38 protein-coding genes are annotated in these 40432 nt (G+C 68.8%); 10 read left to right on the top strand and 28 right to left on the bottom strand.

The annotated features are described in order from the left end of the window. Positions 1 to 383 precede the first annotated feature (383 nt). Complete coding sequence (locus AOZ53_RS28185) at positions 384 to 1034, bottom strand: carbonic anhydrase (RefSeq protein ID WP_054490295.1); 651 nt, start codon at positions 1032 to 1034, stop codon at positions 384 to 386. A 164-nt stretch (positions 1035 to 1198) separates the two neighbouring features. Beyond that, the gene (locus AOZ53_RS28190) at positions 1199 to 1534 is read right to left on the bottom strand and encodes an FxLYD domain-containing protein (RefSeq protein WP_054429395.1); all 336 of its coding nucleotides are present in this window, start codon (positions 1532 to 1534) and stop codon (positions 1199 to 1201) included. 460 nt (positions 1535 to 1994) lie between these two features. Between AOZ53_RS28190 and AOZ53_RS28195 the strand changes: the two genes are divergently transcribed. Then, positions 1995 to 2366: a PsiF family protein gene (locus tag AOZ53_RS28195; RefSeq protein WP_054429396.1), complete on the top strand. Its 372-nt coding sequence runs from the start codon at positions 1995 to 1997 to the stop codon at positions 2364 to 2366. Positions 2367 to 2451: 85 nt separating this feature from the next. Here the strand turns inward: AOZ53_RS28195 and AOZ53_RS28200 are convergent, their stop codons facing one another. The 6 genes from AOZ53_RS28200 to AOZ53_RS28225 are packed head-to-tail and all read right to left on the bottom strand — an operon-like array spanning position 2452 to position 6299. Beyond that, positions 2452 to 3492: a cyclase family protein gene (locus AOZ53_RS28200; RefSeq protein WP_054490297.1), complete on the bottom strand. Its 1041-nt coding sequence runs from the start codon at positions 3490 to 3492 to the stop codon at positions 2452 to 2454. Between the two features lie 3 nt (positions 3493 to 3495). Beyond that, complete coding sequence (gene pcaD / locus AOZ53_RS28205; protein WP_054429398.1) at positions 3496 to 4275, bottom strand: 3-oxoadipate enol-lactonase; 780 nt, start codon at positions 4273 to 4275, stop codon at positions 3496 to 3498. Positions 4276 to 4330: 55 nt separating this feature from the next. Next, the gene (locus AOZ53_RS28210; protein WP_054474835.1) at positions 4331 to 4627 is read right to left on the bottom strand and encodes a YciI family protein; all 297 of its coding nucleotides are present in this window, start codon (positions 4625 to 4627) and stop codon (positions 4331 to 4333) included. A 12-nt stretch (positions 4628 to 4639) separates the two neighbouring features. Next, positions 4640 to 4915 (bottom strand): muconolactone Delta-isomerase, encoded by a 276-nt coding sequence (gene catC, locus AOZ53_RS28215; RefSeq protein ID WP_054429400.1) that lies wholly within the window; start codon positions 4913 to 4915, stop codon positions 4640 to 4642. Between the two features lie 53 nt (positions 4916 to 4968). Beyond that, positions 4969 to 5613 carry a 3-oxoacid CoA-transferase subunit B gene (locus tag AOZ53_RS28220; RefSeq protein ID WP_006391658.1) on the bottom strand — a complete coding sequence of 215 codons (645 nt, stop codon included), beginning with the start codon at positions 5611 to 5613 and terminating at the stop codon, positions 4969 to 4971. Continuing rightward, positions 5610 to 6299 carry a 3-oxoacid CoA-transferase subunit A gene (locus tag AOZ53_RS28225; RefSeq protein ID WP_054490300.1) on the bottom strand — a complete coding sequence of 230 codons (690 nt, stop codon included), beginning with the start codon at positions 6297 to 6299 and terminating at the stop codon, positions 5610 to 5612. The genes AOZ53_RS28220 and AOZ53_RS28225 overlap by 4 nt, the downstream gene beginning before the upstream one ends. 170 nt (positions 6300 to 6469) lie before the next feature. Here AOZ53_RS28225 and AOZ53_RS28230 point away from each other — a divergent pair, with 170 nt between their 5' ends. After that, a complete protein-coding gene (locus AOZ53_RS28230; protein WP_054490302.1) occupies positions 6470 to 7252 on the top strand; it encodes an IclR family transcriptional regulator in 783 nt (260 codons plus the stop codon). 50 nt (positions 7253 to 7302) lie between these two features. On the opposite strand, the gene AOZ53_RS28235 is transcribed toward AOZ53_RS28230, so the two are convergent. From AOZ53_RS28235 to ppc, 4 genes are all read right to left on the bottom strand, one after another. Beyond that, a complete protein-coding gene (locus AOZ53_RS28235; RefSeq protein WP_020926102.1) occupies positions 7303 to 8031 on the bottom strand; it encodes an SDR family NAD(P)-dependent oxidoreductase in 729 nt (242 codons plus the stop codon). A 155-nt stretch (positions 8032 to 8186) separates the two neighbouring features. Next, positions 8187 to 9527 carry a short-chain fatty acid transporter gene (locus AOZ53_RS28240; protein ID WP_054490305.1) on the bottom strand — a complete coding sequence of 447 codons (1341 nt, stop codon included), beginning with the start codon at positions 9525 to 9527 and terminating at the stop codon, positions 8187 to 8189. A gap of 182 nt (positions 9528 to 9709) precedes the next feature. Continuing rightward, positions 9710 to 10645: a 3-hydroxyacyl-CoA dehydrogenase family protein gene (locus AOZ53_RS28245; protein ID WP_054429404.1), complete on the bottom strand. Its 936-nt coding sequence runs from the start codon at positions 10643 to 10645 to the stop codon at positions 9710 to 9712. A 347-nt stretch (positions 10646 to 10992) separates the two neighbouring features. Then, positions 10993 to 13839 (bottom strand): phosphoenolpyruvate carboxylase, encoded by a 2847-nt coding sequence (ppc, locus tag AOZ53_RS28250; RefSeq protein WP_054490307.1) that lies wholly within the window; start codon positions 13837 to 13839, stop codon positions 10993 to 10995. 170 nt (positions 13840 to 14009) lie between these two features. Here ppc and queC point away from each other — a divergent pair, with 170 nt between their 5' ends. Both queC and AOZ53_RS28260 read left to right on the top strand, forming a co-directional pair. Then, positions 14010 to 14723, top strand: coding sequence for a 7-cyano-7-deazaguanine synthase QueC (gene queC / locus AOZ53_RS28255; protein WP_054474829.1), 714 nt, complete (start codon positions 14010 to 14012; stop codon positions 14721 to 14723). Positions 14724 to 15099: 376 nt separating this feature from the next. After that, positions 15100 to 16707, top strand: a complete 1608-nt coding sequence (locus AOZ53_RS28260) for an EAL domain-containing protein (protein ID WP_054474828.1) — start codon at positions 15100 to 15102, stop codon at positions 16705 to 16707. 75 nt (positions 16708 to 16782) lie between these two features. On the opposite strand, the gene AOZ53_RS28265 is transcribed toward AOZ53_RS28260, so the two are convergent. Continuing rightward, a complete protein-coding gene (locus AOZ53_RS28265) occupies positions 16783 to 17328 on the bottom strand; it encodes a GNAT family N-acetyltransferase (RefSeq protein ID WP_054429407.1) in 546 nt (181 codons plus the stop codon). Between the two features lie 148 nt (positions 17329 to 17476). Here AOZ53_RS28265 and AOZ53_RS28270 point away from each other — a divergent pair, with 148 nt between their 5' ends. Beyond that, positions 17477 to 18367, top strand: coding sequence for a LysR family transcriptional regulator (locus AOZ53_RS28270; protein WP_054490309.1), 891 nt, complete (start codon positions 17477 to 17479; stop codon positions 18365 to 18367). On the opposite strand, the gene AOZ53_RS28275 is transcribed toward AOZ53_RS28270, so the two are convergent. Then, positions 18315 to 19352, bottom strand: a complete 1038-nt coding sequence (locus AOZ53_RS28275; protein WP_054490311.1) for a 2-isopropylmalate synthase — start codon at positions 19350 to 19352, stop codon at positions 18315 to 18317. The two genes, AOZ53_RS28270 and AOZ53_RS28275, sit on opposite strands and share 53 nt — an antisense overlap. Before the next feature lie 346 nt (positions 19353 to 19698). Between AOZ53_RS28275 and AOZ53_RS28280 the strand changes: the two genes are divergently transcribed. The 3 genes from AOZ53_RS28280 to AOZ53_RS28290 all read left to right on the top strand — a co-directional run bounded on the left by AOZ53_RS28280 (position 19699) and on the right by AOZ53_RS28290 (position 23546). Then, on the top strand, positions 19699 to 20541 hold the full coding sequence (locus tag AOZ53_RS28280; protein WP_054429410.1) for an AraC family transcriptional regulator: 843 nt from the start codon (positions 19699 to 19701) through the stop codon (positions 20539 to 20541). A 101-nt stretch (positions 20542 to 20642) separates the two neighbouring features. Beyond that, positions 20643 to 22508 carry a dihydroxy-acid dehydratase gene (ilvD, locus tag AOZ53_RS28285; RefSeq protein ID WP_054429411.1) on the top strand — a complete coding sequence of 622 codons (1866 nt, stop codon included), beginning with the start codon at positions 20643 to 20645 and terminating at the stop codon, positions 22506 to 22508. Positions 22509 to 22664: 156 nt separating this feature from the next. After that, complete coding sequence (locus AOZ53_RS28290) at positions 22665 to 23546, top strand: LysR family transcriptional regulator (protein WP_054429412.1); 882 nt, start codon at positions 22665 to 22667, stop codon at positions 23544 to 23546. A 62-nt stretch (positions 23547 to 23608) separates the two neighbouring features. Here AOZ53_RS28290 and lpdA read toward each other — a convergent pair whose 3' ends face one another. The 11 genes from lpdA to AOZ53_RS28345 all read right to left on the bottom strand — a co-directional run bounded on the left by lpdA (position 23609) and on the right by AOZ53_RS28345 (position 35747). Next, positions 23609 to 25006, bottom strand: a complete 1398-nt coding sequence (gene lpdA, locus AOZ53_RS28295) for a dihydrolipoyl dehydrogenase (RefSeq protein ID WP_054474826.1) — start codon at positions 25004 to 25006, stop codon at positions 23609 to 23611. 8 nt (positions 25007 to 25014) lie between these two features. Then, a complete protein-coding gene (locus tag AOZ53_RS28300) occupies positions 25015 to 26304 on the bottom strand; it encodes a pyruvate dehydrogenase complex dihydrolipoamide acetyltransferase (protein ID WP_054490312.1) in 1290 nt (429 codons plus the stop codon). A 12-nt stretch (positions 26305 to 26316) separates the two neighbouring features. Continuing rightward, positions 26317 to 26808 carry a VOC family protein gene (locus tag AOZ53_RS28305; protein ID WP_054490315.1) on the bottom strand — a complete coding sequence of 164 codons (492 nt, stop codon included), beginning with the start codon at positions 26806 to 26808 and terminating at the stop codon, positions 26317 to 26319. After that, on the bottom strand, positions 26805 to 28988 hold the full coding sequence (locus AOZ53_RS28310) for an alpha-ketoacid dehydrogenase subunit alpha/beta (RefSeq protein WP_054490317.1): 2184 nt from the start codon (positions 28986 to 28988) through the stop codon (positions 26805 to 26807). The genes AOZ53_RS28305 and AOZ53_RS28310 overlap by 4 nt, the downstream gene beginning before the upstream one ends. 29 nt (positions 28989 to 29017) lie before the next feature. Beyond that, positions 29018 to 29806 carry an SDR family NAD(P)-dependent oxidoreductase gene (locus AOZ53_RS28315; RefSeq protein ID WP_054490319.1) on the bottom strand — a complete coding sequence of 263 codons (789 nt, stop codon included), beginning with the start codon at positions 29804 to 29806 and terminating at the stop codon, positions 29018 to 29020. A 29-nt stretch (positions 29807 to 29835) separates the two neighbouring features. Further along, positions 29836 to 30555, bottom strand: coding sequence for an ABC transporter ATP-binding protein (locus AOZ53_RS28320; protein WP_054429418.1), 720 nt, complete (start codon positions 30553 to 30555; stop codon positions 29836 to 29838). Continuing rightward, positions 30552 to 31304, bottom strand: a complete 753-nt coding sequence (locus AOZ53_RS28325; RefSeq protein ID WP_054429419.1) for an ABC transporter ATP-binding protein — start codon at positions 31302 to 31304, stop codon at positions 30552 to 30554. The genes AOZ53_RS28320 and AOZ53_RS28325 overlap by 4 nt, the downstream gene beginning before the upstream one ends. After that, a complete protein-coding gene (locus AOZ53_RS28330) occupies positions 31301 to 32581 on the bottom strand; it encodes a branched-chain amino acid ABC transporter permease (protein WP_054490321.1) in 1281 nt (426 codons plus the stop codon). Before AOZ53_RS28330 ends, AOZ53_RS28325 begins: the two co-directional genes overlap by 4 nt. Further along, entirely contained in the window at positions 32578 to 33519 is a 942-nt protein-coding gene (locus tag AOZ53_RS28335; protein ID WP_006386228.1) for a branched-chain amino acid ABC transporter permease, read from the bottom strand. Before AOZ53_RS28335 ends, AOZ53_RS28330 begins: the two co-directional genes overlap by 4 nt. 136 nt (positions 33520 to 33655) lie before the next feature. Beyond that, positions 33656 to 34891: a branched-chain amino acid ABC transporter substrate-binding protein gene (locus AOZ53_RS28340; RefSeq protein ID WP_054490323.1), complete on the bottom strand. Its 1236-nt coding sequence runs from the start codon at positions 34889 to 34891 to the stop codon at positions 33656 to 33658. 55 nt (positions 34892 to 34946) lie between these two features. After that, entirely contained in the window at positions 34947 to 35747 is an 801-nt protein-coding gene (locus tag AOZ53_RS28345) for a shikimate dehydrogenase family protein (protein ID WP_054429422.1), read from the bottom strand. A 238-nt stretch (positions 35748 to 35985) separates the two neighbouring features. Here AOZ53_RS28345 and AOZ53_RS28350 point away from each other — a divergent pair, with 238 nt between their 5' ends. Then, positions 35986 to 36723 (top strand): SDR family NAD(P)-dependent oxidoreductase, encoded by a 738-nt coding sequence (locus tag AOZ53_RS28350; protein ID WP_049076567.1) that lies wholly within the window; start codon positions 35986 to 35988, stop codon positions 36721 to 36723. A gap of 134 nt (positions 36724 to 36857) precedes the next feature. Continuing rightward, positions 36858 to 37619 (top strand): FadR/GntR family transcriptional regulator, encoded by a 762-nt coding sequence (locus tag AOZ53_RS28355; RefSeq protein WP_054429423.1) that lies wholly within the window; start codon positions 36858 to 36860, stop codon positions 37617 to 37619. Between the two features lie 98 nt (positions 37620 to 37717). On the opposite strand, the gene AOZ53_RS28360 is transcribed toward AOZ53_RS28355, so the two are convergent. The 3 genes from AOZ53_RS28360 to thpR form a co-directional block, all read right to left on the bottom strand. Further along, complete coding sequence (locus tag AOZ53_RS28360; RefSeq protein WP_054429424.1) at positions 37718 to 39055, bottom strand: NAD(P)H-dependent oxidoreductase; 1338 nt, start codon at positions 39053 to 39055, stop codon at positions 37718 to 37720. A 103-nt stretch (positions 39056 to 39158) separates the two neighbouring features. Next, entirely contained in the window at positions 39159 to 39722 is a 564-nt protein-coding gene (locus AOZ53_RS28365) for a 5'-3'-deoxyribonucleotidase (RefSeq protein WP_054429425.1), read from the bottom strand. A gap of 57 nt (positions 39723 to 39779) precedes the next feature. Continuing rightward, entirely contained in the window at positions 39780 to 40310 is a 531-nt protein-coding gene (thpR, locus tag AOZ53_RS28370; protein ID WP_054490325.1) for an RNA 2',3'-cyclic phosphodiesterase, read from the bottom strand. Positions 40311 to 40432: the final 122 nt, after the last annotated feature.

Here is a 40432-nt window from a genome sequence, read left to right on the forward strand (position 1 = left end):
ACCTCGTCCGCCTTCGGCTCCCTACGGTTTCCCTCGGGCGCATCTACACGCCCCGCCATCCCCCGCCTGCCCCGTCACCCGCTCGCGATGAGACTTAACGGCCGTCGTTGGGGCGGGCTGGTTGCTTGGCGTTCTTGCCAACAATCGGGGGTGGGGGAGGGGCTTGCGGGGTCGCCAAAAGGCGGCCGCGCGGGCGGCCTTTTTTGGCGTTTGGGTGTCTGGCGTCGGAGGGATGACGCTGCGCGTTGGGGGTGAGGGGCGCGGGTGATGGTTCTGCGCTGGCGGCGGCGTTGCGGTGGCAATGACGTTGCGCCGGCGATCATGCGGTGCGCTTGGCGTGTGGCAGTGCACGCGGCGGCGGGGCCGCCGCGTTCGCGGAGCGATCAGCTGGGGAGGCCGGTTTCCAGGCAGGGGCTGAATTCGCCGGTGGCGGCGTCGCGCAGGAACAGGACGCCGGTGGCGACGCCGAAGTAGGTGCCGTGCAGTTCCAGTTCGCCGCTTTCGACGCGGCGGCGGATGGACGGGAAGGTCATCAGGTTCTTGAGGCTGTGGCCGATGACGGCGAGTTCGAGGCGCTTGAGGTTGGCGGCGCGGTCGTCGCCGCCGGGGCCGAGTTCGTCGGCGACGGGCGCGATCTGGGACATCCACTTGCCGATGAAGTCGCCCTTGGTCAGGGGCTTGGCGTCGTCGAAGAAGGCGCGGATGCCGCCGCAGGAGGCGTGGCCGAGGACGACGATGTGCTTGACGTTCAGGCCGTTGACCGCGAATTCGATGGCGGCGCTGGTGCCGTGGTACGAGGATTCGGAGTCGGGGTCACAGGGCGGGACCAGGTTGGCGACGTTGCGCACCACGAACATCTCGCCGGGGCCGGCGTCGAAGATGGCTTCGGGTGAGACGCGCGAGTCGCAGCAGCCGATGATCAGGATTTCCGGGCTTTGCCCAGTTTCGGCCAGTTTTTCGTAGCGGCTGCGTTCGGAGTGGAAGCGGCCGGCGAGAAAGGACTGATAGCCTTCGGTGAGTCTTTTGGGAAACATGATCTTTTCACTTCCTTGGTAACGAGGCCGGGCATGCCGGCGTGCCGGCAGACGCAACAAGGGGCTTCGTGTGGAAGCCCCTTTTGTCGAGTCGGCTGTGGAATTTTCCCACAATTGGGCTGACGCCGGCTTGACTAAACCCTATCCAGATAAGGGTTTTTCGCCTACCGAGCGCGTATGTCCAGGGCGGTGACCTTGGCGAATTGCAGCGGCGTGATGGCGCGGATCATCTTGATCTGGCCCGGCGCCAGCGGGCCGATGTCGTCGTCGCGCACGCGGCCGATCTCGCGGCCCTGGTCGTCGTAGAGAACGAAAGTCAGCATGACGTAGTTGACGGCGCGCGCCGACTGGTTGGCGAGCGAACCGGTGATGGTGGAGACGTTTTCGTTGGTGTCGCGGATGGCCTGGATGTTGCCCAGCGTGACGCCGTACAGGCTTTGCGCCTGCGCGCCACCGGTCAGGCCGGCCAGCAATGCGAGGAAGGCAAGGGCGGTTTTCATGACGGTCTCCTGTGGGGCCCGGCTACCGGGTTGCCTTCGCCGCGGTCTCTGGCGTCGCGTGTCGGGGGCATGCGTCTATCTCACACCTTTCCCGACCCGGGCACAACGGCCCAAAGGGATGAATGGGTAACAGGTTGCAGGGGATAGCCGCAGATTCCTCTGCGGATGCCACAAGTGCATCGGAATGTCTCCAACTTGCGGGCGTTTCAGGCGGTTTAGGCGGGATTTAGGCGCGGTGGCGCGGGGGGACGGCGTGCGGTTTTCGCGGGAAAAATGGCGGCCGCCGGAGCACCTTTCTATAAGCTGAATGATCGCGGCGGCGTTAGCATTTGTTGTCCTTTCGGCGCTTGCGAAGCGTGCGGCTTTGTCCGATGATGACCACGCCGGCAACTTGGCCGGCGGATCTTGCGGCCCGGGCGTGCGCCAGATTGGCGCCGACGGGCGATCAAGGGAGGAACTCATGCTATCCCGTACTAGCCAATTGGCTTCGGCCATCGTGTTGTCCGCCAGCTGCTTCGGCGCCGTCTACGCCCAGACGCCCGCCGCCACGCCCGCACCCGCCAAGACCCCCGCGCCCGCCGCCACGCCTGCCGCCAAGACGCCAACCCCGCAGCAGCAGCGCATGGCCGACTGCAACAAGTCGGCCGAAGGCAAGAAGGGCGATGATCGCAAGACGTACATGAGCGCCTGCCTGAAGGGCGAGGCGCCGCCGCCCGCCAAGCAGCTGACGCCGCAGCAGCAGAAGATGAAGGACTGCAACGCCAAGGCCGGCGAGCAGAAGCTGACCGGCGACAAGCGCAAGACCTTCATGAGCACCTGCCTGAAGGGCTGAACGCAGCGTTGAATCCGCGCCATTGAAAAGCGCCGGCCGTTGAACGGACCGGCGCTTTTTTCCGCGCGTCCCCAGCGGGGCGCGCCTACACCGTGGCGATCGGCGTGACCGGCGAACCGATCGCGTGCGGCAGTCGCAGCGGCGGCGCCGTCAGCATGAAGCGGTGGCGGCCGTTGGCCCGCAGCCACTCGGCCAGGTCCTTCAGGTACCACAGCTCGGCCAGAGGCAGGCCCAGCTTGAACAGGCAGTGGTGGTGCAGCGGCAGCATGGCGCGCGGGCCGGTCTTCTCGCGCGCGGGATAGGCTTCGACGGCGTAGTTGTCGGCGCAGATGGCGGCGATGCCGCTGTCGGTGATCCACTGCAGCAGCGCGGCGTCGGTGCCGTCGAGCGCGGCGCCGTAGGTGTGCAGCACCTCGGCGTCGGGCTTGCCGGCCATGGCGACCACGGCTTCGGCGTAGCCGGTGCGCAGCACCAGCATGTCGCCGGGCTCGATCTCGATGCCGTCCGTCTTCAGCACATGCTGGATCTCGGCGTGGCCGATCAGGGTGCGGCCGGGGCCGTAGTGGCGCGCCAGGTCCAGCAGCACGCCGCGGCCCTGCATGCCTTTCTGCGCCAGGTTCTCGACGCCGAGCTTCAGCGCGGCCGAGGGGCCGCCGCTGTTGCAGCCGCAGCCGGTGTGGTCGCCGTCGGCCGGGCCGATGACGTCGACGCCGGCCTGGTAGCCGTTGTAGTAGCGCAGCTCGGGCTTGCCGTCGCCGTCGGCGTCGAACAGCGCGCCGACGTGCGCCAGCGCGTCCCATTGCGTCGAGTACTGCATCGACAGCAGCACCTGGTCGTCGCTCAGCACGTCGACCGCGTCCGGGTTGACGTTGCGCAGCGGAAAGTTCAGGTAGGGCGTGTCGGCCAGCCGGGTCGGGCTCAACTGCGGCGGATGGCGCCGCGGGTTGAGCACGTTGCCGCCGGGCAGGTCCAGCGGCAGCGACAGGCAGAAGGTCTTGCCGGCGCGGATTTCACGCGCGCCTTTCAGGACCTGCTCTTCGGTGATGAGATTGAGGCGGCCGAGTTGGTCGTCGGGTCCGAAGTCGCCCCAGTTGGAGCCTTCGGGCCGATGGGTCCAGCGCTGCATGGCTTACTCCGCGAGGAAGTCGACCACCGCGCGGGTGAAGGCTTCCGGTTGTTCCCAGTTGGAGATGTGGGAGGTGTTCAGTTCGAGGTAGCGCGCGCCGTTGATGGCGCCGGCCAGTTCCTGGCCCTGCGCGGGCGTGGCGGCCAGGTCGTGGGTGCTGCTGATGACCAGCGTCGGCGCCTTGATGGCCGACACCTGTTCGCGGAAATCGGCGTCGCGCAGCGCGGCGCAGTTGCCCGAGTAGCCGGCGTCGGAGGTGCGGCGCAGCATGTCGACCAGCACCTGCGACAGGCCCGGCTCGGCGGCGCGGTAGCCGTCGGTGAGCCAGCGCTCGACCAGGGTCGGGGCCATCTTTTCCAGCGTCTGTTCGGCCACGGCGGCGATGCGGGCGCTCCAGCCTTCGGCCGAGCCGATGCGCGCGGCGGTGTTGCACAGGATCAGCTTGCCGATCAGCTCGGGCCGGTTCAGCGCCAGCCACAGGCCGGTGGGGCCGCCCATCGACAGGCCGCAGAAGTGGGCGCGTTCGATGCCCAGGTGCGCCAGCAGTTCGGCGACGTCGTTGCCCAGCTGCGCGAAGCTGTATTCGCCGTCGGGGATCGAGGATTTGCCGTGGCCGCGGGTGTCGTAGCGCAGCACGCGGAAGTGCTTGCTCAGCGCGGGAACCTGGCGCGCCCACATGTCGGCGTTGGTGCCCAGCGAATTGGAGAGCACCAGCACCGGCGCGTCGGCGGGGCCATCGATGACGTAGAACAGCCGTGCCTGGCTGAGATCGGCGTAAGACATGCGGAAAATCCTCGGGGAATGAAAGCGCGGCCACCCGGAGGCGGCCGCGTGGCGATTACAGGTGGCAGGTGCCGTCGATGTAGGCCTTGCGCCAGCGCGTGATGGTCACGCGCTGGAACAGCTGCGCCTGGGCGAAGGGATCGGCGTCGATGAACTGCTGCGCGGCCTCGCGCGTGTCCAGGTCGACGATGTACAGGCCGCCGCCCAGGTCCTTGCCGTCATCCTGCAGCTTGGCGCCGCAGGCCAGCAGCAGGTGCTTGTTGGCGTCCAGGTATTCCAGGTGCGCGGCGCGATGCTGCTGGCGCACGGCCTGGTGGTCGGGCTTGTCGAAGGTTTCGATGATGTAGGGCATGGGCGGCTCCGTTCAGATCGCCGAGGGATGGCGCGCCAGCGCCGTCACCTGGATGTCCATGTAGGGGAACAGCGGCAGCGACGACAGCAGCGTGTGCAGCTCGTCGTTGTCCTGCACGTCGAAGATGCTGACGTTGGCGTAGCGGCCGACGACGCGCCACAGGCTCTTCCACTTGCCGTCGCGTTGCAGCTGCTGCGCCAGGGCCTTTTCGTCGGCCTTGAGCTTGTCGGCTTGGGCCGCCGGCATGTCGACGGGCAGATTGACCTGCATTTGAACCATGAACAACATGATGGGTGTCTCCAGGAAATCGGCCCCGGCGTTGCCGGGGCGCGGGGGAAGGATCAGTTGGAAAACTTCAGCGGCAGGCCGGTCAGGCGCAGCAGCTCGTCGGCGGTGGTTTCGCCGAACATGTCGATCACCGTGACGCCGTCGGCGCGGATGTCGAACACGGCCACGTCGGTGTACACGCGCGACACGCAGCGCACGCCGGTCAGCGGATAGGTGCAGACGTCGACCAGCTTGCTCTGGCCTTCACGGGTCTGCAGCTCCATCATGACGAAGACGTCCTTGGCGCCGATGGCCAGGTCCATCGCGCCGCCCACGGCGGGGATGGCGTCGGGCGCGCCGGTGTGCCAGTTGGCCAGGTCGCCGTGCTGCGACACCTGGAAGGCGCCCAGCACGCAGATGTCCAGGTGGCCGCCGCGCATCATCGCGAACGAGTCGGCGTGATGGAAGAACGAGCAGCCGGGCAGTTCGGTGACGGGCTGCTTGCCGGCGTTGATGAGGTCGTAGTCTTCCTCGCCCTTGGCCGGCGCCGGGCCCATGCCCAGCATGCCGTTCTCGGTGTGCAGGATGACTTCGCGGTCGGCCGGCAGGTGGTTGGCCACCAGCGTCGGCAGGCCGATGCCGAGGTTGACGTAGGCGCCTTCAGGAATGTCCTGGGCGACGCGGGCGGCGATCTGGTCGCGGGTCAGTTTGGTGCTCATTGCTGCTCCTTGGCGGCCTGGGCGGCGTCGATCTGCACGACGCGCTGCACGAAGATGCCGGGGGTGATGACGGTTTCCGGATCGAGGGCGCCCAGTTCGACGACTTCACGCACCTGCGCCACGGCCACGCGCGCGGCGCTGGCCATGATGGGGCCGAAGTTGCGGGCGGTCTTGCGGTACACCAGGTTGCCCCAGCGGTCGCCGCGCTCGGCCTTGATGAGCGCGTAGTCGGCGTGCAACGGATATTCCAGCACGTACTGGCGGCCGTTGATCTCGCGGGTTTCCTTGCCGTCGGCCAGCGGGGTGCCGTAACCGGTGGGCGAGAAGAACGCGCCGATGCCGGCGCCGGCGGCGCGGATGCGCTCGGCCAGGTTGCCCTGGGGCACCAGTTCGAGCTCGATCTTGCCGCTGCGGTACAGGCCGTCGAAGATCTGCGAGTCCACCTGGCGCGGGAACGAGCAGATGATCTTGCGCACGCGGTTGGCGCCCAGCAGGGCGGCCAGGCCGGTGGTGCCGTTGCCGGCGTTGTTGTTGATGATGACCAGATCCTTGGCGCCTTGCTCGAGCAGGGCGTCGATCAGTTCCATGGGCTGGCCGGCGGTGCCGAAGCCGCCGATCATGACGGTGGCGCCGTCCGGGACGTCGGCGAGGGCGGCCGCCGCGCTTGCAACAAGCTTAGAAATCATGGTGTTCGCTCATAGGTGGCGTGTCATAATTTGTTCTTAATTAGAACTTTCGTTCTTCTGAAGAACATCGTTTCATGGGGATAGTCGACCGTCAAGGCAAGCCGGTGCGGTGCGATCCTCCCCGTTTCAGGGTTGCCGGCAGCGGCAACGTTTTTTCTCGCGGTAGACGGATGGCCGAGCAAGCAACCCAGCAACCCAGCGACAGCTACGTTCAATCTTTTGCGCGCGGCCTGTCCGTGATCCGGGCGTTCGGCCCGGATCGTTCCCAGATGACGCTGTCCGAGGTCGCGGCCGTGACCGGCCTGACCCGCGCCGGCGCGCGCCGCATCCTGCTGACGCTGGAGCACCTGGGCTACGTCACGGTCGAGGACCGCAAGTTCGCGCTGACCCCGCGCATCCTCGAACTGGGCTACGCCTACCTGTCGGGCACGCCGCTGTGGAACCTGGCGCTGCCCTACATGGAAGAAGTGGCCGAGCTGACACGCGAGTCGTGCTCGGTGTCGGTGCTGGAAGGCGCCGACATCGTCTACATTCTGCGGCTGTCGACGCACAAGGTCATGACCATCAACCTGGCCGTGGGCAGCCGCCTGCCGGCCTGGGTGACGTCGATGGGCCGCGTGCTGCTGGCGGGCCTGCCCGCGGCCGAACTGGACCGGGTGCTGGCGATGAGCCAGATCCAGGCCTACACCAAGGACACCGTGACCGACATCGGCGCGCTCAAGGCCATCCTGGCCGGCGTGCGCGCCGACGGCTATGCCTGCGTGGCGCAGGAACTGGAGCCGGGCCTGCAGTCCGTGGCGGTGCCGTTCGTCGACCGCAGCGGCCGGGTGATCGCCGCGATGAACGTCAGCGGCCATGCCAACCGCTTCTCGCGCGAGGAGATGCTGGCGACCTTCCTGCCGCCGCTGCGCCGCGCCGCCGACCAGATCAACCACGCGCTGCTGCGCCGCTAGGCGGCGCCGAAGGGCGTGGGCTGAAAAATGGTCGGCCATCGCGGCGGGCCTCAGATGGGGGCGACGCCCAGCGTCGTGCCGCCGCACACATACAGCATCTGGCCGGTGACGAAGCCGTTGTCGGGCGACAGGAAGAACATGGCGGCGCGCGCCACGTCCTCGGGCGTGCCCAGGCGCTTGACCACGATGCTGTTGATGATGCGCTCGGTCTGCGGCGCGCCGGCCGGATTGCTCTTGGTGAACAGGTCGGTGGCGATGGGGCCCGGGCCGATGGCGTTGACGGTGATGCCGTCGCCGCCCAGTTCCATGGCCAGCGTGCGCGTCAGCCCGACCAGGCCGGCCTTGGTGGCCGAATAGACCACGCGGTCCGGCTTGCCCAGCGCGGCGCGCGACGACATGTTGACGATGCGGCCGAAGCCGGCCGCGCGCATCGCCGGCAACGCGGCCTGCACCAGGATCAGCGCGGTGCGCAGATGCAGGTTGACCACGTAGTCCAGGTCGGCCAGCGTGGCCGTGTCGGCGGTGCCGGGACGCGTGGCGCCGGCGTTGTTGACCAGGCCGACGATGTCGTAGGCCGCGGTCACTTCCGCGGCCACTGCCTTGGTGCGCGCCTCGTCGGTCAGGTCGGCCTGGTACGACACCAGCCCCGCCGGCGGATGCTCGGGCAGGCGGTAGTCGATGTTGACGACTTTGTGCCCGGCATCCAGCAGCATGCGGATGATGGCGGCGCCGATCCCGGCGCTGCCGCCGGTCACCAGGTACGCGGTAGGTTTGCTCATCTCAGCTCCCAATTCAGTTCTCAATCGCGACGTCCTCAAGAACACCGCCTCTCAACATTCCATCTGCCTCCCCATCGAGGACACCGCCAGATCCGGCTCTGCCGGTCTGCAGGTGTCGCCCCCTGGGGGGCGCGCGCAAGCGCGTACGGGGGGGCTTAATGCGTCAGATAGCCCCATGCCAGCACGGCGGTGATGTGGATCACGCCGACCCACAGCATCATGATGACCGTGTAGCCCATCACGTCGCGCAGCTTGAGCTTGGACAGCGCCAGCGCCGGCAGGATCCAGAAAGGTTGCACCAGATCGTTCCAGGCGTTGCCCAGCATCACGGCCATGGTGGTCTGGTTGAGCGCGCTGCCGATTTCGCGGGCGGCGTCGATCATGAACGGGCCCTGGATGACCCAGTGGCCGCCGGCCGAGGGCGCGAAGAAGTTGATGACGAACGAGCTGATCAGGCCCCAGAACGGCAGCGTGGCCGGCGTGGCGACGTCGACGAAGACCTTGGAGATGGTGGTCACCAGGCCCGAGGCGGCCATGATGGCCATGATGCCGGCGTAGAACGGATATTGCAGGATGATCCCGGAGATCGTCTTGATGCCTTCGGTCAGCTTGGCCACGTAGGCGGCCGGCGTGCCCAGCAGGATGATGCCCAGGAACAGGATGATGAAGTTGATCAGGTTCAGGTCGAGCGAGCCGCCGTCCATGAAGTGGAAGACGACGTAGGCCACGCCCAGCGCGCCGATCAGCAGGCTGAGGATGCGGCTGTTGTTCAGCTTGGAGGCCAGCGTGCCCTTTTCCAGCATGTCCTCGGCCGCGTTGGACGCGTTGGCGTCGCGGTCGATGGCCGGGTCCACTTCGACGATCTTTTCGCCTTTCTTCGGATGCAGCCAGGCGTTCAGCAGCGGCAGCGTCACGATGATCACCAGGCTGGTGATCAGCATCGGCACCGAGAAGATGGTTTCCGTCAGCGGAATGGTGCCCATCTGCTTGGCGGTGGGGTGGCCAGGCGTGGCCACCAGCACCGGGATGCTGGCCGACAGGCCCAGGCCGTACATGGTGAAGCCGCTGTAGGCCGCGGCGATGATCAGCGGGTAGTGCACGCCCTTGACCTTGAGCGCCAGCTTCTTGGCGACGATGCCGCCGATGACCAGGCCGAAGCCCCAGTTCAGGTAGCTGCCGATGCCGCCGACCAGCGTGGCGACGATGATGGCGGTGTGCGGCTTGTGCACGTGGCTGACGATGCGGTTGAGCAGGCGGTCGGTCAGCGGCGCGGTGGCCAGCACGTAGCCCATGGCCAGGATCACGGCCATCTGGGTGGTGAAGGCCAGCAGGCTCCAGAAGCCCTTGCCCCAGGCGCGGGTCACGTCGCCGATGCCCTGGCCTTCGATGCCCATGGCCAGCAGTACGGTGAGCAAGGTCAGCGCGATCGCGAAGACAAAGGGATCGGGCAGATACTTGCGCATCAGCTCAGTGAAAAAAGATGCCAATTTATTCATGGTGCCTCCTACGAACTCCGGTAAGGCGTATTGCTCTTGTGTCTTGCGCCGCCGTGCGCCGGATAAGGGCGCGAAGCGGATGGGACGGTCGGTTTCTTTGCGTGGTTGGGCTCGTGGCCCGCTGGCGCGTCGGACGGATCGCCGCGCGCCTTATGGTGTAGGGTTTCGGTGTTGCGGCGGCGTCAGGAATCGCCGGCCTTGGCGTTGAGCCACGCGGCCAGCTCGCCCAGCGCCGCGCTCTTCTCGCGCAGCACCTGTTCGCGGCGCTCGGGGCTCCAGGTATAGAACCCCTGGCCGCTCTTGGCGCCGAGCTGGCCGTTCTCGACCTTGCTCTTGAGCAGGTCGGACGGCTCGGTGCGGTTTTCCAGGTCTTTGTAGAGATAGCTGGCGATGGCGTAGTGGACGTCAATGCCGTTCATGTCGCGCTGTTCCAGCGGACCGGACAGCGCCAGGCGGATGCCCAGGCTCCACTTGACCACTTCGTCGATGTCTTCGGCGCTGGCCACGCCCTTTTCCAGCAGCGAGATGGCCTCGCGCGCCAGGGCGTGCTGGATGCGGTTGGCGATGAAGCCGGGGATGTCCTGGCGCACCAGCACCGGGCGCTTGCCGCCCAGGCGCAGCGTCGCCATGACGCGCGCCACGGTGTCTTCCGAGGTGGCGTCGTTGCGCACCACTTCGACCAGCGGGATGACGTCGGCGGGGGTGAAGAAGTGCGTGCCGACGAAGCGGTCGCGGCGCGCGACAGCACTGGCGATGGCGTTGATCGACAGGCCCGAGGTGTTGGTGGCGAAGATCGCTTCGGGCTTGCACAGCGCGTCGAGCTGGGCGAACAGGCCGCGCTTGAGTTCCAGGTTCTCGGGCACCGCCTCGATGACGAGGTCACAGGCCGCCGCCGCGTCCAGGCCGGGCGCCATGCGGATGCGTTGCATCACGGCGTCGACCTGGCCGGGGGCGTAGACGTTCAATTGGCGTTCGATGACGGCGCGGGCGCGATCCAGGGCGCCGTCCATCGGATCAACCAGGACCACGTCCAATCCCTTCGAGGCGAAGAGCGCGGCGATGCCGCTGCCCATGGCGCCGGCGCCGATGACGGCCAGATTCTGCAGGGGAGTATCCATGAGGGTTCGCTTGCCTTACGGGGCGCGCGCGGCGGGCGGCACAGGCGGAACCAGGGAACTGCGATCTGTCTCTTCCGTCGGTGTCTTCCTGTGCGCGGGCCAGAAAAATCGTTGTGTTCTATATACGAACATTTGTGCGTATATAGAATTTCTGACGAAGATAGTACTAAAAGTTGCCGGGGGTGGACAAATGGCCGTTTTGGGGCGTTCGTCAGGTGGACAGTGTGGAACGCGCGCAAGGCCGCCTGCCGAGGCCGCGTCGCGTTCTGCATGGAGGGTCGAATCGATGGAATGGGGCAAAGCGCGCGCCGGAGCGCGAGGCCCCGGCGCGGCGTTACCCTTTTGCCTTACCCCGAATTGCGCAACCCGGCGGCGATGCCGTTGATGGTCAGGTGGATCGCGCGTTGCACGCGTTCATCGGCCTCGGCGGCGGGCGACTTCTGCGCCGCGCGGTGGCGGCGGATCAGGTCGACCTGCAGGTAGTTGAGCGGGTCGATGTAGGCGAAGCGCTCGCGCAGCGAAGCCTGCAGCGACGGGTTGTCGGCCAGCAGCTCGCGCCGCGTCAGCAGCTTGAGCATGGCCAGGGTGCGGCCATGCTCGGCGCTGATCATGCCGAAGATCTTCTCGCGCAGCGCGCGTTGCGGCACCAGTTGCGCGTAGCGCGCGGCGATGGCCAGGTCGGACTTGGCCAGCACCATCTCCATGTTGGACAGCAGCGTGCGGAAGGCCGGCCAGTCCCGCGCCATCTCGCGCAGCTGGGCCAGGCGGCCGCGCTGCGAGCGCGGCGCCCCCGGCGCGCCGGCTTCCAGGTAGGCCTCGATGGCCGACCCCATGCCGTACCAGCCGGTCAGCATCAGGCGGCACTGGGCCCAGGAGAAACCCCACGGAATGGCGCGCAGGTCTTCGATGCGCTGGCCCTTCTTGCGCGAGGCCGGGCGCGAGCCGATGTTCAGGCCGGCGATCTCGGCGATCGGGGTGGCGGCGAAGAAGTATTCGGCGAAGCGCGGCGTGTCGTAGACCAGGCCGCGGTAGCTGCGCTGCGCGGTCTCGGACATGAACGACATGGCCGGGCCATGATGCGCCATGTGCGCGTCTTCCGCGCTGGTGGCCTCGGCGCGCTGCGCCAGGCTGGATTCGAGCGTGGCGGCGACCAGCAGCTCCAGGTGCCAGCGGCCGACCTCGGCATCCTTGTACTTGCTCTGGATGACCTCGCCCTGTTCGGTCAGGCGGATCTGGCCGGCCACGGTGCCGGGCGGCTGCGCCAGGATGGCGTCGAAGCTGGAACCGCCGCCGCGGCCGACCGAGCCGCCGCGGCCATGGAACAGGCGCAGCCGCACGTGGCGGCTGGAGAACACGTCGACCAGCGCGCGTTCGGCCTGGTAGAGCGACCAGTTGGAGGTCAGGAAGCCGCCATCCTTGTTGCTGTCGGAATAGCCCAGCATGACTTCCTGGGCGCCGTTCTGCGCCCGCTTCACGCGTTCGCGGATCTCGGGCAGATCGAGCCAGGCGGCCATGATGTCGGCGCCGCGCTGCAGGTCGGGGATGGTCTCGAACAGCGGCACCACCATCAGGCCGTCTTCCGGCGCGATCTCCTGGCCGGCGGGCGCGATCAGGCCCGCTTCCTTCTGCAGCACCATCACTTCCAGCAGGTCGCTTAGGGTCTCGGTGTGCGAGACGATGGTCTGGCGCACGGCCTGCTTGCCGTAGCGCATGCGGCCGGCGGCGGCGGCGCGCAGCACCGCCAGTTCGCGCGTGGTGTCCTCGCTGTAGGCGATCCAGGGCGAGGCCAGCGGCCGCGCCTGCGCCAGTTCGGCGCGCAACAGGGCCACGCGCGCGTCCTCGTCCAGCGCCAGGTAGTCCAGCGGCTGGCCCTCGTGGGTGGCGCCGGCGCGGCTGAACAGTTCGGCCAGCGCGCGCTCGTGCACGTCGGAACTCTGGCGCAGGTCGACCGTGGCGAGGTGAAAGCCGAACACTTCGACCGCCTGCTGCAGGCCGGCCAGGCGCAGCTTGCCGATCGGCGCGCCATGGTGCGCGGCCAGCGACGCGGCGATGACGGCCAGGTCGGCCGACAATTCCTGCGGCGTGTCGTAGGGCTGGGCCGCGACGGTGCTGCGGCGGGCCAGGTTCTGGCCGGTCAGGCGCAGCGCGGTGGCGGCCAGGCGCGCATAGACGCCGACCAGCGCGCGCCGGTAGGGCTCGTCGCTGCGATGCGGCGAGTCGTCGCCGCTGTGTTCGGCCAGCGCCAGCAGCGCCGGGTCGACCGCGATCAGCAGCGTGGTGATGGACAGCTCGGCGCCGAGCGCATGCACTTCCTGCAGGTAGTGCTCGAACAGCACGGTGGCCTGGCGCAGCAGGGCGCGCTCCAGCGTGCCGGCGTCGACGTTCGGGTTGCCGTCGCGGTCGCCGCCGATCCAGCTGCCCATGCGCAGGAACGGCTCGAGCGGCGGGGGCGGGGCAACGAAGGGCTTGGCGTCGCGATTGAGCAGCTTGGACAGGTCGCCGTAGACGCGCGGGATGACCTGCAGGAAGGTGCTGCGGTAGTACGACAGCGCGTTCTCGATCTCGTCGGCCACCGTCAGGCGGGTGTAGCGCAGCATGCGCGTCTGCCACAGCGTGGCCACGCGGCCGAGCAGCGCGGCATCGAGTTCGGTCAGTTCCTCCGGCGTCAGCGGCTGGTCGCGCTGGGCCAGCGCGGCGGCGATCTCGCGATGCACGTCCAGCGTGCTCTTGCGCTGCACTTCGGTGGGGTGGGCGGTCAGCACCGGCATGACGCAGGCGTCGGCCAGCAGGCGGCGGATGCGCGCCGGCGTCACGCCATGGCGGCCCAGGGCCTGCACCGCGTCGCGCAGGCTGCCGCGCGCGGGCGCATCGCCGGCCAGGGCGCGGGCGCGCTGGCTGCGGTTCTGGTCGCGGTCCTCGGCGATGTTCGACAGGTGCAGGAAGTAGCTGAAGGCGCGCGCCACCGAGTTGGGGTCGCTGCCCTGCAGGTGCTTGACGCGCTGCTCCAGCAGCTTGCCGTCGGCGGCGTTGCCTTCGCGGCGGAACTTGACGGCGGTGCGGCGCAGGGTCTCGATGGTGTCGAAGACGCGTTTGCCTTCGCATTCGGCGATGACTTCGCCCAGCATTCGGCCTAACAGCCGGATATCGTGACGCAAGGGTTCTGCGGAGTCGGACTGCGGGCGGCTGGCATTCATCGGGCGGGGGATCCGTCGGGCTGCTGGGAAAGGGAGGGTGGGGTGATGCGCGCTGCTGGTAAACCGTGAACGAGAACGTCACCGATTTTACGCAGGCTTCCTTACGGTGCAGCCGGCCGGCTGCGGTAAAGTCTGGCTCTATCCCTTAGTCTTTGCAGAAACCCCCTTTTATGCTGAATCACCAACGTCGCGCGCTCGTGCTGTTTTCGGGCGGCCAGGATTCCACCACCTGCCTGGCCTGGGCGCTGGACCGCTATGCCCATGTGGAAACCGTGGCGTTCGACTATGGTCAGCGCCACCGCATCGAGCTGGATGCGCGCCTGAACGTGCTGCGCGACATCCGCGCGCGTTTCCCGCAGTGGGCGCCGCGCCTGGGCGAAGACCATCTGCTGGACCTGAAGGTGCTGGGCCAGGTGGGCGACACCGCCATGACCAGCGACCGCGCCATCGAGATGCAGGCCAACGGCCTGCCCAACACCTTCGTTCCGGGCCGCAACCTGCTGTTCCTGACGCTGGCGGCGGCGCTGGGCTACCGGCGCCAGCTGGACGTGCTGGTGGGCGGCATGTGCGAAACCGATTTCTCGGGCTACCCCGACTGCCGCGACGACACCATCAAGGCGCAGCAGGTGGCGCTGGGCCTGGGCCTGGGCAGCCGCGTCACCATCGAGACGCCGCTGATGTGGATCGACAAGTCCGAGACCTGGGCGCTGGCCCAGCAACTGGGCGGCGACGCGCTGGTCGAGACCATCGTCGAGGAAAGCCACACCTGTTACCTGGGCGAACGCGGCGCGCGCCACGGCTGGGGCTACGGCTGCGGCGAATGCCCGGCCTGCAAGCTGCGCCGGGCCGGCTGGGAGAAGTGGACGGCGCAGCGCGGCGCGTGAGCCGCCCGCCGGCCACGCGATGGCAACGTTCTTTCAACGAGCCGTGCGCCGCCCACGTGGCCATCACGCTCCCCTGCTCCAGGATGCGCCCGGCGGCCAGCCGCGGCGCCTGGCCAGTTGACGCCGCAATGGCGTCAGAACCCGTGCTGACAGTAGCTGTGCGCGTGTCGCCACGTTTCGCCGATCGGTGAATTTTATTTCGATATATTGAAATCCATTCATTTAAAGATGAATGGATTTCATTTAATTTCGACTTTACACGGCCAGGCAAGGGATTGAGCGCCCATTTTTTGCGACCCTGTTCCGGTATGGAGATGCAAACAAACATTTCAATACCGTTCGATGGAAAGGCGTTTCTACTCAGGGCTCAATCATCATGAATCGGTCGCGCATTATCCTCATTTTCGATAACGAATTCGCCAAGCAAGGCATCTCCGATTCGCTCGAGCAGATCGGTTTCGTCCTGAATCCCGTCTCGCTCCAGGAGCCGGCGCCGGCGCGTCACGCGGGAGAAATCCAGGTGCACCTGTGCCTGCCCCGGGACCTGGACATCACGATCGGCCAATTGCGCGCGCGTTTCTCGCATTCGACCATCATCGCCATCCGCCATATCGAAAGCCCGGCGGTGCGTATCAACGCGCTGCTGGCCGGCGCGGACAGTTGCTATGGCACCCGCATCAGCTACAGCGAGGTGGCGGCGGCGATCCAGTCGGCGCAGCGCAAGTTGACGCTGTGCCAGCCCGCCGCGCCGCGCCGGCCGGACGTGGCGGCGGAGCCGGTCGTGGCCGAGCAAAGCTGGCGCCTGTGCGACAACGATTGGACGCTGGTGTCGCCCGCCGGTCCGGGCGTCAGCCTCACGCCCATGGAGCGTGCGGTGCTCAAGGGCATGTACGGTCACCCCGAGCGGATCATCCGCCGCGCGGATTTCGCCGCCGCCAGCCTGGACATCCCCGGCAATGGGCGCGCGCTGGACCTGGTCATCAGCCGCCTCAAGCGCAAGGGTGTCGCCGCCGGCATGACCATTCCGATCCGCAGCTTGCGCGGCAAGGGCTATTCGTTTTCGGCCACCTTGGCCCAGGATGGCAGCGAGCCTGCCGCGGTCCGGAAAGAGGGCGCCGTGTCGCCGCTGCTGGCCGCCATCCAGGGCGACCGCCTGCAGTTCCACTATCAACCCATCGTCACCGCCACGGATCTGGAGATCGTCGGGGCGGAGGCCCTGTTGCGATGGCGCGCGACCGGCGGCGAGACGATGGGTATCGATGGCTTGTTGCGTGAAGCGGGCGCCCCCGAGGCCGGGCAGGCCCTGATCAGTTGGGGCTTGCACACCATCGCCCACGATCAGGCGCGTTGGCGGCAGGAGGCGCCGGGGAAGGGGCTGGCGGTGAACATCAACATCTCGCCGCAGAGCTTCGCCCGCCGCGACGTCGTCGGCGTGATCCTGCGCGATGTCGCCGCCTGCGGCTTGGCGCCCGACGATATCCGCATCGAGCTCACGGAGGAGGCGGCGCTGCATGCGGGATCCGCCGAGATCCGCTCGATGCTGGAAGCATTCACCAGCCGCGGCATCCAGGTCTGGCTCGACGATTTCGGCAAGGGCTACAACAACCTCGAATGGTTGTCGGCGCTGCCGTTGGCGGGCTTGAAGCTGGACAAGTCGATTATCTGGAGCGCCGCGCGGCAGGCGGACGCGCAAAAGGTATTGACCTCGATTTGCCAGTTGGCGCGGGACCTGGATATCGCCACCGTGGCCGAGGGCATCGAGACCGAGGCGCATTGCCGCGCTGCGCGCGAAGCCGGTTGTGATCTGCTGCAAGGCTTCCTGTTCTTCCGACCCGGCACGGGCGATGAACTGGCCGCCGCGCTGGCCGAGCAGCGCTGGCGTCGCGCCGGCATGGCGCGGGGCCGCGAGCGTCTCACGCCGGCGGTCGCCAGGCCGGCCGATACACCCATCGCTGCGTGCGCGCCGTACCGTTCCACTCCCTAGCCACGCAAAGGAAGCGCAACGACGACCATCCATCGGCGCGCGGCGCCTTTGGATGCCGATCGCTTCAGGCGCCGATCAGGGGCGCTGCGGCGGCGTGGCGTCACCCTCGCCCAGCGCGCGCTGCATCAGCACGGTGTCGCGCCATTCCCCATGCTTGTGGCCCACCGAGCGCAGCGTGCCCACCGGGTGAAAGCCCTGGCGCGCATGCACCGCCAGCGAGGCGGCGTTGCGGCTGTCGCCGACCACCGCCAGCATCTGGCGCCAGCCGGCCGCGGTGCAGCGTTCGATCAGGGCGGCCAGCAGCTTGCCGCCGATGCCCTGGCCGGCGCGGCCCGCCTTGACGTAGACCGAGTCCTCGACCGTGTGGCGATAGGCCGGGCGGGGGCGGTAGGGCGTGACGTAGGCATAGCCCACCACTTCGCCGTCGATCTCCGCCACCAGATAGGGCATGTCCTTTTCCAGCACGCCGGCGCGCCGCTGGCGCATCTCCTGGATGGAGGGCGGCTCCAGCTCGAACGACGCGGTGCCGTGCTGGACGTGGTGCGCGTAGAGGGCCTTGATGGCGGGCAGGTCGGCATCCGCGCTATCGCGGATCAGGAGGGGGGCGGCAGGTTGCGGCATGGGGAAGCGGAGAAAGGCGCGCCGGCGCGGCGCGAAAACGAGTCGCCAGTGTCGCGCAAGGCCATGCATAAATAAAGCTTTGGTCTGTTATCGTTTTCATAAGTAAAACTTTGACCAAGGCGGCGGCCGCACGGCGCCGGATGGACCCATGCGCGGACTCAATCTGGACGCCCTGCGCACCTTCGCGCAGGTGATCGAACTGGGCAGTTTCTCGGCCGCGGCCGAACGGGGCGGCATCACCCAGCCCGCCGTCAGCCTGCAGGTGCGCCAGCTCGAACGCCGCTTCGGCCTGAAGCTGGTCGAGCGGGTGGGCCGGCGAGCGGGGCCGACCGCCGCCGGGCTGGAACTGCTGACCCACATCCGCGCGATCGACACGGCGCTGGCGCAGGCCGAGCAGGCCATGACGGCGCACGCCGCGCAGGTGACGGGGCGGGTGCGGCTGGGCACCGGCGCCACCGCCTGCACCTATCTGCTGCCGCCACTGCTGGCGAGCCTGCGGCGGCGCTTTCCGGCGCTGGACGTGGTGGCCAGCACCGGCAATACCGCCGACATGCTGCGCGGGCTGGAGAACAACACGCTGGACATCGGCCTGGTGACGCTGCCGGCGCCGGGCCGCATGTTCGAGGTCACCCCGGTGCTGGAAGACGAGTTCGTGGCCATCTTTCCGGCGCGCGGCCCCATCGCCATGCCGGATGCCGTCACGCCGCAGGCGTTGGCGGCGTTGCCGCTGGTGCTGTTCGAGCCGGGCGCGCGCACCCGGCGGCTGGTGGATGACTGGTTCGAGGAAGCCGGGATGGCGCCCAAGCCGGTCATGGAACTGGGCAGCACCGAGGCCATGAAGGAAATCGTGGCCGCCGGCCTGGCCTGCGCCGTGCTGCCCAGGCTGGCGGTGAGCGGCGCCGGCCACCGCGACAGCCTGGCCGTGCGCTCGCTGGCGCCGCGCCTGGCGCGCACCCTGGCCATCGTGGTGCGCCGGGACAAGCCGCTCAGCCGTGGACTGCGGCACCTGCAGGAAGCGTTGCTGGCGCTGCGGACATGAACGCATAGGGGTGGAACACGTCCACCGGCAGCTGGTTGCACGCCTCGACGCAGTCGCGCACGGCGGCCATGCCGCTGAAGTCCAGGCCGCTGGCGATGCCCTGGCGATCCAGGTTCAGCGCCAGCGTCACCAGGTCGACGTTGCCGGTGCGTTCGCCATTGCCGAACAGGCAGCCCTCGACCCGGCCGGCGCCGGCCAGCAGCGCCAGTTCGGCCGAGGCCACGGCGGTGCCGCGGTCGTTGTGCGGATGCACGCTCAGCACGATGCTGTCGCGCCGCGCCAGGCGGCGATGCATCCATTCGATCTGGTCGGCATAGACGTTGGCGGTCGTGCATTCCACCGTCGACGGCAGGTTGATGATCATCTTGCGCGCCGGCGTCGGACGCCAGATGGCGCTGACCGCATCGCAGACCTCCAGCGCGAAATCCAGTTCGGCCAGGCTGAAGGTCTCGGGCGAATACTGGTAGATCCATTCGGTGTCCGGATGCGCGTCGGCCAGGGCGCGAATCTGGCGCGTGCCGGCCAGCGCGATCTCCTTGATCTCGGCGCGGCTCATGCCGAACACGATGCGGCGCCATTGCGGTGCGATCGGGTTGTACAGGTGCACGATGGCGCGCGGCGCGCCGCGCAGCGATTCGAAGGTGCGCGCGATCAGGTCGGGCCGCGACTGGGTCAGGACCTCGATGGTGACGTCGGCGGGAATGCGGTTCTCCTCGATCAGCTTGCGCACGAAATTGAAGTCGGTGTCGGAAGCCGACGGGAACGCGACTTCGATCTCCTTCAGCCCCACCGCCACCAGCTGTTCGAAAAAGCGCAGCTTGCGGGCCGCGTCCATGGGGTCGATCAGCGCCTGGTTGCCGTCGCGCAGGTCGGTGCTCATCCAGATGGGCGGCGCGCTCGGGCGGCGGGCCGGCCATTGGCGCTCGGCGTAGTCGCGGGCAAAGGGCTGGACGGGGCGGTACTTGTGTTGGGGATGGTCGAGCATGGAAACCTCCGGCCGCGCGGCGCGCGGCGTCTGGGGCCGCCGGTCTGCGGCGGCGGTCGGGCAAGGGAGGTGGCGGACGGACCCGTCAGAGGGCCCGGGGCTGCCGGGCGGCCACGGGGCGCAAGGCCCGGCAACCGCGCGCTAGTCGTAGCGTCGGCGGGACGGCGCGCGCAAGTGCGAAGGCGTCCGATTTCCCGGCCAGGCGCGCGCGCCGGCCGCGCAAGGCGGCGCGGGTGGCGGGGGAGCGGGGACGAAGACGCATGATCGGAACGCGGACGGCAGGGAAATCAACGGCAATGCGGGCAGGATAGGTACACTGGAAAAGACCGTCTACCGCCAGCTGGGCATGAATCGTCGAGAAATGGACAAATCCAAAGCACCGCCACGCCCCTCCGGATCGCGCAAGCCCGCCGACCTGGACCTGTTTCCGTACGAATCCTCGCAGCGGCCGGTGGCCGCGCTGGCGGTGGATTACGAGGACGGGCACCGCGTGCGGCGCCATCGCCACCGCCGTTCGCAGCTGCTGTACGCGATCTCGGGCGTGATGGTGGTCGATACCGATGCGGGCATCTGGGTGGTGCCGCCCACGCGCGGCGTGTGGGTGCCGGCCTGGGTCTCGCACGCCATCCGCATGAGCGGCGAACCGCGCATGCGCACGGTGTTCGTCGAGCCGGGCGCGGCCTCGCACCTGCCCACCGAATGCTGCGTGCTGTCGATCTCGCCGCTCTTGCGCGAGCTGATGGTGGCGGCAGCCGAAGTGCCGCTGGATTGGCAGCCGGGCACCCGCGACGGCCGCCTGATGATGCTGCTGCTGGACGAACTGAAACAGGAGCCGGTGCTGCCGCTGCACCTGCCGCAGCCGTCCGAGCCGCGCCTGGCGCGCATCTGCCGCGCCATCGTGCGTCACCCCGAGCGCCAGGCGGGCGCGGCCGACTGGGCGCGGGAATTGGGGGTGGATCCCAAGACGGTGCATCGCCTGTTCCTGCGGCACACCGGCATGACCTTCGGCCGCTGGCGCCAGCAGGCGCGGCTGCTGGCGGCGATGGAGCGGCTGGCGCGCGGCGAGCGGGTGCTGGATGTGGCCCTGGATCTGGGCTACGAGAGCCCCAGCGCCTTCGCGGCCATGTTCCGCAAGGCGCTGGGCGAGCCGCCCAGCGCGTTTGCGGCGCGCGGCGCGGCGTCCGCCTGATGGCCACGGCGCGGCCTCGGGGCGGCCTGCGGCCGCTGCCGGCCGGAACCAGCGTATTATTTACCGTTTTGCCGCCCACGCTAATAGCCTGAGACAAGATCATGCCGCACTACCGTTCCCGCACCTCGACCCACGGCCGCAACATGGCCGGCGCCCGCGCCCTGTGGCGCGCCACCGGCATGAAGGACGGAGACTTCGGCAAGCCGATCATCGCGGTGGTCAACTCGTTCACGCAGTTCGTGCCGGGCCACGTGCACCTGCGCGACCTGGGCGCGCTGGTCGCCAAGGAGATCGAGGCCGCCGGCGGCGTCGCCAAGGAATTCAACACGATCGCCGTCGATGACGGCATCGCCATGGGCCACGGCGGCATGCTGTATTCGCTGCCGTCGCGCGAACTGATCGCCGACTCGGTCGAATACATGGTCAACGCGCACTGTGCCGACGCCATGGTCTGCATCTCGAACTGTGACAAGATCACCCCGGGGATGCTGATGGCCGCGATGCGCCTGAACATTCCCGTGGTGTTCGTGTCCGGCGGCCCGATGGAAGCCGGCAAGGTCAAGTCGCCGACCGACGGCAAGGTGATCGCCAAGATCGACCTGATCGACGCCATGATCAAGGCCGCCGACCCGAAAGTGTCGGACGCCGAAGTGGCCGAAGTCGAACGCAGCGCGTGTCCGACCTGCGGCTCCTGTTCCGGCATGTTCACCGCCAACTCGATGAACTGCCTGACCGAGGCCATCGGCCTGGCGCTGCCGGGCAACGGCACCATCGTCGCCACGCACGCCTGGCGCAAGGGCCTGTTCGAGCAGGCCGGCCGCCTGGTGGTGGACCTGTGCCGCCGCTACTACGTCGAGGAAGACGAATCGGTCCTGCCGCGCAGCATCGCCACCAAGAGCGCGTTCCAGAACGCCATGGCGCTGGACGTGGCCATGGGCGGCTCGACCAACACCGTGCTGCACCTGCTGGCCGCGGCGCAGGAAGCCGGCGTCGACTTCACCATGGCCGACATCGACCGCATCTCGCGCAAGGTGCCGTGCCTGTGCAAGGCCGCGCCCGCCACCGACAAGTACCACATCGAAGACGTGCACCGCGCCGGCGGCATCCTCGGCATCCTGGGCGAACTGGCGCGCGCCGACCTGCTCGACCTGTCCTGCGGCAACGTGCACAGCGGCACGCTGGGCAACGCCATCGCGCAATGGGACGTGGCCGGCGGCGCCGGCGAAGCGGCGCAGAAGTTCTACCGCGCGGCGCCCGGCGGCATCCCCACCACCGTGGCCTTCAGCCAGGACGCCACCTTCCTGACGCTGGACACCGACCGCCAGACCGGCTGCATCCGCAGCAAGGAAAACGCCTACTCCAAGGACGGCGGCCTGGCCGTACTGTACGGCAACCTGGCCGAGAAGGGCTGCATCGTCAAGACCGCGGGCGTGGATGAATCGCAGTGGGTCTTCACCGGCCGCGCGCGCGTGTTCGAAAGCCAGGACGACGCCGTCGAAGGCATTCTGGGCGACAAGGTCGTGGCGGGCGACGTGGTGGTGATCCGCTACGAAGGTCCCAAGGGCGGCCCCGGCATGCAGGAAATGCTGTATCCCACGTCCTACCTGAAGTCCAAGGGCCTGGGCAAGACCTGCGCGCTGTTCACCGATGGCCGCTTCTCGGGCGGCTCGTCGGGTCTGGTGATCGGCCACGCCTCGCCCGAAGCGGCCGAGGGCGGCACCATCGGCCTGGTGCAAGAGGGCGACACCATCGAGATCGACATCCCCAACCGCAAGATGCACCTGGCGGTGTCCGACGAGGAACTGGCCCGCCGCCGCGCCGCGATGAACGCGCGCGAGGATGGCGGCTGGCTGCCGGTGGGCCGTGAGCGCGTGGTGTCGCAGGCCCTGCAGGCCTACGCGGCGCTGGCCACCTCGGCCGACCGCGGCGCGGTGCGCGACCTGTCGCAGCTCAAGCAGAAGCGTTGATCGGCCGCGGGTCGATGCAGTGAAAAAAGCGGCGCCGCGTGCGCCGCTTTTCTTTTGCGTCCGCGCTGCCGGATAACCCCGCCGTCGGCCAGGGCACCGCGCAATTGCGGCGGCGGCGCGCGATAAAATCCGGATACTTGTGATCCGGAGTCAAAAATGGCGCTCAATTCAGAGGCCCTGCGGCTGTTCCTGGGCGTGGTCGACGCCGGTTCGATGAGCGCGGCCGCCGAAATGCTGGGCCAGACGGCCTCCGGCGTCAGCCGCGGCCTGTCGCGCCTGGAGGAAGACCTGGGCGTGACGCTGCTGACCCGCACCACGCGGCGCATGGAGCTGACCGCCGAGGGCGCGCACTTCCTGCAGAAGGCGCGCCAGATCGTGCAGTCGCTGGAAGAGGCCGAGGAGTGCATGCGCATCGTCAACCAGCAGCCGGCCGGCCGCCTGCGCGTCGACGCCTCGGTGCCGGTGATGCTGCATTGCGTGGTGCCGCACGTGGCCGACTTCCGTCGCGAGTATCCGGCGATCTCGCTGGAGCTGACCAGCAACGACCGCATCGTCGACCTGATCGAGCATCGCACCGACGTGGCCCTGCGCATGGGGCCGCTGAACGATTCCACGCTGCACGCGCGGCCGATGCGTCCGCGTCCGCGCTGGCTGATGGCCAGCCCGGAGTACCTGGCGCGGCGCGGGGTGCCGCGCACGGTCGAGGACCTTGCCCGGCACGAACTGCTGGGTTTCACCCAACCCGAAAGCCTGAACGTCTGGCCGCTGCGCCACGCGGGCGGCTCGACCTATCTGGCCACGCCCACGCTGGCCACCTCCAGCGGCGAGACGCAGCGCCACCTGGCGCTGCGCGGCGTGGGCATCGCCTGCCTGTCGGATTTCGTGTCGCGCGACGATCTGATCGAAGGGCGCCTGGTGCGCATCATGGAAGACCTGCACACCGACTACCTGCAGCCGATGCACGCGGTGTACTACCGCAACACGCAGCTGTCGCGGCGCATCGCCTGCTTCCTGGATTTCTTCGCCAGCCGGTTGTGAGGGCAGGGGCCTGGCGCGACCTATGACGGTCCGCGCCAGGCCCCTGCGCGCTGCTACGTGCCTTAGCCGTGCAGCGCCCGGCCGAAAGCCGCCAGCACCGATTCGTGCAGCGTTTCCGACAGCGTCGGATGCGCGAACACGGTGTGCATCAGGTCTTCCTCGGTGGCTTCCAGCGCCGCCGCCACGCCGTAGCCGGCGATCAGCTCGGACGCCTCGGGGTGGATGATGTGCGCGCCCAGCAGCTCGCCGGTCCTGGCGTCGAACACCGTCTTCACCAACCCCTGGTCCTCGCCCATGGCGATGGCCTTGCCGTTGCCGGCGAAGGTGAATTTGCCGACGCGGATCTCGCCGCCCGTCGCCTTGGCGTGTTCGCGCGCGCGGGCCTCGGTCATGCCGATGCTGGCGACCTGCGGGTGTGAATACGTGCAGGCGGGGATGCGCAGCGGGTCGAGCGCATGCGCCGGCAGGCCGGCGATGGCTTCGACGCACAGCACGGCCTCGTGGCTGGCCTTGTGCGCCAGCCACGGCGCGCCGGCCACGTCGCCGATGGCGTAGACGCCCGGCTCGGCGGTGCGGCACAGGCCGTCGGTGACGATGTGGGTCTTCTCCACCTTCACGCGGGTCTGCTCCAGGCCCAGGTCCTCGACGTTGCCGACGATGCCGGCGGCAACGATGACGCGCTCGACCTCCAGCTCGATCTGCTTGCCCTGTTGCTCCAGCACGGCCTTGACGCCCGTGGCCGTCAGGCTGGACGACTTGACCGCGCACTGCGTCAGCACGCGGATGCCCTGCTTCTCGAAGGCCTTGCGCGCCAGCGCGGAGATCTCGGCGTCTTCCTGCGGCAGGATCTCGGCGGTCATGTCGATCAGCGTCACCTCCGCCCCGACCGCGCGGTAGAAGCTGGCGAACTCGGCGCCTATCGCGCCCGCGCCCACCACCAGCAGCGACTTGGGCAGCGCCGGCGGCGTCAGCGCCTGGCGGTAGGCCCAGATGCGTTCGCCCACCGGCAGCGCCGGCAGCTCGCGGGCGCGCGCGCCGGTGGCCAGGATGATATGGCGGGCCGACAGCGTGGCGCCGTTGTCGAGCGCGACGCGGCCGCCGCCGGCCAGCCTGGCGCTGGCGGCGAACACCGTGACACCGTTCTTTTTCATCAGGTGCGCCACGCCCTGGCCCAGGCGGCCGGCGACCTTGCGCGAGCGCGCCACCATCGCGGGCAGGTCGGGTTGCGCCGCGCCCGCGCCGGTCACGCCGTAGTGGTCGGCTTCGCGGCAGGCGCGCAGCACGGCGGCGCTGTGCAGCAGCGCCTTGGTCGGAATGCAGCCCCAGTTCAGGCAGATGCCGCCCAGTTCGGCGCGCTCCACCAGCGCGGTGGACAGGCCCAGCTGGGCCGCGCGGATGGCGGCCACGTAGCCGCCGGGCCCGCCGCCCACCACCACCAGGTCAAACGAAGTCTTGGTCATGGCGGGGCTCACAGCAGGATGCGCACGGGGTTCTCGATCAGCGCGCGGAACGCGGCCAGCCAGCGCGCGCCGACGGCGCCGTCCACCACGCGGTGGTCGGCCGACAGCGTCACGGTCATGACGGTGGCTGCCTGCAGGCAGCCGTTGTCGTCCACCACCGGGCGGCGCTCGGCCGCGCCCACCGCCAGGATCGCGGCCTGCGGCGGGTTGATGATGGCGGCGAACTGCTTGATGCCGTACATGCCGAGGTTGCTGACCGTCAGCGAGCCGCCGGTGAATTCCTCGGGCTTGAGGCGGTTGACCTTGGCGCGGCCGGCCAGCTCGACGATCTCGCCGGCGATGGCGGACAGCGGCTTGACGTCGGCGTCGCGCACGATGGGCGTGACCAGGCCGCCGTCGGTGGCCACGGCGACGCTGATGTCGGCGCCGGCGTGGAATTCGATGGCGTCATCGTGCCAGCTGGCGTTGACCTCGGGCACCTCGCGCAGCGCCAGGGCGGCGGCGCGCACGATGAAGTCATTGACCGACAGCTTGACCGCGCCGCCCTGGTTGGCCTGCGCGCGCAGGGCCAGCAAGGCGTCCATGCGGCAATCCACCGTCAGGTAGAAGTGCGGCACCTGCTGCTTGCTTTCGGTCAGGCGGCGGGCGATGGCGCGGCGCATGCCGGAATGCGGCACGCGGCGGCCGGCGGCGCGGCTGGCCTGGGGCGCGGCGGCAACGGGGGCGCGGTCACGCGCGGCTTCGACGTCGCGGCGCACGATGCGGCCGCGCGGGCCGGTGCCTTGCACTTCGAGCAGGTTGACGTGCCATTGCGCGGCCAGGCGGCGCGCCAGCGGGCTGGCGAAGCGGCGGGTGCCGGGGGCGATGGCGGCGTCGGGCGAGGCCGGTGCGGCGGCGCCGGCCGTCGCGGACGGAGCGAGAGCGCTTGCGGGAGCCGTTGCCGAGGCAGCCGATGTTGCGGCAGCCGTTGCTGCGGCGGCCGATGCTGCGGCGGCCGATGCTGCGGCGCCCGCGCCGTGTTCCGCCAGCGCCTTCTCGATCGCGCTGGCATCTTCGCCCGGCGCCAGCAGCACGCCGATCACGGTGTTGATCGGCACCGATGCCGGGCCGGCCTGCACCACGATGCGGCTGAGCACGCCCGCCTGTTCGGCGTTGATCTCGACGATCGCTTTCTCGGTTTCGATTTCCGCCAGCGCCTCGCCCACGGCGACCGTGTCGCCTTCCTGCTTGAGCCATTGGTGCAGCGTGCCGACGTCGGCATCGGCCGCGACGGAGGGGAGCTTGATAAGGTGTGCCACGTGTAGTTCGTCCTATTCTGCGCGCACGGCCAGGTCGGGCCGGTAGGCCGCCGGGTCGTCGTATTCGACCAGTTCCAGCACATTGCCTTCGGGGTCGCGGAAGAAGGCCAGCCAGGTGCCGGGCCGCACTTCCATCGGCGCCGGGTCGCTGTCGAAGGCCACGCCGCGCGCCCGCAGGCGCTCGACGGTGCCGGCCAGGTCCTGCACGATGAAGGTCAGGTAGGCGTTGCCCTGGCGGTCCAGGATGGCGGCGCCGCGCACCGCCGGCTCCGGCGCCACGGCCGGTTGCAGCAGCTTGATGCGCTCGCCGTACGAGGTCTGCAGGCGCGCCACGTCGTAGCCATGCTGCGTCAGGCCGGTGGCGCGGGCCTTGTCGGCCGGCACGCTGACGCGGTTCACCAGGGCCAGGCCGACCACTTCGGTGTAGAACGCCAGCTGCGCGTCCAGGTCGGCGCAGCAAATGCCGACTTCCATCGGCACGCTCATGCGCAGGGCGGCGCTCATGCGCGTTCTCCCAGGTCGGCCAGCACGTCGTTCAGGCCGGCGATGACTTCTTCCGTGTCGGCGAAGGCTGCGCGTTCCAGCACCTTGGAGATGCTGGGCGAGGCCTCGCCGCCGGTGACGCGCTTGACCGGCTGGTCGAGCCAGTCGAAGTAGCGGCGCTGGATCTCGTCGGCCAGCATGGCGCCGTACGAGGTGCCGCGCGCGCCCTGTTCGACGATCAGCACGTTGTTGGTCTTCTGGATGCTGGCGCCGATGGTGTCCCAGTCCAGGCTGGCGCGGTCCAGCGTGCGCAGGTCGATCACTTCCGCGTCGACCCCGGTCTCTTCGGCGGCCTTGAGCGCGCGACTGACCATCGACAGGTAGGTCAGCACCGTGACCTTGGAGCCGCCGCGGCGCACGCGCGCCTTGCCGAACGGAATGGCGTAGTCCAGGTCGCCCTCGGGGACCTCGCCCGACGAGGCGTAGAGATCCACGTGCTCGATCACCAGCACCGGGTCCTTGGAAGCCAGCGCGGTGTTCATCAGGCCGATGTACTCGTACGGCGTGGACGGCGCGACGATGCGCCAGCCCGGGGCCGTGGCGAAGACGCCGGCCGGGTCCATCGAGTGCTGCGAGCCGTAGCCCGTGCCCATCGCGACCTTGGTGCGCAGCACGAACGGCACGTCGATGTCGCCGCCGAACATGTGGCGGGCCTTGCCGATCTGGTTGAAGATCTGGTCGGCCGCGACCCACATGAAGTCGGGGTACATGAATTCCACCACCGGCTTGTAGCGGCCGTCCATGGCCAGGCCGCCGCCCAGGCCGGCGAAGGCGTTCTCGGAGATCGGCGTGCCCAGCACGCGATCGGGGTACTTGTCCTTCAGGCCGCGCGTGGCGCCGTTGGTGCCGCCCTTCAGGCGGTGCACGTCCTCGCCCAGCACCACCACGCCTGGGTCGGTCTCCATGCGGCGGTCGAGCACATCGGCCACCGCGTCCACGAACTTGCGCTCGGCGCGGGCGCCGGCGTAGTCGGCGGCATCCTGGTAGCGCAGGCCGGCCAGTTCCGAGCCGTCGCTGCGCAGGCCCACGTCGCGGAAGTCGGGGCGCGGCCACAGGTCGGCGCGCACGCGGCGCTTGCCGCCGTCGGCGGCCTCGGTCAGGCGGCCCGACACGTCCTTCATCACGTCCTTGCAGCGCTGGCGCAGAGCGTCGACCTCGGCCTGGGTGATCAGCTGGCGGCCGATCATCTCGGCGGCGATCTTGTCGAGCGGATCGCGGCGGCGCCATTGCGCCTCCTCTTCCTTGCTGCGGTAGCCGAAGGCGCTGCCGGGGAAGGGGCCGTTCTGGTGGAAGAAGCGGTAGACGTCCACCTCGATGATGGTGGGGCCGTTGCCGGCGCGCATGTGCGCCACGGCTTCCGACATGGCCAGGTGCACGGCCAGCGGATCCATGCCGTCGACCTGCCAGGCCGGGATGTTGAAGGCCTGGCCACGGGCCGACAGGCGCGGCTCGGCGGTCGATTCCTCGACCGTGGTGGACACGGCGTAGCGGTTGTTCTCGATGAAGAAGCACAACGGGGTCTTCCACGCGGCGGTCAGGTTCATCGTCTCGAGCACCGAGCCGATGTTGACGGCGCCGTCGCCGAAGTACGTCACCGCCACGCGGTCGGTGCCGGCGTGGTGGTGGGCCCAGGCCGCGCCGGCCGCCAGCGGCACGCCGCCGCCGACGATGGCGTTGGTGCCGAGCGCGCCCGCTTCCAGCCAGCGCAGGTGCATGCTGCCGCCACGGCCGCGGCAGTAGCCTTGCGCCAGGCCCATGATCTCGGCCAGCGTCTTGTGCAGCACTTCATCGATAGCGGGCGTGAGCGGGTTGCGCGGGTCCAGGCCCAGCGGCGCCACGTGTTGCAGGGCCTTGGCCAGGAACTGGTGGTGGCCGCGGTGCGAGCCGTTGATCTGGTCGCCGGCGCCCAGCGCCAGCACCGAGCCGACTGCGCCGCCTTCCTGGCCCACCGACGAGTGGGCCGGGCCGTGCACCAGGCCTTCGGCGGCCAGGTCCAGCACCGCTTCCTCGAAAGCGCGGATCCAGTGCAGCTGCGTCAGCATGGTGGCCAGCAGCGCCGGGTCGGCCTGCTGCCAGTCCGAGGTCTCGACCGTGAGTTGCCGCCAGGGCGCCTGGGAACCAAGCGGTTGGTAGGTGGCCATGAGTGAATCTCCAGAATGTAGGTAAGCGGTCAGAGGTAGCTGTAGCGGCTCCAGCCGCCATCGGCCACCAGGGTGTGTCCGGTGATGTAGGCGGCCTGGCTGGACGTCAGGAACACCGCCAGGTCGGCCATTTCGGCCGGCTGCGCCAGGCGCCGCAGCGGCGTGCGCTGCTTGAGGCGTTCGGGGTCGAGGCGGCCGCGCGCGGCCAGGTCGCGCACCAGGTCGGTCTCGACGTAGCCGGGCGCCAGCGCGTTCACGCGCACGCCCGCCGGACCCCATTCCACCGCCAGGGTCTCGGTCAGCAGCACCACCGCGCCCTTGGTGGCGCAATAGGCGGCGCGGTCGGGCGCGGCCACCACGCCGTACATCGAGGCCAGGTTGATGATGCAGCCCTCGCCCTTGGGCACCATGCGGCGGCCGGCGGCCTGGGCGCACAGGAACACGCCAGTCAGGTTGATGTCGACGGCGCGGCGCCATTCCTCGGGCGTGACGTCCAGCGACGGCTTGTTGGCCGAGATGCCGGCGTTGTTGACCAGCACATCGATGCCGCCCCAGGCCTGCTCGACCTGGGCGAAGGCGCGTTCGACGGCGTCGGCGTCGGTGACCGAGGCCTGCGCGGCCAGGGCCTCGCCGCCGGCCGCGCGCAGCCCGGCCACGGCCGCGTCCAGCGCTACCGGATCCATGTCCAGCAGCGCCACCCGCGCGCCCTGGCGCACGAACGCCTCGGCCGTGGCGTAGCCGATGCCTTTGGCGCCGCCGGTGATCACCACGTTCTTGCCGCGCAGATCGGCGTGGCGTACTTCAGGGGTATTGTCCAAGTGCTTGCCTCTACAGATGCGTTAGGCGGTCAGACCGCCAGCCATTCCTGGACCACGTCCTGGCGCTCATGCAGTTGCGCGGGCGGTCCTTCGAAAACGATGCGGCCATGGCCCATCACGCTGACGCGCGTGGACACTTTCAATGCGATGGTCAGCTTCTGCTCGACCAGCACCACCGACACGCCGCGCTGGTGGATGTCGCGGATCACGTCGGCGATCACTTCGACGATCTTGGGCGCCAGGCCTTCGGTGGGCTCGTCGATCAGCATGACCTTGGGGTTGCCCAGGAGCGAACGGCACATGGTCAGCATCTGCTGTTCGCCGCCGGACAGGTTGCCGGCGCGGGTATTGCGGCGTTCCTTCAGGCGCGGGAAATAGCCGAACATCTGTTCGATGGTCCAGGCCGGGGCGTCGGGCCGGGCGGGCTGTTCGCCCATGCGCAGGTTCTCGTCCACCGTCAGGTTGGCGAACACCTCGCGCTCTTCCGGCACGAAACCCAGTCCGGCGCGGGCGATCTCGAAAGGCCGCTTGTTGGTGATGTCGCGGCCTTCGATGGCGATGCGGCCGCCCGTCACGTCCACCAGCCCCATGATGCTCTTCATGGTGGTGGAGCGGCCGGCGCCGTTGCGGCCCAGCAGGCTGACCACCTCGCCGCGGCCCACCGTCAGGTCGATGCCGTGCAGGATGTGGCTCTTGCCGTAGTGCGCGTGCACGCCTTGCAGGGCCAGCAGGGGGGATTGCATGCTCATACCGTTTCCTCTCCCAGATAGGCTTCGCGCACGCGGGCGTCGCCGCGGATGTCGGCGGGCGTGCCGGTGGCCAGGATCTCGCCGTACACCAGCACGCTGATGCGGTCGGCCAGCGAGAACACCACCTGCATGTCGTGCTCGACGATCAGCAGGGTGCAGTCGCGCGTCACGTCCTTGATGAGTTCGACGGTGTAGTCGACCTCGTGCTGCGACATGCCGGCCATCGGCTCGTCCAGCAGGATCACCTTGGGCCGCGAGGCCAGCGTCATGCCGATTTCCAGCGAGCGCTGCTCGGAGTAGTTCAGGTCGCCCGCGGCGGTATGCTGCTTGGCGGCCAGGCGCACTTTCTCCAGCAGCTGGTCGACGTTCTCGTTGACGGCGCGGTGGCGCGCGATGGGGCGCCAGAAGTTGTAGACCAGGCCGTGCATGCGCAGCACCGCCAGCCGCAGGTTCTCGCGCACCGACAGGCGCGGGAACACGTTGGTGATCTGGAACGAACGCGCCAGGCCAAGGCGGTTGATGCGCTCGGGCGGCAGGCCGCCGATCGGGCGCGAGCGCAGGCTGATGTCGCCCGAGGTCGGCGCGAACGAGCCCGACATCAGGTGGAACAGCGTGGACTTGCCGGCGCCGTTGGGGCCGATGACGGCGTGGCGTTCGCCGGCCTCGACCTTCAGGTTGACGCCGCGGATGATCTGCGCGTCGCCGAAGGACTTGCGCACGTCGGTCAGGGTCAGGATCTCGTGGCTCATTTTGCGGTCTCCAGCACGGGCGCGGCTTCGGCCTCGCCGCGCCACAGGACCAGCGCCCAGCGGCAGGCCAGGAGGCCGCCCGCGAACAGCGCCAGCGGCAGCAGCCAGGTCGACAGCGCCAGCGGCGCCCAGTCGTGGCCGAACAGGGAAATGGCGGGCCAGCCGGCATCGGGGTTCATCGCCAGCAGCGAGCGGTAGTCGCGCGCGAACATGCGTTGCAGCAGTTCCACCGAGAACACCGTGGCGCCGGTCAGCAGCAGGCCGCCGGCGACGGACACCGCGGCGCGCGGCAGCCAGTCGGCCAGGCCGCGCTGGCGCAGCGACTTGGCGGCGCGCTGCACCAGGCCGACCAGGCCGTCCGGCACGAACAGCATCACCAGCACGAACAGGATGCCCTGATACAGCAGCCAGGAACGGGTGATGTCGGCCAGCGTCTGCGACAGGAAGGTCAGGATCGAGGCGCCCAGCACCGGGCCGAGGAAGGCGTTGACGCCGCCGATGTAGGCGAACAGCACCGCGTCGGTCGACAGCTTGACCTCGAACAGCACGTAGTTGCCGGCTTCGATGTTCAATGCCTGCAGGCCGCCGGCGATGCCGGCGAACATGGCCGACAGCGCGAACACCATGGTCTTGAGCGTGTGCGGCCGGTAGCCCAGGTAGCGCAGGCGGTTGGCATTTTCGCGCAGACCCAGCGTCAGCCGGCCCAGCGGCGTGCGGGTCAGGCCATACAGCGCGGCCAGTGACACCAGCACCCAGGCCAGCACCAGGAAGTACACCTCGATGTCCGAGCCGAAGGTGAAGCCCCAGGCCGGCATGCGCATGGCGGACAGTCCGGCTTCGCCGCCGAACACGCCCTTCAGGTGCGGCGCCAGCGCGTGCAGCAGTTCGGCCAGCGCCAGCGTGATCATCGAGAAGTATACGCCGGCGCGCATGGTGGCGAACCAGCCCGCGACCAGCCCGAACAGCAGGCCGGCCACGCCGCCGGCCAGCGGCATTAGCGGCGTCGGCAGGAGGCCCGCGCCGCCCAGCGCGTTCATGGCGTGGATGGTGGCGAAGGTGCCGACGCCGAAGTAGGCGGCGTGGCCGAAGGACAGCATGCCGCCCTGGCCGGCCAGCAGGTTGAAGGCGCAGGCGAACAGCGCCGCGATCAGCATCTGCACCGCCGCGACCAACTGGCCCGGCGGCAGCAGCCAGGGCAGCGCGCACAGCGCGGCCACGCAGGCCAGCAGCAACAGGGCGGCCGGCGCGCGGCGCGAGGAAACGGGAGCCTGGCTCATGCCTGTTCTCCCTTCAGGCCCGAGGGCTTGACCAGCAGCACCACCAGCATCAGCAGGAAGGGCAGGGTCGCGGCCAGGCTGGAGATCTTCACCGTCATCAGGCCGCCCACGCTCTCGGCCCACTCGCCGGCGCCGAACAGGCCGAACAGCGTCGCCAGGCTGGCGTCGATGCCGACCGAGAACGAGCTGATCAGGCCGATCAGCAGCGAGGCGATCATGGCGCCTTCGAGCGAACCCAGGCCGCCCACCACGACCACCACGAACACCAGCACGCCCAGTTCCAGCGCCATGTTCGGGTTGGTGGTGTAGAACGCGCCGGCGACCGCGCCGGCCAGGCCGGCCATCGCCGCGCCCACGCCGAACACGCTCATGAACACCAGCGGCACGTTGTGGCCGAGGGCCTCGGCCATGCGCGGGCGGTAGATGGCAGAACGCACCACGATGCCGACGCGGGTGCGCGACAGCAGCAGGTAAATCACCGCGAACATCGCCAGAGACACGCCGCCCATCAGCAGGCGGTAGAAGGGATAGTCGGCGTCGAACACGCGGAAGGCCGCGAAGTTCAGGAACTGCGGCACGCGGTAGTCGACCGGGAAGTCGCCGTAGAACAGCTTGATGAGCTCGGCGACGATGAACGCCAGGCCGAAGGTCACCAGCAATTCCTGCGCGTGGCCGAACTTGTGCACGCGGCGCAGGAAGAAGCGCTCCACGCCCATGCCGAGCACGCCGGCGATGACGGTGGCCAGCACCAGCGCGGTCCAGAACCCGGTGACGGGCGTCAGGGTATAGGCGGCGTACGCGCCTATCATGTAGAACGAGGCGTGCGCGAAGTTGAGCACGCCCATCATTCCGAAGATCAGTGTCAGGCCTGCCGACACCATGAATAGCAGCAGGCCGTAAATCACGCCGTTCAACAGCGAGACGGTAAAGTATTCCATGTCCGCTCCAAAATCCTTGCGCGCAGGCGCCGGGCGCCTGGCGATCGATCACGCCCTGTTTTTTCCGGCCCCGCGCCGGTGAGCGTTTTATTGGCGAGTGGCCGCGGACGGCATGCCGTCCGCGGCCGTCGCGTCATCAGTCCGGGCGAACCATCTTGCAGGTGGCCTGCACCGGCGCGGACACGTCCGCGGCGGACAGCACCTTGACCGGCTCGAAGCCCATGTCGGTGCCGTCGGCCTTGTACTTGGCGTTCTTGCCGACCTTGGACACCACCATCGGCAGCTGCACCTGGTGGTCTTCGGCGCGCATGGTGTAGGTGCCCAGCGGCGAGGTGTAGGTGACCTTCTCCAGCGCCCGCGCCAGGTCCGGCACCGACAGCTTGCCGTCCTTGGGCTTGACCTGCTTGAGCGCCTCGCCCAGGAAGGTGATGCCGATCACGGTCTGCGGCTCGGTGTAGCTCGGGTAGTGGCCGGTCTTGGCCTTGTAGTCCTCGGCGAATTTGGCGCCTTCCTCGCCCGCGGCCTCGATGTTGTAGGGGTGGGCGATGTAATGGCCCAGCGCCACGTCGCCGGCGTTGGCGAGGTTGCCGACCTGGTCCAGGAACACGGTGGCAAAGCGCACCTTCAGGCCGGCCGACTGCGTCGCCTTCATCAGCAACAGCAGGTCGTTGGACCAGTTGCCGGTGATGACGGTGTCGGGATTGGCCGAGCGGATGCGGGCCACGTAGGGCGCGAAGTCCTGGATCTTGTTGACTTCGTGCAGCGTCTTGCCGACCACTTCATAGCCGTACTGCTTGGCGAAGCGCTCGGTGGCGCCTTCCATGTCCTGGCCCCAGGAGTAGTTCTGGTTGATGGCGTAGACGCGCTTGCCCAGCGTGCCGTCGGCCGACATGACCGAGGCCAGCGCCTTGACGCGCAGGTCGGCGTTGGTGGTGAAGCGGAAGTGGTAGAAGTGGCACTTCTGGCCGGTCAGTTCCAGGGCCTCGCCGCCCACGTTCAGGAACACGACTTCCTTGCCCGGGTTGCGCAGGTTGTGCTTGCGCACGTCCTCGGTGAGCTGGCCGGAGATGGCCGACGACGAGCCCTGCACCAGGATCTGCACGCCTTCGGCGGCCGCGGCGCGGAAACGGTCGGAGGCGCCCACGGGGCCGCCCTGGTTGTCGAACTCGACCAGTTCCAGCGGCTGGCCGTTCCAGCCGCCGGCGGCGTTGATGCGGTCCAGTTCGTACTTGACCGCGGCGCGGAACATCAGGCCGGTCGAGGCCTGCGGGCCGGACAGCGTCTCGATCAGGCCGATCTTGACGGGCGCGGCCTGGGCCGATGCGGCAATGCCGGCCAGGCACAACAGGCCGGTGGTGAAAGCCAATTTCATGCGTGTCTCCTCCGTGGGAACGGGAGTGGTAGGTCCGTGAATCAAGCAAGCGCGCTCAGGATTGCGGCTCTTCTATGCCCAGGAAGCGGGCAATTTCGGTGAGTTGTCCTTCCAGCATGTAGAGGCCGGGATGGGTGCGGCAGCCGCGCGCGGCGGCGGCGCGCAGCAACGGCGTGTCGACGCGGCTCATGACGGCGTCGGCCACCACGGCGGCGGGCGCCAGGGCATCCAGCTGGAAGGGCAGGGGATCGTTGTCGTCCAGGCCCAGGGTGGTCGCGTTGATGGCGATGTCACAGGACTCGGGACGGGTGCCGGCCACGTGGATGGCCAGGCCGGGATGGTGGCGCGCCAGGCGCTCGGCGAACGCCTCGGCCTTGTCGGACGAACGGTTGTACAGGCGCAGGCTGGCCGGGCCGGCCTCGGCGATGGCGCAGGCGATGGCCTTGCCGGCGCCGCCCAGGCCCGCCAGGTAGACGTGGCGGCCGGCGGGGTCGTGCCCCTGGCTGCGCAGGCCGGCGACGAAGCCCAGGCCGTCGAAGTTGCCGCCGGTGAGGTGGCCGTCGCGCACCCGCACGGCGTTGACGGCGCCGATCAGTTCGGCGGCGGGCGTCAGCGCGTCGCACAGCGCGGCGGCGCTTTCCTTGTGGGGCACGGTGACCACCAGGCCGCCCAGGTTGGCCAGGCCGCGCAGGCCCGCGAACAGGCCGGGCAGGCCGGCGGCGGCCACGTGGAACGGCACCATGACGGCGTCGATGCCGCGCTCGCGCAGCAGGGCGTTGAGCCGCTGGGGCGTCTTGACGTGCGCGATCGGGTCGGCCGCGATCGCGAATACGGTTGTGCTGCCGGTGATGTCCACCTGGTTGTCCCCTGCCTGTCATGCGGCCGTTGGCCGTGTTTTCTTGACGCCCTTGCTTGAAATCGCCAGTTGCTTTACGCTTTCAACACAAGTTGTCAGGCAACTTTATTAAGTTGTCCGATAAATCATAGGGCAAGCGTTTTTCCCGTGTCAAGCGATGCATTTGGCGGTTCAATCGAATCGCCGGCGGCGCTGGGCGATGGGGCGCGGGCCGTCGAAAAAGCGTTTTGGAGACAGCATGATTTCGTTCGAAGGACAGGTAGTCGCCATCACCGGCGCGGGCAATGGCATCGGTCTGGCGACCGCGCGGCTGATGGCCGCCCACGGCGCCCGGCTGGTGTTGACCGACATCGACAAGGCGCGCCTGGACGAGGTGGCCGCCGAGCTGGACGCCAGCGGCCAGCGGGTGTTCGTGCACGCGCTGGACGTGGCCGCCTCGCACGATTGCGACCGGGTGCTGGAACGCGCCGCGCAGCATTTCGGCGGCATCGATCACCTGGTGCATTGCGCCGGCATCTACCCCGAGCAACTGGTCAAGGACACCAGCGACGAGGCCTGGAAGAAGCTCATGGGCGTCAACCTGGACGGCACTTTCTATGTGTGCCGCGCCGCACAACGCCACCTGCGCCAGAACGGCTCGATCGTGCTGCTGACCTCGCTGGCGGCGCAGCGCGGCAGCTACGCGCACGCGGCCTATTCGGCGTCCAAGGGCGCGGTGCAGAGCTTCACCCGCAGCCTGGCGCTGGAGCTGGCGCCGCAGATCCGCGTGAACGCGGTGGCGCCGGGCATCATCGCGACCTCCATGACGCACGACCTGATCGGCCAGAAGGGCGCGCAGTTGCTGGAAAGCACGCCGTTGCGGCGCTTCGGCACGGCCGAGGAAATCGCCGGCGCGATCGCCTTCCTGTGCTCGCCGCTGGCCGGTTTCGTGACGGGCGAGGTGATGCAGGTGAACGGCGGCATCTATATCGCGTAAAGTCTGAAACGGCCGCGCCTTCGATTCCGGCAAAATCCTATAATTTTCAAGGGCGCAGCCGTAGTGAAACGTCGAAAATTCCTATAACCAAGGCAGCCGCCCCGCGAGCCGCCGCCTCGTTTTAACGATTCCACATGCAGCCTAATCAAGCACAGGACAGGCGGGACTCCGACCCGCAACGCGCCGCGCCCAAGCACTCGCTCTCGGCGGGCGTGGCCGACGCGCTGGCCGAGCAGATCCGCCAGGGCACCCTGGCGCCCGGCGACCGCCTGCCCACCGAGAAACAACTGACCGAGATCTATTCGGTCAGCCGCGCCGTGGTGCGCGAGGCGCTGGCCCGCCTGAAATCCGAGGGCCTGATCACCTCGCAGCAGGGCAGCGGGGTCTTCGTCGACCCGAACTTCCAGCGCAACGCCTTCCGCATCGCCGCGCCCTCGCCAGGCGACAGCCAGGACTTGGAGCACATCCTGGAATTGATGCTGTCGATCGAGGTCACCGCCGCGCGCTATGCGGCGCAGCGCCGCACCGACCCCGACCTGAAGAAGATGCGCCAGGCGCTGGTCGGCATGGAGTACGCGCTCATCAACGACAAGCTGGGCGACGAAGAGGACTACCAGTTCCACCAGGCCATCGTGCAGGCGACGCACAACCCGCACCTGGTGGCGCTGAACGATTACCTGGAAGCGAATGTGCGGCGCGTCATCCGCAGCGCCCGCAACAACACGGCGCGCATGTACGCCGAGCGCATGGCGGCGGTGCAGAGCGAGCACCAGGCGATCTTCGCGGCCATCGAAAGCGGCGATTCCGATGCCGCGGGCCGCGCCGCCGAGCAGCACCTGCGCAACGCCGCCGACCGCCTGCGTCTGTTCCAGGCGGAGCGTTCGCCGCCGGTCTGAGCGCGGCGGACAAGGATCGGCGCGGCTGCCCTCGCGGCCAGCCCGCGCCGCGCGCCGTTACCCGTGCGTGGGCGTGTTCGCGGTGAAGCCGCGCGGGCTCAGGCGAAGGTCTGCTCCATTTCGCGCCGGAACTGCACGGCGGCGGAAGATTCGTCGTACTCCACGTCGCGCCAGCGGATCGCCTGCGATTGCCGCACCGGGTGCTTGAGCTTGACCTGGTGCGACAGGCCCAGCGGCAGGTAGCCTTCGTCGACCGAGTCGCGCGCCGGCATCAGCCGGCCGTACACCGTGTAGCCGCCTTCGCCGTCCAGCAGCTGCCCGGCCTGCAGGTCGCGCTTGGCGGTCGCCACCACGTCGCCGTGCCAGCCAGCGGGCGCGCCGGTGGGCTCGCGCCGCAGCCCGACGCTGGCCACGCTGATGCCCAGTTCCAGGCCGATCAGGTGATACGGCTTGTACATGGCGGTGTAGTTGCCGCTGGGGTCGGTGACCAGGCCGTATTCCTTGAAGCAGCGTCGCACGTAATCGCTGTCGGCCGCGAGCGTCACGTACACGCCCCAGCGCAGGTCGCGGAACACCGGCCGGCCATCGCGTTCGAGCGAGGAAATCACTTCCACCTGGCCCCGATGATGCAGGATGCCGCCGTCCTCGCGCGGGCGCAGCACGCGGGCCAGGTCGTCCACGCCGCAGGGCGGGAAATGCAGGCCGGACGGCGAGGGCAGCAGGCCGGTGGCGTTGGACACCGCGGCCATCTCGATGGCGCTCTTGGTGCCGTCCAGGAAGCTGTTGAACATCTGCGCGTTGAAGTCGCCGGCGGCCACCATCTCGGCGGTGAAGCCGTAGTACGGCCAGACCGTGTCGGGCGTGGAAGTGTGGAACTCGGGCAGGTACTTGGTGCCCTTGCCGGCCGCCATCACCTCGAAGCCCGCCGCGCGCGCCCAGTCCACCATTTCGCAGATCAGCGCCGGCTGGTCGCCATAGGCCAGCGAATAGACGATGCCGGCTTCCCTGGCCCGCCGCGCCAGCAGCGGCCCGGCCAGCGCGTCGGCCTCGACGTTGACCATGATGATGTGCTTGCCGTACTCGCAGCAGGTCAGCACGTGGCCGATGCCCGCGGCCGCCTGGCCGGTGGCGTCGATGACGATGTCGACCTCGGGGCTGGCGATGACGGCGTGCGGATCGTCGGTGAAGTAGACCTTGCCGTTCTTCAAGGCGTCGCCGGGGCTGGCGGCGTTGAGCGCGGTGGCGGGCCAGCCGACCCGGGTGAGCGCGGCGCGGGCCCGGTCGGGCGTCAGGTCGGCCACCGCCACCAGCCGCATGCCGGGCGTGCGGGGAGCCTGGCTCATGAACATCGCGCCGAACTTTCCGGCGCCCAGCAGCGCTACGCGCAAGGGCTTGTGGTCGGCTTCTCGCTGCTTGAGCAGACGGTGCAGATTCATGGTGCGGGCTCCTCCAGGATGTGGGGATACAGCACCACAGGATAGTCCCAACCCCGGCCGCTGAACAGGGCCGGGCATCCCCCGTCAGGGTGTCATCCGGCCGTCATTCGTCCGCCGTATACAGCTCGCCCGCCAGGACGTTGCGCCAGTCGGCCCAGGAGCTGATGCGGGGGCGGTCGGTGACCTGGCGGTTGTAGGGCGCGTCGAACAGGATGTGCTTCCAGCGCGGCTTGACCGCGCCCTGGATGAGCGGCTTGTCGTCGATCAGCAGGTCGCCGTGCACCAGGGTCTTGTCCTTGGTCAGGATCAGCCGGTTGGTGGCGTCGCGGCCCAGGTGCTTTTCGACCCACAGGTATTTCTCGGCGACGCAGTTCTCGAACTGGGACAGTGGCGAGGTGCAGATGCGCACGTCCATGCCCAGCGCCAGCAGTTCCTTCACGGCGTCCAGCGCCCCCGGCACCGGCGGCAGGTCGCGGATGAAGCCGGGCGCGGTGTAGATGGCCTCGGCCATGCCGCGCAGCTCGGGCGCGTAGTCTTCGCGGATGTAGAAGGATTTTCGATCGTCGAACGCCACCGGCGCGATGTCGGGGTGGCGCGCGCGCCAGGCGTCGATGAAGGCATGTTCGAAATCGGCCAGCACGCCGTCTTGGTCGAGCAGGATGATCATGGCGATCCTAAGTCGTTGCGACGCGCTCGATTGTGCCAGAGCGCCGCCACGCCAGCCTCAGACGGGTTGCGGCCGTGACTGGGCGACGACCCGGTAGCGGCTGCCGCCGTCGGTGGCTTCGGACGCGACCAGCACCATGCGGTCATAGTGCCAGGTGACGGGCGGCGGCGCGTCGGCGGGCGGGTCGTTGCGCTCGATGTTGCGCAGCAGCGTGACGTGGGGGCGGAACGGCTGGGCCGGCGGGACGAAGCCGAAGGCGGACAGCCACAGCCACAGGCCATCATGGCTGGCCTGCAGCGAATCCGGGGTGCGTTCGGGGCCGGCCCACAGGATGCCGGGGCGGGTGAAGACGCCGTAGCGGTCGAGGGTGACGGTGCCGGGCTGCAGGCGGTGGTAGGGCGTGGCGTCGATGAGCTCGTCGGCGATTTCCTTTTCTACGGATCCCAGGAAGGCGAGCGTCATGTGCAGGGTTTCGGTGCGCATGGGGCGGCCTTGGCTGTGTGGTCGGGCCTGGGTGGCCCAGGTGGCCAGGGTGTCGGCCAGGGCAGGCGCGGGCCAGAGGGCGTAGAAGAGGCGGGTGGGGGGCATTTGGGGATTGTAGGTTGTTGTTGTTGTTGTTGTTGCGGTGTGTTTGAGTTCTTGAGGGGCGCGTGGCGGGGTCGGTGGGGGATGGCGGGGCTACGATTGCGGTCCGGAGCGTTCGCTCCGGA

This window comes from Achromobacter sp. 2789STDY5608621 (assembly GCF_001299375.1).
Lineage (GTDB): Bacteria > Pseudomonadota > Gammaproteobacteria > Burkholderiales > Burkholderiaceae_B > Achromobacter > Achromobacter insuavis.

Excerpts from the sequence above, each read along its gene's own strand:
- AOZ53_RS28310 (WP_054490317.1), bottom strand. The coding sequence starts at position 28,988 with ATGGCCACCTACCAACCGCTTGGTTCCCAGGCGCCCTGGCGGCAACTC.
- AOZ53_RS28350 (WP_049076567.1), top strand. The coding sequence starts at position 35,986 with ATGATTTCGTTCGAAGGACAGGTAGTCGCCATCACCGGCGCGGGCAAT.
- AOZ53_RS28220 (WP_006391658.1), bottom strand. The coding sequence starts at position 5,613 with ATGAGCACCAAACTGACCCGCGACCAGATCGCCGCCCGCGTCGCCCAG.
- AOZ53_RS28270 (WP_054490309.1), top strand. The coding sequence starts at position 17,477 with ATGCGCGGACTCAATCTGGACGCCCTGCGCACCTTCGCGCAGGTGATC.
- AOZ53_RS28275 (WP_054490311.1), bottom strand. The coding sequence starts at position 19,352 with ATGCTCGACCATCCCCAACACAAGTACCGCCCCGTCCAGCCCTTTGCC.
- AOZ53_RS28360 (WP_054429424.1), bottom strand. The coding sequence starts at position 39,055 with ATGAATCTGCACCGTCTGCTCAAGCAGCGAGAAGCCGACCACAAGCCC.
- AOZ53_RS28240 (WP_054490305.1), bottom strand. The coding sequence starts at position 9,527 with ATGAATAAATTGGCATCTTTTTTCACTGAGCTGATGCGCAAGTATCTG.
- AOZ53_RS28260 (WP_054474828.1), top strand. The coding sequence starts at position 15,100 with ATGAATCGGTCGCGCATTATCCTCATTTTCGATAACGAATTCGCCAAG.
- AOZ53_RS28330 (WP_054490321.1), bottom strand. The coding sequence starts at position 32,581 with ATGAGCCAGGCTCCCGTTTCCTCGCGCCGCGCGCCGGCCGCCCTGTTG.
- ilvD (WP_054429411.1), top strand. The coding sequence starts at position 20,643 with ATGCCGCACTACCGTTCCCGCACCTCGACCCACGGCCGCAACATGGCC.
- lpdA (WP_054474826.1), bottom strand. The coding sequence starts at position 25,006 with ATGACCAAGACTTCGTTTGACCTGGTGGTGGTGGGCGGCGGGCCCGGC.
- AOZ53_RS28200 (WP_054490297.1), bottom strand. The coding sequence starts at position 3,492 with ATGCAGCGCTGGACCCATCGGCCCGAAGGCTCCAACTGGGGCGACTTC.
- AOZ53_RS28340 (WP_054490323.1), bottom strand. The coding sequence starts at position 34,891 with ATGAAATTGGCTTTCACCACCGGCCTGTTGTGCCTGGCCGGCATTGCC.
- AOZ53_RS28210 (WP_054474835.1), bottom strand. The coding sequence starts at position 4,627 with ATGCCCTACATCATCGAAACCTTCGACAAGCCCGACCACCAGGCCGTG.
- AOZ53_RS28235 (WP_020926102.1), bottom strand. The coding sequence starts at position 8,031 with ATGAGCAAACCTACCGCGTACCTGGTGACCGGCGGCAGCGCCGGGATC.
- AOZ53_RS28280 (WP_054429410.1), top strand. The coding sequence starts at position 19,699 with ATGAATCGTCGAGAAATGGACAAATCCAAAGCACCGCCACGCCCCTCC.
- AOZ53_RS28225 (WP_054490300.1), bottom strand. The coding sequence starts at position 6,299 with ATGATTTCTAAGCTTGTTGCAAGCGCGGCGGCCGCCCTCGCCGACGTC.
- queC (WP_054474829.1), top strand. The coding sequence starts at position 14,010 with ATGCTGAATCACCAACGTCGCGCGCTCGTGCTGTTTTCGGGCGGCCAG.
- ppc (WP_054490307.1), bottom strand. The coding sequence starts at position 13,839 with ATGAATGCCAGCCGCCCGCAGTCCGACTCCGCAGAACCCTTGCGTCAC.
- AOZ53_RS28195 (WP_054429396.1), top strand. The coding sequence starts at position 1,995 with ATGCTATCCCGTACTAGCCAATTGGCTTCGGCCATCGTGTTGTCCGCC.
- AOZ53_RS28320 (WP_054429418.1), bottom strand. The coding sequence starts at position 30,555 with ATGAGCATGCAATCCCCCCTGCTGGCCCTGCAAGGCGTGCACGCGCAC.
- catC (WP_054429400.1), bottom strand. The coding sequence starts at position 4,915 with ATGTTGTTCATGGTTCAAATGCAGGTCAATCTGCCCGTCGACATGCCG.
- AOZ53_RS28365 (WP_054429425.1), bottom strand. The coding sequence starts at position 39,722 with ATGATCATCCTGCTCGACCAAGACGGCGTGCTGGCCGATTTCGAACAT.
- AOZ53_RS28245 (WP_054429404.1), bottom strand. The coding sequence starts at position 10,645 with ATGGATACTCCCCTGCAGAATCTGGCCGTCATCGGCGCCGGCGCCATG.
- AOZ53_RS28325 (WP_054429419.1), bottom strand. The coding sequence starts at position 31,304 with ATGAGCCACGAGATCCTGACCCTGACCGACGTGCGCAAGTCCTTCGGC.
- thpR (WP_054490325.1), bottom strand. The coding sequence starts at position 40,310 with ATGCCCCCCACCCGCCTCTTCTACGCCCTCTGGCCCGCGCCTGCCCTG.
- AOZ53_RS28305 (WP_054490315.1), bottom strand. The coding sequence starts at position 26,808 with ATGAGCGCCGCCCTGCGCATGAGCGTGCCGATGGAAGTCGGCATTTGC.
- AOZ53_RS28230 (WP_054490302.1), top strand. The coding sequence starts at position 6,470 with ATGGCCGAGCAAGCAACCCAGCAACCCAGCGACAGCTACGTTCAATCT.
- AOZ53_RS28290 (WP_054429412.1), top strand. The coding sequence starts at position 22,665 with ATGGCGCTCAATTCAGAGGCCCTGCGGCTGTTCCTGGGCGTGGTCGAC.
- AOZ53_RS28335 (WP_006386228.1), bottom strand. The coding sequence starts at position 33,519 with ATGGAATACTTTACCGTCTCGCTGTTGAACGGCGTGATTTACGGCCTG.
- AOZ53_RS28355 (WP_054429423.1), top strand. The coding sequence starts at position 36,858 with ATGCAGCCTAATCAAGCACAGGACAGGCGGGACTCCGACCCGCAACGC.
- AOZ53_RS28265 (WP_054429407.1), bottom strand. The coding sequence starts at position 17,328 with ATGCCGCAACCTGCCGCCCCCCTCCTGATCCGCGATAGCGCGGATGCC.
- AOZ53_RS28185 (WP_054490295.1), bottom strand. The coding sequence starts at position 1,034 with ATGTTTCCCAAAAGACTCACCGAAGGCTATCAGTCCTTTCTCGCCGGC.
- AOZ53_RS28190 (WP_054429395.1), bottom strand. The coding sequence starts at position 1,534 with ATGAAAACCGCCCTTGCCTTCCTCGCATTGCTGGCCGGCCTGACCGGT.
- pcaD (WP_054429398.1), bottom strand. The coding sequence starts at position 4,275 with ATGTCTTACGCCGATCTCAGCCAGGCACGGCTGTTCTACGTCATCGAT.